The sequence below is a fragment of the uncultured Photobacterium sp. genome (assembly GCF_947502415.1).
Classification (GTDB): domain Bacteria; phylum Pseudomonadota; class Gammaproteobacteria; order Enterobacterales; family Vibrionaceae; genus Photobacterium.
Map to the genome: position 1 here is coordinate 230,686 of NZ_CANMZV010000003.1, position 57,671 is coordinate 288,356.

A 57,671-nucleotide genomic window follows, 5' to 3' on the forward strand; every position below is an offset into this window, starting at 1 on the left:
ATAAGCACCGGCACCGGTAAAGTGAATATTGCCGTGAGCAACATCAGAGTACAGACTGTTGTATCCGCCTACCCCTTCGAAATCAATGTCACCACGGGTTTCGGTATACACATCTTCAGCATGGCGGGTTCGCTCGATACGGTTTGAGGCTCCGGCACCTCTCATGGTGATATCACCCGCTTTACCGCGTCGGACAATGTGGTTATCAACACCTGCCCCAGCAAAGAAGATATTACCGGTTTCTACACGAGAGCTGATGCTGTTAGCAGCCCCTGCGCCATAAAACGAGATGTTACCGTGAGAGCCCTGATATTTATCGAACCAGGTGCGATCAATTTTATTGGCAGCACCTGCTCCGCTATAAGACAAATCACCATCATTGGTTTCGTGCCAGAGACGGTTATAACCACCTGCCCCACTGAAGGTCATGCCTCCAGACTCACCTTTGCGAACCAGGTGATTATACGCGGCAGCACCGGAATAATTTACAGCACCGTGACGACCTGTATGCTCGATATCGACACCACCTGCGGCTCCTTCGAAGGAAATATTTCCATCACCGGATTTATTGATATCTGCATACCCGGCAGCGCCCCGCACAGTCAGGTTGCCACCAGTATCATCTACCCTGAGGTAGCCAGCACCGGCTGAAACCGTGTCGTTTCCTTCGCCGGTATAAATTGTCGCCCCGATAGACCCCAACTTAATGTGGTCATCGCCTCCGTAGGCATGAATATTTCCGCCAAACCCGATAGCAACAATGTCATTGTTACCCTCATCGGCGGAATAGTTCCCCGTGAAGAAGTATTCAACACTTCTCCAAAATGGTTTACCCATAAGCCAAACTCTTATTCAAAAGTTAAATAGAAAACCACTGTATTTGCCTGATACAGCGATCGTTTTGAGCATCCACCTTGCCGCGGACAGTACAGACTTTCTGACCTTTCCACGGCAGGAATACACGGCGACGCAAGTCATTGACGACCTGGCGACCATGCCCGAAAGGAGCAATCATCTCCGGAATGAAAATATGCTGGCCGGAACGCCAGTCGGATGGTGATATTTCCCTTTCTCCTGAGAGCAGCTCATCTCGGTTCTGCTCAGACAAAAACGCCCAATTACAAAAGGCAATCGGGCGTCCGTGTTCATCTTCGTAGTAGCAAAACTGATTTAACTCAAATGCAGGCATAATGCGTTGTTGCCATTCAGCCAGCACATACCTACGATGAAGTGGTGAATGTTGGCTAAGCAACATTACACCACCGATCATATGTTGTATTTGCGCTAAAGTGAGTTCTGCTGGTTGATGCTTAATGGACATACGCCTTATCAACCAAATTTAATTATTTTTTTGCGCGGGTAGAGCGTTTCTTCGGTGCCGCTTTTTCTTCTGCTTTTACTGATTCTTCTGCTAAAGCCTCTTCAGCTTCATTTTCAACAGCTTGTGCTGCAGGCAAGAAACCGGCTGCAACCAGCTTTTCAAACTCAGCTTCCATACGAGGGTCTTCAAGCATGTTTTTAATCATCGAAACCATGTACATAAAGCCAGATGCTGGCATATGGACAACTTGTTTCAGTTCAAGATCATTATCACTTTCGGCCATTACACCGTTAGCCATACTATTTTGATCCTGGCCGACAAAATAAAGAGAAAATAGACCTTTGTTGTAATTTACGCTTGAGACTGTTTGAACGAACTTTTCTGTCATGGAAACCACCTTACTTTTTATAATTAATGTCAATAACCTGGCATTTAGTAAAAACCAAATGAGTCTCCAGCCTGATATATATAGGACGGAGTTTTATTTAAAAATATAATTATTCAACACGTCGCAAATTGATTATTACAGAAATATTACAACGTAAAAATATAACGTTCAATAAAAACAAGCATAAAATAATAGAGCAAACATTCTATTTTTGGGACCATTCCCATAAGCACCTTAAAAACGGCTTGTATTGTATAAATATGCCAACAGTGCATTTGCGTCATTATTGACGCAAATAAAATCCAACGGCCAATAATTTAGAATCAAGCTAGTAATAATCACGCTTTTCCACAAAATAGATAAGGTTGATAGTTATTGGTACAGGTGATAGCATCCCCCTCAATAACATATAAAAAATCTATTTACTCGCCTAATCAGACTAACTATGACGCATAATGAAAGGCTGACACTTTCATGTATTCAGCTTTATTTAAAAATTAGCGGTAATAAAGAAAACATTAATAAAACTGCTGATTTAATAAAAACTAATACTTATAAATCCGAAATTAAAAATCTAGAAATAGAAAATGGTATTCGTGTATTAACAAAACATTCAGCAAAACAAAACACATCTAAAATAAAAACGCCTTCAATCCTTTTTGATCACCAGGGTACACCTTTCATTTTAGCTAACACTAATAAAGAAAAATGTTTAATACAAAAAGCTAATACAGAGAAACCTGAAATCTGGACGTATGGTGAACTATTGACCACTTGGGGTGGGAAATGGCTTGAAATAAAACAATCTCAATCCCTGTTTGATATTCGCTGGTTCCTCCCTGAATTTCTCAAGCACAAAAAGTTACTCGGCGAGCTCTTTTTATTTTCATTTGTCTTACAGATCCTGGCCCTAATTTCACCGCTCTTTTTCCAGGTTGTCATGGATAAGGTTCTGGTGCATCAGGCTTGGTCAACCCTGGATGTATTGGTATTCGGGCTTGTCGTTACCGGCATTGTCGAAGTGCTGCTCAGAGGACTACGAGAATATCAGTATGCTCACACTGCCAACCGGATTGATATCCAACTAGGCCTGAAACTCGTCAAGCACCTGTTTGGTCTGCCCCTGCTGTTTTTCAAATCCCGCCAGGTTGGGGCAATTGTCACCCGTGTCCGCGAACTTGATACCATTCGGGAATTTTTGACCGGCTCCATGTTTACCCTCACGGTCGACTTACTGTTTATGTTCGTCTTCATCTACGTGATGAGCCTTCTCTCAAGCACGCTTACCTGGCTATTTGTCGCTACTATCCCGCTATATGCCCTGCTGGCTTGGTGGCTGACCCCGAGAATGCAGGCATCCATCGAGAAACAGTTTACCCATGCGGCCGCCAACACCTCATTTCTGACCGAAACCGTGGCCGGTTCCGAAACAGTCAAAAGCCTGGCCATCGAGCCGAGATTTGTCCGTCGCTGGGACGAACAAACAGAAAAAATGGTCAGCACAGGATATGCCGTCCAGCAACTGAACAATCGCTCCAACCATACCGTTCAGCTGATTCAAAAAATCACCAGTGTTGCCATATTATGGCTCGGCGCCACCGAAGTCCTGTCACTACACATGACTATCGGTCAGCTGATTGCCTTCAATATGATGGCGAACCATATTGCCCAGCCTCTATCGCGACTGGTTGAACTTTGGGGCCAGTTTATCCAGACCCGCATCGCCGTTGATAAACTGGGAGATATGCTTAACTTACCGGCAGAACAGCATACCGGCAACAATAACGTCACACTGCACGGTGCGATTTCGTTCAAAGACATCGTATTCCGCTATCAGCCAGATATACCGCAGACAATCAATGGCCTGTCACTGGATATCAGGGCTGGTGAAACACTGGGCGTCGTCGGCACATCCGGCTCAGGTAAGAGTACCCTGGCACGCTTACTGTTGCGACTATACAGCCCGGAGCAAGGACAGATCACCGTCGATGGTATCCCGCTAAACCAAATCAGTGTCCACCAGCTCAGGCAGCAAATCGGGGTGGTGTTGCAAGAAAACTTTCTATTCAACAAAACCGTCAGCGAGAATATCGGCCAGTCCCGCCCGGAAGCCTGCCTAGAAGAAATCATTGAGGCAGCTAAACTATCCGGTGCCCACGATTTTATTCTCAAACTTCCGATGGGCTACGACACAGTTCTGGCTGAAGGCGGTCAGTCCCTGTCCGGCGGACAACGACAGCGTATGGCAATTGCCCGTACTCTGCTTTCCGACCCGCGGATTCTGATCCTGGATGAGGCAACCAGTGCGCTTGATGATGAATCCCAGGCCTTGATCCAGGCCAACATGGCCCAGATCGCCAGAGGACGCACCGTGATCACCATTGCCCACCGACTTTCGACAGTCAGGGATTGCGATCGGATCATCGTGCTGCATCAGGGCAATATCATCGAACAGGGCAACCATCAGATGCTGCTTGAACATGGCAAACAATACAAACAGTTATGGCAACTTCAGCAAGAGCTGAAACAGGAGGAGACCACAGCATGAATCAGGTTATGGCAAGCCTTCTGGGCAAGTTTAAAAAAAATAAAACCGCAGAGCCTCATTATGAGTTTCTGCCGTCACACCTGGCGTTGTCACAACGGCCGCCATCGCCCTTTGCCCGCTATACGGCGATGTCACTCAGTATCGGGGTCATTGCCGCTCTGATCTGGGCCTATTGGGGCAAACTGGATGTGCAGGCGACCGCCACTGGCCGACTGGTCGTTTCCGGACGCTCCCAGGTTATCCAATCTTACGAGCAGAGCCGGGTTATCGGCATTCATATCAAGGACGGCCAGCGCGTTGAAAAAGAAACGCCATTACTCACCCTTGATACCCTGGGGGTTAACCAGGATATTTCGCGCCTGATCACCCAGGCGGAATACCAGACCCACGAATTAATCCGCTACCGTGCCCTGTTAAGCGACCAGCCTTTGCCTGATGACACTATGTTCACAGCATTACCGACGGCTCAACAGACACTTGTCACCGAAAACTACCGCAGTGAAAAGCTCGAATTCAACGCCACCATAGCCAGCATCGAAGCCGAAATGCGTGTCAACCTTGCCTCGCAAGCAGCCCGCCAGACGGACATCAATGCCCTCGTCAGCCTGACCCAAAATATCAGCCTGCGACTGGAGGCCCGTAAAACCCTCAGTCAGGTTAGAGTGATCGGCAAGGTGGAATACCTGGAGCAGGAAAAAGAACTACTGGAAGCTCAGCGACTGGTTTCCCAACAGCAGGCTGATCTGAATGTACTCAAATCCCAGTACCACAGCCTCGAAGAAAGACTAATCAGCTTCAAAGCCCAGAAACAGCGGGAGTGGCTGGAAAAACGCAAACAGGCCAGTCTGCAAATCACCGCCCTTGGCCAAGAACTATCAAAAGTACGCGAACGGGAACAACTTGAGGTGATCCGATCGCCAGTCAACGGTACAGTCCAGCAGCTCAGCGTCTATACCCTCGGCGCAGTACTCCAGCCAGCACAGAACCTGATGATCATCGTCCCGGATGATGATGTGCAGCAGGCCGAAGTCAAAATCCTCAACAAGGATATCGGCTTTGTTCACTCCGGCCAGCACGTCACCGTCAAAGTCGATACCTTCCCCTACACCCGATACGGAACCATTGAAGCCGAGCTGCTGAGTGTTTCGCGCGATTCAACAACGGATGAACGCCTTGGTCTGGTCTTCCCGGCCCAAGTGAAACTTCGGGACAACAACATTTTGATTGACGGACAAGCTGTCGAACTCTCCCCGGGCATGTCTATTGTGGCTGAAATCAAAACCGACAAACGACGGGTTATCGACTATCTGCTCAGCCCGATCCGCGAATACCAGTCTGAAGCGCTGAGGGAGAAGTAACCGTGGAGAGGATTCTACCGAGCGGCTCCGAAGAACACGTCGCCAAGCCGGACAACCATGCTATTGAAGCAATTGTCTATGCCGGACAACGCTTCCACAAAAAGAGTACGGTATCCCAGCTCAAACATGCGCTGGGCGTTAACCACCCGAGCCTGAGCGAGTTGGAACTCAGGGAAGCAGCCGATTTCATCGGGCTAAAAAGCCAGTCAGCCTCTATCTCTGCCAGAGATATAGCCACGCTACCGCTCCCCGCCTTGGTTGAAACTGGCAAAAGCTGGAAAGTAATCACCGAAGTCAATGAAGACAGCTGGACCCTTTATGATCCGGCCAGCCAGTCGAGCCGCGAGCATCCCCTTGCGACCAACAACAAGCACCTCAACTACAGAGTGCTACTGCTGGCTGACAACCAGCTCAGCTCCAAAGATGTAAAGTTCGGCCTTGGCTGGTTCACGCCATCAATACTGAGGCAGAAAAGCCAGCTTAGGGATGTTTTCCTCTATGCGATTGCGTTACAGGTGTTTGCCCTGGTCAGCCCGATGTTGTTTGAAAATGTCATTGATAAAGTACTGGTCGGCCGCAGCCTGTCGAGCCTGCATGTTCTCGCACTGGCGATGCTGGCATTGGCAATTGCCGAACCGTTTTACAGTTACCTGCGCAATACCGTATTCGGTCACCTTGCCAGCCAGATTAACGCCGAGCTGTCCGGCCGCTTATACCGTCATCTGGTTGGGCTACCACTAACCTATTTCAAACAGCGCCAGACCGGGCAGATCATCGCCCGGGTACGGGAAATGGCCCAGATCCGACAGTTCCTGACCAGCTCAACCCTGATGCTACTGCTCGATCTGATCTTTGTGACTGTTTTTATTGCCGTGATGTTCCATTACGCCAGTTCACTGACCTGGCTGGTACTGGGATCCCTGGTGATCTACTTTGTCCTCTGGTTGATTGCCGGGCCGGTGATCCGCCGCAAGGTCGAGTCAGAATACGAAACCGATGCGAATGCCACCAGCTTTCTCACCGAAGCGGTAACCGGCATCGAAACGATTAAGACCACCGCAACAGAGCACCGGTTCCTCCAGCAATGGCAACATATTCTGAGCCAGCAACTAAGCAAGAGCTTTCAGGCACAGAAATCCGGCCTGATCGCCGGTCAGGGCATAGCTCTAATCCAAAAACTAACCGCTGCCCTGTTGCTCTGGTGGGGAGTCAGTGAAGTGCTCAATGGCCAGCTGTCACCTGGCCAGTTAGTTGCCTTCAATATGCTGGCCGGGCATGTCACACAGCCGGTTCTGCGTCTTGCTCAGATCTGGCAGGATTTCCAGCATACGCTGATTGCCCTGCGCCGGGTCGGCGATATTCTTGATGAGCCGAAAGAAAACAGTAAACAAGGGCTGGCATCGGTACCGGACCTCAAAGGTGGTATCGAATTTAATAATATCCGCTTCCGCTATCATGAAGATGCCCCGGAAGTGCTGGCAAACCTGTCACTATCCATAGAACCCGGCCAGTTCATCGGTATTACCGGGCCATCGGGTTCCGGCAAAAGTACCCTGACCCGCCTTCTGCAACGCCTCTATGTTCCGCAGCACGGTCAGGTTCTGGTGGACGGTATGGATCTCGCCATTGCTGATCCGGTTTCACTACGGCGCAATATGAGTGTGGTACTGCAAGAAAGTATCCTGTTCTCCGGTAGCGTGGCGGACAATATCCGCCTGTGCAAACCGGAAGCAACCGACGACGAAATCCGCCATGCCGCACAACTGGCCGGAGCCCTTGAGTTCATTGAAGAGCTAGCCCACGGCTTTAACCATCCGGTCGGCGAAAAAGGAGCCGCCCTGTCCGGCGGTCAGCGCCAACGCATCGCCTTCGCCCGGGCCTTACTGGTGAACCCGAGAATATTGCTGCTAGACGAAGCGACCTCCGCACTCGATTACAGCTCGGAGGCGGCGATAATGGCCAATATGAATAAGATTTGCCGGGATCGCACGGTGATCAGCATTGCCCACCGTCTCAATACGATTCGTCATGCTGATAAGATTTTTGTCCTCGACAACGGTCAGGTCAGCGAAAGCGGCAGCCACGACGAACTGCTAGAGAAAGGCGGATTATATGCCAGACTCTGGCAGCAACAAGTTGGCGAGTGATTAAATAGTAAATTATCAGTAATACCAGCAGCTTGGAATAAATATCCGCTGCTGGCACCTTTTATTCATTTTTATTCTGCTTATCTCTGGTTTATTACAATCTTCCCATTTGTGATACAGCTCAACATCTTCAACGTTTTTTAACTTCTTTTTCATTCATAATACCGACCAACTTAACAAGTTGTACAGCTTGCCAGCCGTAGGAAATAATAATGAAAGAAATTGCATTCCGTTGGATAGACAGATATCTGATTAATGTGACACTTAAAGAGAACTTTTTAATTCTGTTCTTTGCCCCCCTTCTTGCCATTATCATCGTCAGCTCAACCTTGATTGATGCTGCCCAAACCCAACAAGATCTGTTACTGCAAAAAGAAGTAGAAACCGTTGCCGCCCTGATCTCGCAATCGGATCTCGAGCAGAATCAAATTCAACAAATCCTTGCCGGTAGCAGCCTCCAAATAGGCTCTCATGGCGAGCACTCGGCACAAGTAGCCAACGCCGGATACAGCCTGACAACCAAAGAACAACCGCACCTGTTGTCCGGACTGACGTTCAGCCATCTGGCATTTGTAGGTGCCGCATGCATTTTAATTATTCTCAGCCTGTACTACATCATGACCTTTATGGGCGGCGCTCTATATAACATCTATGATGCCGTCACCCGACTTGCCGATGGCGACCTGACCTACCGAATTAGCCACGCACCGGCCCGCAATGACTTCAACCTGATAGCCAGAACCGTCGATCGCGTTTCCGAACGTGAACACAAACTGGTAAAAGCAACCCAGGAAGCAATTGCACTGATCCAGCAAATCAGCTCCGAGCTACGCCAACGCAGTAATGAAAATGAACACCTCACTCTTCAGCAACAAGAACGTATTGATTCTCTGGCCAGCGCCACAGAGCAAATGGCGAGTTCCGTACGTGAAGTTGCCAGCCATGCTCAAGACACGTCAAGCCAGACAAACGATGCAACCCAGGTAACAACACAAGGCCTGGCTCAGGTAACAAAAACCCTTTCTGCCATTAACCAGCTGGGTAGCGAAATTAATTCAGCCGCAGAAGCGGTCTCGGAACTCGATAGCAATGCTGCCCAAATTGATGATGTAGTAACCACCATCAACGCCATCTCAGAACAGACCAACCTACTGGCTCTCAACGCAGCAATCGAAGCGGCACGGGCTGGCGAACAGGGACGCGGTTTTGCTGTCGTGGCCGATGAAGTTCGTACCCTGGCGGGCCGGACTCAAAACGCCACCGTCGAAATCCAGAAAATGATTGAAGCGCTGCAAACCAACAGCCAGGGCTTGATGAGAGTCATGCGCCAGACGGTAAGCAATGCTGAAGAAAGCGAGCAATTGATGGACTCAGTCAGTCAGGATATTGGTAAAATTTCAGAGAAGAACCAGTACATTGCCGGTCGCAGTATTGAGATTGCCGCTGCAGCAGAAGAGCAAGGGGCTGTAGCCGATAATATTGCTTCAGACGTAGAGCAGGTTCGAGTGCAGTCCCGTAAAGTGGCTGACATGGTGACCCAATCCAACAACGAGATCCAGCACCTCAACCAACAAGCCGATGTTCTGGAAAGCCTGATGACAGATCTGAAGGTTTAAAAAACCGCTGATGCTTAAAAAACGCTTACTGGGTACAGCCTCTTGTACTCGGTAAGCGTTATCTCATAGCCCACAGTAAAAACACGGACCATACGCAAAACTCTGGAAACAACAGGTTGGAGATTCAGCGCCCTGGTTTCGAGTGCATAAAGACGCATACAACAAGAGAATGAATCCCAATTATGTGATGTCGAACTGCATCTTCAACATATTTGGATCACGTTAGCATTCATAATGAGAACTTACTCAACAGGCAGGATACCTGCCCGCTCTGATGGCCAACAATAACAATGAGGCCAGTTACATCATCACAATTACGATGTTCGAAAGGCTTGAGTAATGACAACCTACTACCTTCAACTATAACTCTTACCAGGTTCTGCCTTTTCACCGGGTAAGAGTTTTCTTTTTCGCTCTCACCATTTGTTTTCAACCCATTTAGCCCAAGTACTGAAAACAAAAAAAGAGCCGACATTTCTGACGGCTCTTCATTCTCGTGCTTTTTGTCTGGATTACATCTGCGAGAACATATTCATGATCACCGCACCGGTGATGATCAACCCCATAGACAAGATTGCCGGGAAGTCAGGTTTTTGCTTATACAGCACCATGGAGAAAATGGTTACCCCGATAATACCGAAGCCACACCATAGCGAGTAAGCAATACCTACAGGGATATAGCCCATCGCCTTGGTCAGGGCGAAATAACAGATACTATAAGCACTGATAACCAGCAATGACGGGCCTAGCTTACGGAAGTTATTGGTTTTTTTGATAAAGGAAGTGCCTGTGATTTCTGAACAAATCGACAGAGCCAACCATAGTACGCCTGCATTTAACATTGTGCTTCTCCTTCTTGTGCTACTGCTACGGTTTCAGGCTCTTCAGTTTCTTCTTCGCCCATTTTTGAGAATAAATTCATAATGATGATGCCACTGGCGATAATGGTCATCCCTATCATTGCAGCCATATCTGGATGCTGGCCATAAAACAGCATACCCAGTGTCGATACCAATAGAATGCCCGTACCGGACCATGTTGCATAAGCCAAACCTACCGGCAAGTATTTCACAGCTTGTGACAATGAGTAATAACAAACGACGTAAAGCAGCACGATAACGGCTAGCAATGCCGTTTTGGTAAAGCCTTCACTGGTATCAAACATTTTCAGGGTTGAGGTGGCAGAGGTTTCAGAGGCTATCACCAGCGCCATCCAAAGCCATTTTTTTATCGATACAGACATGTTTCGCTCCTAGCTTAAATTAAAAATTTGCCTAACGTATGGATTTGAAAAAGACAGTTACTGTCGTTGTTCTTTCAGGTACTCAGCGGCAAGATCCGTCAAATTATCTTGCAGCGTAAACGCATTCACTCCTTTGCTTTTGACATCACTCAAAGTGACATAACTACTCGATTTTTCTGATATTGACTCTGTGGTACTGATTGATTTACCGCCCGCCATCATCGCCTCGACCTGTTCGATTGACCCAACCGCAATTCCCAGCTCTTGCAATTGGGCAAGTTGAGCCTGGGCTCGCACCGTCATGGCTTGGCTACGGTCCAGCCCCATAAGCTGGTTCAATTCACTGGCCGGGTTGCACTGATAATCCAGTGCGTAAACCGGCATACCTTTCATCAGGGCATACTGACAAAGCTGGCTGGCACGGCTCTGATAAAGCCCGAGGCTGATTTCGGCCAATGTGGCGAAATCAAGAAACGGGAAAACAACTTGTTCGAAACTGCCCAGCCACTCAGCAGGCTGGCTACCGTCCCAGCAAATCGTCTGGCCAAGGCTGGCCATCGCAGCCAGTTCTGGCTTGGTCGCCTCGTCAGCCAGAATGGCCCAGCGGATCCCAGTCCATTGGCTAAGCCTCGCAGCAATTTCCTTGTGGTAACCACTGGCTGGTGTCAGCACCATCAGGGTTGGTGCCGACTGCTCCTGCAACACCCGTTCAACCAGTTTTCGGATCGCTTGCTCGTCCATTTGAGCCCCCTCAACCTATCAGGTAGACATCTTCACCGGAGCGGATCCCCGCCGCATTGGCTTCATCCGTATCGATGTGGAACTCCAATGCAAAACGATCATCAACCCGCACAACAACCTGTTCAAACACCAGACCACACAACTGACCGGCGCGGATCCGAACCTTCTGGCCATTTTCGACACCTAACTGCACAGCATCCTGTGGCGACATATGAATATGGCGCTGGGCACAAATCACCTTTGATTGCAGATTGGCATGCCCCGCAGGCCCTACCAACAGCGCATCAGCAGACTGGTGTAGAACGCCCGATTCACGAACCGGCGCTTTAATCCCCAGTGCATAGCAATCGGCCTTGGAGACCTCCAGTTGGGTCTCTGCCCGTGCCGGTCCCAACACCCGTACCTTGCTGATAGTGCCTTTGGGCCCCACGACAGTGACACACTCCTCGGCGGCAAACTGACCCGGCTGGCGCAGGGGCTTAAGCGGATTGAGCTGGTATCCCAAGCCAAACAGCGCTTCGATATCGGCCTGAGAAAGGTGAACATGGCGGTTCGAAACCCCGGTTGGGATCCCTATTGCCGATAACTTCGGTACAGCCTGTAACCCTTTTGGTGATACCGGCAAACGTTGCTGGATTTGGGTCATTAACGCGGTATTGATCATTGCTTGCTTCCCCGCGTACTGGTGCTGTTAGTGCTTTTTTCCCGCCGGGCAGCCGACTGCCTACGAGCCGCAGTTTTAGCCGGTTTTGCCCCTTCAGGCGAAGCATCTTCCGTTACTGCCTTGCGTTCTGCTGACCGTTGATTATCTGCTGTCGACTCTGGCGCTACCATCTGCTCTGGTGCTACAGTCGATTCTGGCGAAATTGAGGAATCAGCTTGCGCTGAAGACTCATCTTCCGGCGAACCAGATTCTTTCTTCGGTAAAACCTCAGCAGCAGGAGTCGATGGTTCAGGTGGCACATCGCCCGGGCCTGTACTTCCCTGATCTTGCCCGCCATCATTTGGGTTCCCCTTATCAAGCGCGCCATTTTCCAGCATCGCCAATACACTCGGGTCCGGCCGCGCCATCACGGTAGAGGTGGCTTGGCTCGCCTGTTGGGCCAAGGCTTCAAGACCGCTATCTACTGCGGCTTTTACTGCACTGATTTCCCCTTGCAGGTATATTGAAACCAGACCTGAACCTACCTTTCGGTAGCTGGTCAGCTGCACACCCGCCGCTTTACAGGCCGCATCCGCAGCATGAATAGCGGAAGTCAGGCCGATGGTTTCAATCACACCAAGACTGATTGTCATGACGCCTCCTTAATGCCTTACCAGGCGGATATCGAAATCAAACTGGGTAAAGAAAGTACTGAGCTTATCCAGCTCCTCTTCGCTATAACCGATGTCCCGCGTAATCGGATAAATCATGTCCAGCTTTTCGTACTTAGTTTTGCCAAACTGGTGATATGGCAACACGTCTATACGCTGGATATTGCCGCGCTTGGCGAGCTCCATAACATAGTTGAAAGCCCCTGTGATCGAATCGTAAGAATCGTTGTAGCCACGAATCAAAGGCATTCGAATCACAATATTGGCGCCAAGCTCCACCAGGCGTTCAAGATTACGCTTTACCCCTTCGTTACCAATACCGAATAGCTGACGGTGTTGATCGGTATTTATCTGTTTGAGATCAAATAAGAAAAGATCTGTACACGTCGCCAATTTTTCGTAACTTTCAATACTGGTTGTTCCCTGGGTTTCAATCGCAGTATTAATCATCTGCTTTTTACATTCGGTCAGCAGTGCTGTTGCGAAATCTGCCTGTAAACTCAGTTCGCCACCGCCTAGGGTCACACCACCACCGGAAGACATGTAGAAGTCATAATCCTGCATGATGATTTCCATCAGCTCTGGTACCGTGACGTCTTTCCCCATCACATCCAGTGCATTCCCCATGCAAACTTCTTCGCATTTACGACAACCAATACAGTCAACAGCCCTATTGATCTTGTGCACGGCATTACCATCAGCGTCAGTGCTCATCAGGTGCACACCGGCAGGACACACTTGGGCACATTTACCGCACGCAACACATTTGTCGTGACTGAACATGACCTGAAACTGACTGCTTAGCCCTTCAGGGTTGGCGCACCAATCACACCGAAGGTTGCACCCTTTGAAAAAAATCAAAGTGCGGATCCCATCACCGTCGTAGATGGAATATTTTTGGATATTAAAAATCCGCCCTTTTAGTTCTGTTGCTTTGCTCACTTCTGCTATCCCAGTCATTTTTTCTCCTCACTTCGCTCATGCTAAGTGGCTTTTATAAGGGGCCTCTCGACCCCTTATCTCTGGGTTAGAATTTTTCTAGAACAGTACGGCTGATGATTTCATCTTGAACTTCCTTACAAAGCTCAACGAAGTAGGCGCTGTAGCCCGCTACACGCACGATCAAATCGCGGTATTTCTCCGGCTCTTGCTGTGCCTTCTTCAACACTTCGTTATCCACGTAACTGAACTGCATCTGGCCGTTGCCAAGAATAGAAGCGGTTCGCAGCAAGGTAATAAGACCATTCTTACCTTCAGGGGTGTCTAGCAAGCCTTTAAGGAACTTGAAGTTATGCACCATACCGATATTCATGGTTTCAACGTTCATCTTGCTGACTGACTTGATAATGGCGGTCGGGCCATTCTTATCAGCCCCCTGAGTCGGGCTGATACCATCAGAAAGCGGCATCCAGGCCAGACGACCATTCGGCGTCGCATTGGTCAGCTCACCAATCGGGGTGTTGTTGGAAATCGACAGGGTGCCGTGGCTCAGACGTGAATAAAGCATCTGGTACTTGCCACACTCACGCTCTGTCCACTCCGTGATATCCAATGCAAACTCATCAACATAGTTATCATCGTTACCAAACTTAGGTGCGTTCAGACAATCACGGCGCAGCTCTTCAAAGCCTTCGAAGTTTGCCAGCATCGCATCACGCATCTGCTCTAGGGTGTACTTCTTCTCTTCAAATACCAGCTTGCGAATCGCTGCCATGGAATCGATATACGTTGCCAGACCTGAGAAGATCAAGCCCGGCCCATAGTTCACTACAGCGCCACCAGCACTAACGTCCTTACCTTGTTCCATACAGCCTTCAACCAACAATGACATCAATGGTTTAGGGGCTACGTCACGGTGGACTCGCTGGCTGATCACAGTACCGACAGCAGACAGTTTCACGATATGGGCAATTTGCTCTTTTACCGCTGCATCAAATGCTTCAAAGCTGGTCAGATTGTTCAGGTCACCGGTATCAAGGCCCTGGTGGCTATCAAACAGCACCATACGGCCACGGTTCAGTACGAATTCAATCGCAATAGGCCATTGGGTGTAGCCCGTCGAAGTCCACTGGTAAATACGACCTGATTTCTGCGGTTCCACACACCCCATCAGACAGTAGTCACGGGCATCTTCAAAATCATAGCCTTTACGCAGCATCATCTTGATATGAGAATCATCAAAGTGACACGCAGGGAACCCCATACCCGCTTTCACGACATCGACAATTTTTTCCATGTAGTGCTGTGGCGACTGGTTATGAATACGGCAAGCCAGTGATGGCTGGTACACTTTGACAAAGCGCACAGCATCCATGATTAGCAAGGTCAGGTCGTTGGTTGCATCACCACCGCTTCGCTTCTGACCACCGACAGTCAGATTGATAAACGGCTGGTAACCGGCAAAGTACTTAGCACCCAGCTCGCTCGACATCCACATCAGCTCAGCACACTTGATGATAAAGGCCTGCATCATCTCCAGCGCCTGCTCTTCTGTCAGACGGCCTGAATCAATATCGGCACGGAACATCGGGTAACAGTACTGATCAAGACGACCTAGTGATAAACCTGTCTGGTTCTCTTCAACTTCAAACAAAGACTCCACTGTCCACACACTTTGCAGTGCTTCCTGCAGCGTTTTCGGTGGGTTGGCCGGCACGTTTTCATTCACTTCAGCAATGGTCAGCAGTTCGGCACGACGCTGAGGATCCATCTCTTTAGCAGCCAGTTCACGAGCATGAGCAGCCAGACGGCGAGCGTAGGCAACTACCCCTTCACAGGTTTCGATAGATGCTTTGTAGTAGTAAATCTTGTCGATATCATCCGGGTTTTCCATGCTGAGCTCTGCCAGCTTGGCCTCGGCATCGGCCTTGATGCCGTTCATACCTTTGGTGAACAACAGAATATCGTACCCTGGGCAGGTATCACCGCCACCGTTGATCTGGTGGTAAGACAGATCACTGACATAGGTTTCACCACTGAACTCCCACAACCCGGCTTCACGGTACTGAGCTTCACAGATTTCATCCAGTGAACGACCTTCCCAGAATGGAACAATCTCCTCGCGGATCACCTTCTTGTCTTCTTCAGAGATCTCAAACGGATCCTGTGCACGGGTGCTCATGGTATCGAGCTCATCGCGAACCCAGCGCCATGCGATATCCGGAGAAAATGCACCGGCTCGTGGCTTGCCGCATGGGTGGCCAACAATCAACTCATCATCCTGGATAAGTAGCGGCGCTGTTTCACATGCTTTGCGGAATGCCTTGGCGCGAAGCAGAATTGTCGGCAAACCTGGGTTTTGCTTCGTCACTTCGGTAAAAGTGATCGCACGGTAAATCGATACGCTCGGACGCGCCTTGAGGTAGTTGTTGCGCAGGCGCTGCATACGTGAAGTCAGGCCTTCCATCACAGGCGTGCTCTCATCTGCCGCCATTACAGTACCGTTGCAGAATGTCACATCAGCAGTCTGGCAGGCACCACTCTGGTACAAACGCACTTTCAGGCCACCATTTAGCGCCGCCAGGTTGTCACGGGCTGCCAGCAGCATAGTCGACAGTTCGTTCTGAACCAACTGGCTGTCAGTCATCTGTCCGCCCTGTACCAGCCAGTCAAACATTGGATAACCGTCAGCTTCGCGATCAGCACGCACTTCAGACAGCTCTGCCAATTTCAGCCACAGGCATTCCACCAGCTCATAGGCTTGCTGCTCAGTGATCACACCGGCATTAATGTCACGCTGGTAGAAACCGTATAACGCCTTATCAAAGCCCATGCTACCAACGGCATAGCTACCGTTATCCAGGTGAGCCATAAGCTGAATCAGGTAAAAAGCCTGACAAGCTTCTTTAAAGGTTCGGGCTGGTTGCGCAGGAACATGACGAAGAATTGCTGCGGCTTCTTCCAGCTCGGCCTTACGGTATGGGTGGCTCTCAACACAGGCTTTCGTCGCCAAGGTATCGGCCAGCTTAGCTGCAAAATCCATCGCACCTTTGCAAGCCAACAACATCGCTTTGCCTTGGTTGACTTCGTCCATACCATTGCGGCTGATGGCGCTACCCAAAGTCTTCAGGCGTGATTCCATATGCTGCACAAGCACCTGGAGGCCAGTGCTGATCACCGCCATGTAGTCAGGAGTGTGGGTAGCATCACTGTTCAGGAAGCCAAACACAGATTCGCTATTAAGCTCTTCTTCGGTATGGAAAATTGCACCACGCTGGGCTGAAGACTGGCTACCGATGATCAGCTCATCCTGACCGATATAAACCGGTAGCTGTGCCATCACCTGGCTGAAGTGCTGGGCTTTTTTGACGAGTAGTGGCATGCCGGCAATATCATCACCGATAGAAGCCAAAATAGTAGCGCGTTCTGCACTAATGGTGCTGTTTTTAGCCAGCAGTTGTTCTGCCAGCATTTTTACGCGTGGCGTTAGGGTATAGTGGGCCATGGGCCTCTCCTCACAATTTGTTTCACGATGACTGGCGACTGCCAGTCATGAATAATCTTGGATAGGCTGCCTGAGCAGCCTTATTGTATGGCAGCAGAGACAAAGCTCTGGCGGTACAGGGTTTCCAGTTCTTGAGCGTTCGCTGAGCGCGGACTGGTTGGGGTACAGTTATCCCGTAGTGCCTGGCTGACCATCTCTGGCAATGCCGCGGTAAAATCAGCTGAATTCACCTGACAGGCCTCAATACCGGTCGGCAGCCCCAGTTGATCACGCAGGACATCAATCGCCACCAGCAGGCTCATCACCCCTTCACGCTGATCGGAAGCCGGCAAACCAAGCATTTTCGCCAGACGGGCATACTTTTCTGCCGCCAAGGTGTTGCACTGGCCGTGGTAATCAGCATTGAATGCCACTACCTGGCTCATCAGCAGAGCATTGGCCCGGCCATGAGGTACACCAAAACGACCGCCAAGGGCATGAGCCAGGCTATGGGTGATCCCCAATGACGCATTAGTGAAAGCCATACCGGCAATACACGATGCGTTATGCATCTTTTCGCGTGCATGGAGATCCTGCCCCTGCTGATAACAATCTGGCAGGTAAGCAAAAACCAGCTGAACGGCTTTTTCTGCCAGTGCATCACTGAAGTCTGATGCCTTATTTGACACATAAGCTTCCAGGGCATGGCACAACACATCCATCCCGGTATCTGCGGTGATAGCAGCAGGCACCGATGCCACTAGTTCAGGAGCCAGGATGGCGTGTTCAGGCAGCATGTATTCATCAACCAATGCCCACTTTTCGGTATTGGATTTAATCACCGAAAAGGCAGTGACTTCCGAGCCGGTACCGCTGGTAGTCGGAATTGCAACAAAACAAGGTTTGTCTGCTAATTGCCCACCCTGGTGCAGGGTATAGATCACCCCTTTAGCAGCATCGATGACGGAACCGCCGCCGACTGCAATCACCAGATCGGGTACTGCTTCCTTCATCGCCACCATACCCGCAGTGATCACCGCGATATCCGGATCAGGGGTGACATCGGCAAATACACTGACCTTTTCCAATCCAACCGGCAGCTGAGAGCGTACCTTCTCAACCAGTCCGAATTTCACCATCGCCTGATCAGTGATGATCAAGACTCGCTGGCCGCTCAAGGTACTGAGCATACCCAGCGCACTGGCACCGAAATGGATAGCGGGCTTGATTTGAAATGCATTCATTATCTTTGCCTCTTCCTAGCGTCCCTGATGGATTTTCTCAACGATGGCGACAATCGACATTGCCTTGTATCGCTCCTTATGGAGCGCAAAATACTCTTCAACCAAAACCTGATCACCAACCCCGGCACCGACACTGTCGACAGCGACATAGGTTCTGTCTTTGATTGGTTCCAAGTCATCGCCTAACGCTGTGACAAGAAGAAGGTTAGAGCCCCTCAGATCATCACTTTTCTGGGTGGCGACCACATGGCCTGTTACCGTTGCAAGAATCATTTTTTCCACCTTGCTGTTTGTTGTATTACAGGCGTCCGAGCGCTTGCTTGATGATCTGCTCGACCTTCGCCTCGTTAATGTCATCGTTGGCCGGCGTCGGCGCGCACGCAAAACGGTCATCAGCTGCCGTTGCAGAAGCTTCCGTTACAGAAGCACCCGCTACAGGAGCTGCTGCCACAGGCGCAGGCTCTGAAGTCTGGGCTCCGGTAAAACGTACATCTTCAAAGATGCTTGCCGGATGGTTACTAACCGGGGACGTTGCAGGCTGTACAGGAGACGTTACCTGTGCAGCGGCATAAGCCGGAACCGAGATAGATTCCGGAGTAGGCATAGATTTGGGAGCAGACATAGATACCGGCTGGCGCAGCTCTTCAATCGCACACACGCCGTAGCCGACCTTGCGTACATTAAGCAGGTTCATTGGCCCGACATTGTCAGAGCTCGAACCGCCACCCAATGCACCGCAACCTAAAGTCAGGGCTGGAGTCAGATTGGTTGTCGCACCGATACCGCCCAGCGCAGCCGGTGTATTAACCAGCATCCGGAACACAGGTTTTTCCAATGCGAACTGGCGAACAATTTCAGGGTTCTGGGTATGGATAACAAGGGTATGCCCCATGCCTTCGTTGGTCAGCAACTCAACAACACGGTCACAGGCCGCATGCCAGTCCTGTTCAATATAAAGGCCAAGTACCGGGCACAACTTCTCGCGGGAATACGGGTTGTTATGCGAGACCGTTGTCTGTGGCGAGATCAATACCGTGGTGTGGGCATGTACGCTGAAGCCCGCTTTTTCTGCGACAGCCTGAGCACTCTGACCCACAAAGTCAGGGTTGATCATGCCATTTGGCCGCAACAAGCAACCGGCCAGCTGGGCAGATTCCTGCTCGTTCATGAAGTAGGCACCCTGCTTGGTCAGCTCTTGGTGAACCTGCTCATAGATACAACGCTCGGCAATGATTGACTGTTCGGACGCGCAAATTACGCCGTTGTCGAAAGTCTTACTGGTAATAATATCTTTTACCGCCTGGGCAATATCGGCACTGCGCTCAATAAACGCCGGACCGTTACCCGGGCCACCACTGATGGTCGGTGTGCCCGAGGCATAGGCTGCACGAACCATCCCCTCACCGCCTGTAGCCAGGATCAGTGATACATCCTCGCTCTTCATCAGGGTTTCGGTTGCCTGCATAGTGAGCAAAGAAACACCATCAACAATACCTTCCGGCGCGCCCGCTTCCAGGGCTGCACGCTTAACAACTTCAATCGCTTTCTGGCTACACAACTTAGCATTTGGGTGCGGCGAGAAAATAATGGCATTACCGGCCTTAAGGGCGATCAGCGTCTTGTAGAAAATGGTTGATGTCGGGTTCGTTGAAGGTACCAGTGCGGTGATCACCCCAAGAGGTACGCCTACATCCATCACTTTATTGACTTGGTCATCGGTGATAACACCAACAGTCTTGATCGAACGAATGTGCTCATGGACTTTCGTGGAGGCAAAAATATTCTTCAGAACTTTGTCCTGCCAACGGCCAAAACCGGTTTCCTCGTGGGCCTTCTTAGCCAGCTCTTCAGCATGACTCGCAGCCTCGGCAGCAATATAGGCAACAATTCGATCCACCTGTTCTTGTGAGAACAAAGCAAACTGCGCTTGAGCCTGCTTGGCCTTCTTGACCAGTTCACGTGCTGCTTGAATTGATTGCAAATCTTTATCTAGCATCATGATTTCTATCATCCTTCATCTTGCTGCCGTAGCTCGGGTGGGTTGCCTTGCCCCCAAAAGGCAAGGCAGCATGGCTCCACATTGCGGCAGCAGTGCCCTCAGGCTTTGTGCTGTGACGCGATTTTCTCGATATCGTTATGCGGACGGGCAATCACTCGGTGAGACACTACAGTGCCCACTTTTCTGGCTGCTTCAATGCCAGATTCCACCGCGGCATTTACAGCGCCAACATCGCCTTTCACCATGACAGTAACCAGGCCTGAACCCACGTTTTCATAGCCAATCAGTTCAATATTGGCGGCTTTGCACATTGCATCGGCAGCTTCAATACTCGGAACTAACCCTTTTGTTTCGATAAGACCTAATGAGTCTTTCATAGGATTTTCCTTTTATTCAGTTACGGTGTACTGAGAGACAATCTTCTCAATATCCGTATGTGGACGAGCAATCACCAGTGATGTCACTACTTCGCCGATACGCTGGGCTGATTCAACACCGGAATCCACTGCCGCCTTTACCGCACCTACATCACCACGTACCATTGCTGTTACCAGACCTGACCCAACGTTTTCATAACCGATCAGATCAACATTGGCCGCCTTGCACATCGCATCAGCTGCTTCGATACAGGCCACCAACCCTTTTGTCTCAATAAGTCCTAAGGCATCTTTCATGGTTCTCTCCTAACCAGCCATCAGGCCTTGTGCTTGATAACAATCTTGTCGATATCGTTGTGAGGACGTGCAATCACCAGAGATGTCACCACTTCACCCACGCGCTGTGCTGATTCCACACCTGAATCTACGGCTGCTTTTACCGCACCCACATCGCCTTTCACCATGGCAGTAACTAAACCGGAACCCACGTTCTCGTAACCAATCAGCTCAACATTCGCCGCCTTACACATCGCATCAGCAGCTTCTACACACGCCACCAGCCCCTTGGTTTCAATCAAACCCAATGCATCGCCCATATCTCATTCCTCCGTAGCTTAGGGTTGTCATTTATTCGTTATTGGAAATTGGGCTGGATGCTCCTGCCTAAGGGCTAATCCCCTGCGGCGACCACGTCCAATCCAGCCACGAAAAGACTATATTCCTCAAAAAAACAAAATGGCATTTGATTCCAGCAACAGGGAAAACTTAGGATTAACTTCTAAATTAAGCGCAAATTCATGTCATGATTTATTGAAACATCCTGCTTTTTACCTTTTTACGATACTTACCTCAGAGCTAAAACAACCGCAAAAACCAACCAAGATCACAGTAAAATCAGCAAGATATACGATGGAAAAAGTCAGCAAAAAACCACAGAGAATATATGGCTATAACAAACAAAACAGAGAATTATTCTTAATTTTAAAAGAGAGAATTAGGCAACGAATAGCGTTTGAAATACCCTTAGGTATCAACTAAACATGATTGCCATGAAGAAACTAAACATTAACCCTGTCGAAAAGGAAGATCAGTAAAGACGTGATCTATGAGATAAAAGCGTGATGTGAAATAGTATTAGGAACGGGATATAAAAAGTTTGGCAAACTAAGTAAAAACTCAGAGGCAAGTGAAGAACCAGAAGAAATAGAAATAAATAATCCTCCTGACCAGGCTATGTTCAGGAGGTAAAGCGAGACATCACTCTGTTATATACTAAAAGAACATTAGCTATCGACAGTGCAGACAAAAAGCGGCGAATTAATAGAACTAAACAACACCGTATCATGGTTCAGCTGTTGGACTTTTAACAGCAAGGCGTCGTGACTATCAGACATCTCACGCATAAAGTAATCAAATATTACATCCGGCGACTCATCAATGGAGGATTTACTCGCAGACCAACTCCCAACCTGATAAACCCGCTCCAAATCGGATACCCGCTGACTATAATAATCAAATTGGATATAGCGCTGCAGGTATAACCAACCAGCTTTTGAGTCAGAATACCCCTCTACCACCATCGACCCTTGGCCATTTCTGGCAAAGCGAAAGTGAACATTCACATTCACTGATTCGGTTTTAGTATCTTCAAAATACATTATCGCTCGAGCGCTACACTGAAGTTCACCACTATTTTCAGGGATCACCTTAGACAGAAAAGGCAGCGTACAGAGTAAAAATAATATCAACGCATAAAAGAAAAAAATCTTACCACTTTTATTGGAGTGCATTGTTATTTCCACGAATAATAAAAATAGTTTTCACAATAGGCATACGGGTTGTTTTCGTTTTTGGCACATTGAGCCATAAATGTGCGGCCTAGTCCTTTATTTTGAAATTTATCCCCATAGTAAAAGATAAACCTCCGGGTTTCGCTACAATCTAACCCTAACCTATCCCGCACTGCGGCAAAGTTTTTCTTATAACTCTCCCGCATTTCAAGATTAATCATTTTTTCATTAGAAAAAAGCTCACAAATGCCGCTTTCAACCTGATTTAATTGGACAATATTGATCGAACGCTCTGAGATAATCGCCGTCCATAACAAAACCAGAGCGGCAGTAAACAGCACCGCACTCGCCATCATCCAGTTCTTTTCTTGCTCTTCAGTCTGAGGTGGAAGATCTTCACCAAACAAAGGCGTTTTCGGTACACTTACTGCCTCATCATCCGATTCTTGATTCTGCAGCAAAGGATGTAGTGGATTATCATCAATTAGCTCAATAGCCAAGTCAGGATTAATTTCCAGTCGCCCGCGGGGAATAGTGACGATGACATTATCTATTTGATAGTTACGAAAAGACTTTCTCAATAAACTTAAATACTGATTTAGATTTCCATTCGAAGAAGTCAGGCCATTGTCATCCCAAACTTTCTGCATGACTTCATCTCGGGTCAATATTCCTGGATGTTGAATAATAAAATACAACAAGGCATTTGCAGTAATTGAAAGTTGTGTGTCAGCCGTAGCTATATCATCAATACTTAATGTTGCATCAGTAACATTATAGAAAAGAAATCCATTAATTTTATACTTCATTGTACAGGTTAGATCCGCTCTAAATAATAACTAGTTCTCCATAATTCAACTGGCAATTGTTAATTATTCATTTTAAGCCAGAAGAAGCTTCAATCTATACATGCCCTCAATTAATAAAACAAAAAATAGGAGAAATATAATCATGCTGAATACTATCCCTGGCTGTTACGACAAGTTATGATTTAGATCAAAAGAGACTGGTCAGACAAGCCGGTAATTTACTATTCTGTCAGTGCCATCACATCATAAGCATGATGTTTTTCATTTATAATAAGAAAAACAACCACAGACAAATAAAACCAAATAAGAATATTTACAAGCATTGGTATAGCTAGAGTACTCATTGCCATATTATTTAAACAACTAATTCTAGTTAATTAATAATCCATTTTATTTATAGCACAAAGGTTATTATCACCATCTTGTATTACCTGCCATAAAAATCACCCAACGGCATATCCTTTAAAATAATTGCTGTGTTCCCCTTTAGCTTATAAATAACGAGCAAAAAAAAACGGTTCAGTCACTATTAGTTAATCATAACCAATAACACCAAACCGTTTTCTATCCGGCTTTTTAAGCCAAGTTATATCAACTTAAATACCAGCACGCTTCAGCAAGCCGGTCATCAATGCAGAGCTTCCTTTCACCTGCTTGGACTTATTCTTAAATTCACGAGCCAATGACGCATCATTAATTGCGTTAGCAATATAAATCATTGCCTGGTACATATCACGGGCAGTTTTGATACGAGACGTGTCGTTCAGCGGGCTGATGATTTTAACAACATCGCCACCAGTTTTCTTGTGCTCATTGGCATACTCAAGAACAGAATCAAGTAACTTATCAAGATCAACAATAAACTCAGAATTCTCTACACCTAGCTTCTTGATCTCTTTCTGGTTTCTCTTTCTTACCTGATTAATGATAAATGCGGGCTTGTTGATTTTCTTATAACCGAAGATACCGGCAAGAACCAGTAAGACAACACCACCTGCTACATAACCCCAAATAGAACCTGAAGACTCAACAACCGGTTGGATCACTTCGGTTGCGGTGTTTGCAACAGACGTTGGCACATCAGACATATTTGTAACCTTTAACTAAAATAAAACGGAACATCGAAGACATTATGCATTTAACTACCAGAGGACTATGCGCTTTATCAATGTCTGAGTCAAATAGGGTGACGTAGTTCAAAATATTGAAAAATGTATCAGTCACAAAACCATCAACGGCTTTCTGAGCAACAAAGTTACTGAACATAACGAAAGTAATGCTACCAGTTGATCAACAGATCAATAATGCAAGGTATAAAGAATAGAGCGGGAGTAACAAGAAGCGATATGGCGGCTTATGGTGCAAACTACAAACGCTGTTGCTTGCAACATAAAGTGACATAAGAGCTAGCTACATATCAAATTATTAGCGATTGTTTTGCACCATAAAGCGACATGAAACCAGACCATAAGATGACATAGCATCACTCAATGGAAGTTACGTTCCTGTCATATGTAAGATTCTTTCTTACGCCCTTCCATGAACATCGCCGCAGATATGCAACCAGTAACCCACTGGACCCTTAATGTGTCTAAACTCATTTTTGGACACAAATGAGTTTGAGCTGATGTACTAGCTTGTTTGATTTGGATTAGGAAATGTATGTAAAAGGGTCAAAACGCAAGACCTGATTCCATTTTCACACTTGTGGCGCGGTCGACAAGTATGTTGTCCAAGTCAAAATAGGCGGCTTTAATCACAGGGTATCCGCATGGCATTCATGTAGTGCAGCTCCAAATTTAAGAATGGCTGGTTCAGTTGAAATTTATCAAAACCAGCCGCTCTCGTTATCAGATTTGCTCCAAATCCAAGTCAGACCGCAAAGATTATTATCCCTTGTGCGATTTCTTCGAACTATGCAATTAAGTCTTTAAGGCGATCCGCATCCGGATGCTTTTCCTGAGCGATAACCCGACATAACGCTTCAACGAATTCTCGCTTCATAAGATCGGTCGATGTTTGGTCAGGTTGTGTCATTGTTAACACGGCAAAAGGATTCGGTGCCAGATGGATGTCTTTCCAGATACTTCTACAAACCTCCGCGTGAAGGTGCTGAGGCAATTGCCCGGATTGAAGAAATATAGCCATAACACTGTCATCATTCACGGACCATAAATGGCGGTACGCACATTCAAATAACTCTAATGCACTGAGTTGCCAGCTATATTCTTTGAGCGCTCGATGGTACAAAGTAGTCAATGTGTCTACGCTCCATTGTTGCCATATGTCCTCAGGCAAATGAGGTTTCAGGTTAGCATACTGACTGACGATCCATTGCGCGCTGACATAGATTGAGTCTTGTTGAACTAAATCACTAAGGGTCATTAACCAGGCTTTGATTTCTGATTGATTATTTTCGTTATACCCTTCAACTTCTAACGTGCCTTTTAGTACTCCCAGATAGAAAGGCATATGATCAAAGCGACGTGAATAGACTCTCCGTTTCACTGCCAGTATTTCAGTCAATAGCTTGGTACGAGATGCCATCGGAAGCCGACAACTTAGTCGACTTAGCTGAAAAAACAACCGCCATACATACTGAGGGAACACCTTGGCCACTTCACTCAATAATGAAGCCAACAATTCTGGAGTAATGTGCTCTGGGTGGTCATGCAGATAACCGAGGATCGTCTTTAGTGGTTCCACCGCATAATCACCATCGCCTGACTTACTTTTCCCTTTATTCACGGAAGGTAACAGTGCGACAGCCTGATCAATTTCACCTGCGACAACAAACAGTTGAATCAAAGCACAGCGGTCATCATAGTTTTTTTGATATTTCTTCAACTGAGCTGCTTTTAACGCAGCAGTAACAAACGCTTCATCCTGCCAGTGATTCTTGACAGCTTCTGCTAAGGCGCTTGCTGTTTTACATGTTTTAATTACCGAAGAAATATCTGCAACATCTCCCGAATAAGGCAGTTCATTCTTACCACTTTCGATTTCAGCAATAGTGATGAACGGTTTATCGGAGCTGAACCCTCTACGATAAGACGGCGTCCACTCTTCGACTGACGTTGCCTCGCCAAGCTGGCCAATAATCCTTGTCGCTTTTTGCAAATCTCCGTGTGTAAACCAATAAGCAGCAAGTAACGTTAAAGCTTCGCTTTGTTCATTCTCAACATAGAATTTTTCCGCCTTATCCAACAACTCGTTGGTTAAGTAAGGAAGAAGATCCTTTGTGTATATACCAAATTGATCACCTTCCGGATATCCCTTATCCAGATAAGGAAAGACACGCTCAGGTTGCCCATTGAACCCGTGCGCTACGCCTTTTATAAGACATTCTTTTTGCCAGGATGGATGAATCGCTGAGTAGAGTTTTTCTAATTCATCATCAGGCAGGCAAAGTTTGCACCCTAGTTCAAATCGATTGCCTTCTTTAGTGTAGTATGGGTTATTTCTGTCTTCATCAGACATTCTTTGTTCGACTAGCGCGGAAACATCTTTGCCAGATTTGATGGCATTTGCCAGCTCAGTATCAGCATCTTGTTTCTGTCGGCTATTGCCATCTACATATTGATTGAGGATGAAAACAGGATCATCAATCGCTGACCAATCATACCCAATCGATTCGACACTTCCCTTTAGATCTTCAATTAGACGCTTTCCCATTTGGTAGGAAGACAGCCCTAGGGCAACCCGGGCTCTGTCATTTAGATCATCATTCCAGACATTATTAGTTAAAGTTTCAGCCATTTCATACCAACCCTCGTGATTTTGCTTTCCAGCCAGTCTAGCCGCAGCCACTGCTGCGCAGAACGTACCGCCGGAACGCACACCTTTAGGCGCATAATGACGAGCAAGGCGCATTAATCCTTTAAAACAACGCTGTACTTCAGGATGGTGGCTGTCTAAGTTGATAGCTGCAAATGTTTCAATGGCTGTACCATATGCGGCCGCTTCTTCGCCCCCGTCTTGAATCATGGGTCTGAGTGTTCCAAGATCGGCCAGATTACGAATTGCTCGCTCTTTCAGTTCTCCGTCGGCTAAGCCCGGGATAATTTTTGCCCATGCCTCAGCCAGATACTCGCGATGATAGGTATTACATGCCTGAGCAAAAGGTATTGCTTTTTCGTGTAGACTTTGCTGACAAAGCGCATGTATCACTCCATCCAACGTAATGTCACTATTGGAGTATCGATTGCGATAAATGACCTCATCATAAGGTAATAAAACACCAACTTTTTCTTCCCAAGTTCTGGTCAGATCCAGATAAATATCCCTAGTGTTCACCGAGCCGACAGGCACATTTTCACGTAATCCCTGTGTAAATAACGGTAATTGCGTAACATCCCCGCCCAATTCCACTAACTGAATTTCAAGAATGATGGTGCTCAAGTAGTATTGCAGTTCATTTAATTCGTCTAATGCCGATACGGCACCACTAATATCACCGAGTTTGAGCTTGTCATAGGCATCCAAGAAAGGTTTACACCCTTTATCAGATTGTGAAGACAACAATTTTTCAGCTATGCCGTACCAGTTTATTACTTTTGACATTAAGCCAGCCTCCAGCTTATTGAAAGGCTGGAGCTGAAATACGGAAACACATGTCACACCAACCACTTAGAGAAAATATTGGTTGATTCTAGAACAGGATGTATTGAATTGTAATTATCTTTTTTCTTATCCACTAGAAGCTAAAATGAAGAAGTTAAAAAGGACAGGCACTTTACGGTCAATTGTTTTGGAGATTGAAACAGCTGCGTAAACATATCACGCCGCTAAGCGCATCAAATGTGCAGAGCGCAGAAGATGGGGTCAGGTCTTTCCTTTTGCCCGCGCATTAGCTTGTGTAAGGTAAATCAAGAGGAACAGGATGTGTATGAGCCATTGCTCTAACAAAGAATGGGGCAGAAACATGTTAGCTCTCTTGCTTGGTTTTTTGCTTGGTTTCATAAACATCGAATTAGGTTTGGCTAAGGGAAATCACCATCAAGCAGACCGCCCCTAAAACAACCTTACGATGAAAAGGCTTCCCAATCGAGAAGCCTTTTCGTGTTGCAAAGCGATGTCGTTACTCGGAGATGGTAATGACTTTTTTCAAATGAGTCAGCAGTTCACTTTGTTGTTCTGGTGAGGCGGCATAACACATATAGTAAAAGTTGAGCTGCTCTATAAAAAGTTTTTCTCGAACACTGCCATCATGCTCGATCTCTATCATCGGCGATATATGCCGCTGAATAAGGCCATGTTTATATTTAACCGCGAGCGCGTTATTGACCTCGTAGTTCAATGCATGATGAAACGGGAACACATTTACTCTTGGCTTATTCACAATGCCAGCCATCTTAAACGACATCAGCAATCCCGCCCCCGCGCCCACGAACATCATCGGCCCTACCAATGCAACACCCACGACAGAGATAGCGATTCCCGCATACCCCGAATAACGCAGCGCAGTGTAACAAGCGTCAGGCACCAACGTCAGTTCAGTCACAATCAGGCCTTTCTTCGTTAAGGTGACGGTCTGTTTTACGTCTGGATTGCCTGCGTAATACAAATAGCTACCTATAGCTGAAATAAGTACTAATGACACTAAAATTCCGGGCCAAGACAACAAAGAGCCAAGCCACAACTGAAAGATAGCACCCAATACCCAAATAATTATATTGCCATAATCGTGCGGACTCTCTTTGGCTAATTCAAACTCGTACAACACGCTGGCATTCAATACCGCCTGTTGCTCTGCTTGCCTGTATTCCTCGGTCAGCTCGGGAAGCGCGTCTAGTGGTGTATACATTATTGCGGTACCTCCAATTGCACCTTGTCATTTTGGCTCAGAGATAAGGTTTCATTCTCGACCATTTCTTTGTGTTCGCTCGCCCCTGCTAAGGTTTGGGCTTGATACAGGCTAGCCAGTTTATCAGAGTCGCTATAAGGGTTATCGTCCTGACGCGCGACAAACACATTAATTCGCTCTTGTTTTATAATGCCTTGACCTTGGGCGACAACGACATTGACCAGTCGTGGCAGCGGCAAGCGATATTGATACAGGGTCGGCTCTTTTGGATCTTGCAGCCATTGCCCGCTTGCCAACTCTGCTGGTGTAAAACTGCGATAATCGCTCAGCGCATACCCCGCACCAATGCCGAGGGTTACCACCTCACCGGGGTAGGCGTTCGGCACCACCACGGTAATAGATTGCTCAAAGCCAACGGTAATGGCATTCATTGAATGTTCTTGTGGCATCACGCGCCTTATAGGCCGAGTATGCATAGAAGGCTGATTAATCAACTTAATTAGGTCGTGGTACTCGTCTTCAGCACTTAACCCTGGATCTGGTTCTTTCCCCCATATCGAGTGATTGAGCCATTTCTCCAATGGCGTTTTTTGAGTGACCAACTGTACAATCGTCACCACGGCGTATAAGGCAGCGCCCCAGAAGTTCAGAGATAACATCCAACCTTGTAGCACCTGACCAATCAGCAAACCTCCAACACGTGCACGTAAAGTTTGATACGCCAAGCCTCCCCAACTAAACGCTTGCATCCCTAAAGCACTAGTCTTAGCAACTAATAACCAACGTTCAGACGAACTTTTTGAGTCGATAAAGTCTTCCATGGTCTGCCAACCTTCCAATCCAGCCGCCATGACTCCTGCCACACCCGCGATTAACGAATGGGTAAGGTAGCGCTCGACAGTTAAAATTTGCGCAGTAGATATGTTTTTCACACATCCAGATTTCAATACCTGAATAGTATTATCCATCAATGCAAATCTAGCCGATTGAGATTTTATTTCATTCAATGCGATTCCTTTAATAGTCGCCCCAGTCGCATTAATCATCCACGCGGTGCTGTAGCCCAGCGTCATCTCTTGACGGCGTGTATCGGGGTTAGGTGCAGAGGCTACGGCCTCTTGCAGGGCAACCATTTGTGACACCACATTGATAGCGTTTAATGCGGCCACCACAAAGTCCATGCGACCGATACTGTCGAACTTGCTGTCTATCTTGTTTACAGCATTGGCAAATGAATACTTGCCAATGGCTTTGCTCTCATACTCACTAAATAATACGGGCATAGACTCGATATAACGCGCGATTTGCTTATCCAGCCCTCGCAGCGTTTTTGAGAGTTTCGTATGCTCTCGTGAGCCAATAACAAGACCAGCCATCGCCGCATTGGTGCTTTGCGCCTCCATAAGTAATTGGTGGTAACGGGCGTTCATGGATTTTGCTTGTGCACTAAAGTCTTGGTTAAGCACCACCTTACCGTCACTGAACTGAGCTTGTCCCCATACCGACATGGCAGCGCTGCGTTGTGCCGATAATCCTGGCAATTTCATTAATCGGTTTAACAAGCGAAAACGCAAAGACAACATGCTACGAACAGCTTTGTCGCCTTGCGCGGTCACCGCTTGTTTTGCGTTGTTTATCTGTGTTTCCAGAGGTACCAGCAATCCCTTCGTGACCGCAAACAAAGGTGAGTTTGGATCATTAAATCCAACCACATCGTTAAAGGCCGATAAAAAGCCAGAAAAAGGAATGCGGGTGTTGCCAATAAACTCAGACAAATCCATTTTGGCAAGGAGCTTCTCCACTTCAGCATATACCTCAGTAGAGTAGCCGTATGAGGATAACGCGATTAAGTTGTCCGGCTCATTGACTAAGGTGTCAAGACGCGCACTTAACTCTGCACTCTCTTTCGCGCCAAGCTCTAAGTCATTTAACACGATATTCATTAGCTCAGTCAGCGCTAAATGCTGTGCATGTTCACCTGTATCGATACCAAAACGTAAAGGCTCGGTGCCTAGTGTCGCCAATGCATCCAACAATATCGGCGCATCGCGCAAAATGCCTGTAGTGCAACGTGTTTAGGCCTCAATGTAGCTTTGGTAAAACTTATCCAATCCTGTCCAGTTTACCTGACGGTGCGCCTTACGTCGCTCAACATATTCTGCCAACCGTGACTCCAGCAGCGTTGGCGCAATCCCTTTGCTCTCCAATCGCGCTTTGGCATTTGGGTAAGCCAGCGTCACAAGGTCGGCCTCTGCTGCAATGGCAGCTTTTGCTGCACCGCTGGCAGAATCAGCTTGCTTGAGACGAGCTTGGTAATAGTGGTATTCCAGGCAGGTATCGATGTCACGCTCCACGGCAATCCAATCGGTAGGTCCAATGCCTTTTAAGCTCTCAGGCGGAAAAGAAATACGCACCAATGAACGAATGGTTTCAGCTACCACGGTCTTACGGTGCGTCTCATCATCTTGTAGAGTGGGAATGACGGATTGCGCTAGGCGCAAATATAAATCGGTTAAATCACCTAACGGATCATCCAAGGCGATAAACTGATGCATACAGCAACTCGGTACCTGATATCGATAATCATCGATGACCTTGCGCACCAATGGTGACATTAACCCATGCTCATCGTGTTCAGTAATAGCGCTGGATGCACAGCTCCAATCAAAAACAGATAAGTCCACTTCTCCCACATCGGTTACCACGGCGTCGATGTGAGCTATGTCACTGCAGTGCTGCGTACTGGTTACGTCACGTAGCCAATCTTGTCTTGCCTGTTCGTTATCGAGGTAAAAGTCTTGAACCCGCTGTGTCCAGCGCTGGCTAGAGAATCCCACGAAATAAGGGCGATCTGTCTGGTAGAGCAAATGAGACTTGGCTTTCTCTGCAACAGCACCGCGTCTTTCCTCGGCGCTGTCCCCCACAAATCGAAACAACTCGCTTTGTAGCACTTGATACTCTTCCACCGACCATGTTTGTGTCTCGGGGTCTTGTGATAAAGCGTATAGCCAGCCATCACGTAACTGACGCAACGTGTAAGGCGTTTTGTCCGAGCGTAACACGCCCCCAGAGAACACCTCCATGTCATCAATAGGATGCAGTCCCTGTACCACGTCATCTTCAAGGGTTATTGGGTCTCGCTCATCAATGGCATAACGCACTGGCGCGAGAGCAGAGAAAGCAGTCAAACTGGAGCTTGCGACTTTCACTACAGGAAACGGCGCATCACGGCATACGTCTCCAATTGAAAACAGGCCTTCCCCTAACATCAAACTCGACGATGGGTAACCTACATCCATACCATGATTGTAGAGGCTGACAGGCTCTAGATGAATGCGCACACCGCTATCAAGTAAGGTGGTTTCTCCTTGCCTGTACGGGTTAAATGCCAACAGTCTGTCCAAAGAGAGGCCGTGCTGCTGAGCGATGTCTGCGAGTGTTTCCCCTTCAGCCACCACATGGTATTTACGCTGACCTTGCTCTTGCGTTAACGGCACCAATGCCGCCATATCGAGTTTCACCCCATGTTCAGTTAAAAAGGCATTATCGACCGCACTGATGGTTTGGTCATCCATCGCTTCTCGACTGAACAACAAATATTGGTCGGCCACCGTTTGTCCGCCGCGTTTCCATAGCGCTAAAATAAAATCCAACGGTGTTGGTCTTACCCCAGCAGGTATCGGATTCATCGCCCCCGCTCGGCTCTGCGTTAACTCGAAATGGTAGGCACTGCCCCCTTGGCAGCGATATTCATGCAGCAGTTGCCCATCTAAAAAGTGGTACAGGAACCCTTCTGTAGGTAGCCCCAGCACTTCACCCAGTTGTATCGCCGGACGAACCGGAATAAAGGCATCTTGGATAGTCAGGTTATCTTTGTCTTGGGAGGGGACGCTTTCAAAGCCGAATTGAGTCGAGGTCTGACCATACCAACCGACCGATAAACGTTTATCTTCTTGTTTTTTCACCGAAGCGATGCTTTGAGTATGCTGACCAACGGTCACATCGCGCCACTGGCTAACCTGCGGCTCCTGAGATGTTTGCTCTAAAGAGCGTGATATAAAAGGCTTCACTGCCTTTTTAAATAGTGAATTGGAACACGCAAACTCGACCCCATAAGCAAACGCAGGCTTCTCTTCTACGGGCGGCGAAACCAGCGGTGCAGAAGTAGTAATAGGCTTGTCTTCAATGATGGGTTTGTAGCCCGCCTGAACCACTTTACTGGGTTTAGGAATATTGAGAGGCATAATATTGAACCTGAAGACGAAAACAGGCTCAGATTGTAACTAAAAACAAGGCATTTACACTCTAGTTATGTGCTCTTATTTACCTATCATTTTCACTTTTATGCCTGTTGATGTGTCATTGATAGAATTAAAACTTAACAGAGGGCCATTTACTTTTCTGTTGGACCACTTTTCGAGGGCATGTTTAAGCGGTAAGTGGATTTGTTCATTGTCGGAAGCATGGTTTCGGATAAGTTATAAGTAATGAAGAGTATGAACTCCACCACTTCGCTAATGTCCTCCACTTGGGAGGTGGATATTCTATCTCTTTGGCAGCCTCAACCAGCAATGGCTCTAAATTATTTTGCGTCCAACCACCAAGATGCTTTTCAACCCAATAAATATATTCAACCCTACGTCTGACTTCTGCTTAAATGTCACCAGGGTAAGATGCTAAATCACGCTCAAAAAACTCAACCGACGAGTTTCCTTCTTCATCAGTTAACTCACACTTGGATGCAAATGGTGGCATCTCATCCTGAAACGCCCCAACACCGACACCTTTAGCCATCTTGACCACTCCAAATAACTGAGTGCAAACCAAGTTCGTCATTTACCAAATCTACAGATATCACACCTGATGACACCAAACTGAATGCAGATTTCACCATCAGACTCTGCTCTATACCTAGCTGCTTCGCAGCATCACTAACACTGATTTTTCCTACCTTTTTAACCAATGACAAAAGCCGGAAATGAAGAGTAGTAAACGACTGAAAACCGGAATAACGATGCAATATTTTTAAGTTATTTAGTACTGGATTAGCCCTGATTTGCTCCTCTGTCACCAATATCAGTGGGACACCAAGCTCTATTGCTTTTTCCTGTTTGACTTTGAAACGTTTAAGAAAATCTTGGGACCGGGTTTTCACGAAGGGCTTCACTTCAATCCACTTAACAGCATCATTCTCAACTATCTGAAAATCAGGTGTATAAGGAAAATCTCGATCATCAAAACAATAAATAAAACCTTCTGGTTGGGCAATAAAAGAAGTTATGGATGGTGAGTATTCAAGGTGGAAACAGGTATCGAATTCCAGATATGACTCAACGGTCATTACCTGATTCATTTTGGCACTGACGAACTTAAAAAGGTTCTTAACGCGAGAATGTTTGAGCTGACGGCGGTACACGATGATCAAGCCCGTTTGTTGTTAAACTACAACAAAAATAGCTTATGCACGCTTATTGTGCCAGTTATGTACGATATTAGAGAAGATATGCAGGATTATGGTGCAAACTACAAACGCCAGATGGGTGGAAGCCCCCACCAGCCACATCCCGGCACACACGTCGCCTGCTGCGGTTGCTCCCTTCCGGGCCTGGCCGAGTTCACAGGTTAGTGTTGCGGGAGGACCAATGGGGGCCTCCATAGATTCTTTGTCTCATTTCGAGAACGGGAGAGATTATCCGCTAACGCTCGCGACATTGCAAGGTCTCAATCTCTCCCAGCTGACTGACTGCTGATTTATTATCCAAAGCCACCGTTTTATACTGTGAAATTGGCATAACAACCAGAAATAAAAGAAGTTAGATCTCTTCTTCTGCTTCTTCCAACAGAAACTCCCCCAACAGTGCACCGCCCAATACCAGCAACCAGGCAACCAACACCGGACTAGGAACATCGAAGTATGGCACAAGCACCAAGGTTGCAAATCCGACCGCAGGCAGGATCCAAGCAAGACGTGGCACCCAGTCACGCAACTTGCTCTTCATCATCTCCTGTATTGATGCGATAAGGCCGGTCACACACAGAGCAACAAGAGCAGCATGCTCCATCCCTCCGACCCAAAGCGGTACGACAAGAAATAGCGGCCACCAGGTATTTCCGTGAACCGGACGCCAGCCTCGGGCAACATACCAGAGAAGGCTGACAGCCAACACCTGAATTACCGTTGACGAAGCATGGCCTGGAAGCTTGCCCTCACCCTGCAGGGCCATCAGGCCAACGTCCATTGCCAGCACAACGGAAATAAGTAAGGCAGCAAGCTGCCAGCCACTTTTAGGAGAGAAACTTACAGCAAAAATAGGTAACATCATAAAGATGCTAATCGACAGGGCCAGCGGCTGATCGGGCAATACGACACCATAAGCGCCAAGGCCAAGCAACAGCAGCCAGGCACGGACACCTCCTTGCGGCAATAGCCACAAGGCTGGGATAGCCAATGCCAGTGCGGGAAGCTCTCCGTGGCTATACCCCAAAGCACTGACACCCACTACGGTCAACACAATACTGACCACAACAAGTAACGCGGCATACAACATAGCAGCACCTCCTTGCGTTATCCGACAGCGCAAAAGGTAAAGCGTAAAATGAATCTCTGTCGGTATGTTTGTGATACTAAACTAAATATCTATCTGACCCCCATTAATTGACTCAGATTATTGTTCAGTTCGGCACTAGTACAGGTATAAATATGGACGATTTTGCGAGCCAAATCTACACTCAGGTTCACCAAATTCCCCATGGAAAAGTGGCAACTTATGGTGATATCGCTAATTTTTCTGGATTTCCCGGCTATGCCCGCCAGGTTGGCCGTTTAATGGCAATGCTCCCCGAAGGGTCAAAACTGCCCTGGCACCGAGTGATAAACGCCAAAGGAATGATTTCGCTGACAGGACATAACTTACAACGCCAGCGCCAGCGTCTGATTGAAGAAGGAGTCGAAGTTTCTGACGTTGGGAAAATAAAGTTGGCAAGGTATCGCTGGGGCGGGGGATAAACAACACTCCCAAGTTAGGCCCCTCAACAAAGGCCCGACTGAGGAAACAAAGAAACGTATACTGGTTTACTTAACCTTTATCAATACCAGGTTAAGCTTGGTTGTCGCGGCTGAGTCAGTGATCACCGGGTTGACAGTATCGGTAATAAACATCAGTTTATTATTCACTTCAATACGGGCGCTGATGGCGTAAGTATGACCCGACTTGATTTCACTTTTGACGAAATTCAGGCTGAACTCGAACGGCACCTGCTTGCCATCGGCCATAAAGGCCTGGCTGCTGACTACTTCAGCCGGCGCATCCATCAGAGAGACATCAGACAACGTCACCGTAATGCGTGCATCATGCGGCAAGGCAATACGCTCTCGATACGTCAAAGATCCTTCCACTTGCGCCAGATCGGCATCCTGTTTAACCAAGTTAGTACATGCCGAAATAACCAATACCACAGCCAATGCCGCGATAAGTGTAAACATCTTTTTCATCACTCTCCCCTTACAACCTGAACACCTGCTGACAAGACATTGATTTCCCATCAACTACACTTGCTTTGTACTAAGGCGTTCATAAAAATCGATTAATATTAACACAGAAAATGGAACTCCGATGAGCAAAGAACTGAATGAACTTCTCACTCTTTTACACTTAGAGCAGTTGGAGCAAGGTTTATTCCGAGGCCAAAGTGAGCATTTAGGACTTCCCCAAGTCTATGGGGGACAGGTTATTGGCCAATCACTGTCTGCCGCCAAAGAAACGGTTGACGAAAACCGTCAGGTTCACTCTTTCCACAGCTATTTTCTCCGCCCGGGCGATCCACAAAAACCTATCATCTATGACGTTGAAAACCTGCGGGACGGAAGAAGCTTCAGTACACGACGAGTCAAAGCGATCCAGTTCGGACGGCCAATTTTCTACCTGACCGCCTCCTACCAAGCTGAAGAAGACGGTTTTAGCCACCAATCATCCATGCCTGAGGTACCGCCACCGGAATCCCTTAAGTCAGAACAAGCTCTGATCCAATCGATAGCTGAGCACCTACCGGATAAAGTCGTGGATGCTTTTTGCCGGGAGCGGCCGATTGAAGTGAGGCCTGTCACCGTTGTTAACCCGTTGAAGCCGAAACCTGAAGCGCCGAAACAGTACCTGTGGATCAAGGCCAATGGTGAAATTCCCGATGATCCCCGAATCCACCAATATGTTCTGGCCTATGCCGCAGACTGGGGATTTCTGGTTACAGCCTTGCAGCCACACAGCGTGACTCTGCTGACACCAAAACTAAAAGTAGCAACAATAGACCATTCAATGTGGTATCACCGCCCATTCCGCATGGATGAGTGGCTGCTCTATGCTATTAACAGCCCATCAGCCAGCGGTGCCCGCGGACTGGTGCGTGGTGAGATTTATAATCAGAAAGGAGAGCTGGTAGCTTCGGCAGTTCAGGAAGGACTAATGCGCCAGTCTTAATTTTGAAAATGCAACAGAGGTAGCCCGGCAACCTCTGTTTGCAATAGTAAGGAAATTTAAACAGGCAAAGCCGTTGTGTACTTCAGCGGCTCCATCGCAAACGTGGATGTCACGTTTGTCAGCCCTTCAATACTATTAACCAGCTTTTTATAAAACTGATCAAAAGCCGCCATATCGGCAACCTGAACCTTCATCATGTAGTCATACTCACCTGCCATACGGTAGAACTCCATCACTTCAGGAAACTCAGACACCGTTTCGACAAAACAGCGATACCACTCCTTAGAGTGATTACTGGTTTTGATCTGAACAAAAGCGGTAAACGACAAACCTAGCTTGATGGGATCCAGCAGTGCGACACGCTGGCGCAAAACCCCACTCTCTTCCAAACGCTTAAGACGCTTCCAGCATGGTGTCGTGGTTAAGTTTACCGCTTCAGCCAGCTCGGCCAGAGCCAGCGTGCCATCTTGTTGAAGCATCCGTAGTAATGTTCTGTCCGTACAATCCAAATCGGCCATGGCATTATCCCTTACAATTTATATGGAGAATTATTTTCTCCATTTTAGCGAAAGCAAAGCAAACAAAGCAAAGCTTTTTCCTCCGGCTACAGTACTATGCAGACAATTACCGACAAACAGTATCCATGCTGGCAGTTCCAGCCGAAATGACTGATTAAGAGGAAGAAGCATGAACCATCACTCGCAGTGGATTAACATCGCCATCCGGAAAATCGAAGCGGACTACCAGCGTTCTGCGGACACCCACCTAATCAAACTGGATCTCCCTTGCATTGATGGTATTGATATTTACCTGAAAGATGAAAGTACCCATCCGACTGGCAGCCTGAAACATCGCCTGGCTCGCTCCTTGTTCCTGTATGCACTTTGCAACGGCTGGGTCAATCAAGACACCACCATTATCGAATCATCATCAGGCAGCACAGCGGTGTCGGAAGCCTACTTTGCCCGTCTGCTCGGCTTGCCGTTTATTGCGGTAGTCCCGCGCAAAACCGCGAGCAAAAAAATCGAACAAATTGAATTCTATGGTGGCCGTGCTCATTTCGTGGACAGCCCAAGTGAAATCTATGATGAATCTCGCCGCCTGGCCAAAGAACTCAATGGCCACTATATGGATCAATTTACCTTTGCGGAAAGGGCGACTGACTGGCGCGGCAACAACAATATTGCTAACAGCATTTTCGAGCAGATGAAGCTTGAAGAGCACCCGATTCCAACCTGGGTGGTGATGAGTCCGGGAACCGGGGGCACATCCGCCACTATCGGCCGTTATATCCGCTATCAGAAGCACGATACCCAACTCTGTGTCGTTGATCCTGAGAACTCGGTTTTCCACGACTATTTCAAAACCCGCGACAACACGCTGACCAGCGATACCGGCAGCCGTATCGAAGGGATCGGCCGCCCTCGGGTTGAGCCTAGCTTTATTCCCGATGTCGTTGATGAGATGCGCACCATTCCGGACGCGGCCAGCGTTGCTACCGTGCACTGGTTGGAAAAGCTCCTGGGACGCAAGGCCGGCGCATCAACCGGAACCAACCTGTATGGTGTACTTCAGCTTGCCAGCGAAATGAAAGCGCGTGGCGAAACAGGCTCGATTGTCACCCTGCTATGCGATAGCGGCGAGCGCTACCTGGATACCTACTTCGACTATCAATGGGTAAGCGACAACATTGGTGATATCTCGGGCTATATCAGCCAGCTTGAAACCTTCGAGTACACTGGCACACTGTAATTTAACCTCACTACCGCTATCTTCTTTTTGCCGCAGCCAGACTGCGGCTTTTTATTTTTCCTGTTTCACTATTTCCGCCCCCTGAAACTTTTCTCTAACGCAGCTCTGCGGTAGCATTGCCCTACCAATAGAGAACTTGCTATTGGTCTATCTTTATTCCATACCAAATACTTATCTGGCGGAAGAGGTAGTCCCTACCGACTGTTTTTCGGTATGAACACAACACAGGACAACACAAACATGCGTAAAGCCGTAGTCGTATTTAGTGGCGGCCAAGACTCCACAACCTGCCTAATCCAAGCCATTGCCAATTATGACGAAGTTCACTGTATTACTTTTGATTATGGCCAGCGCCATAAACTGGAAATTGAAGTCGCAGAATCTATCGCCAAAGAGCTGGGTATCGCAGCACACAAAGTCATGGATGTCGGCCTGCTCAATGAACTGGCTATTAGCTCGTTAACCCGCGACAGTATTCCGGTCTCCCACGAGCTACAAGAAAACGGACTGCCGAATTCTTTCGTCCCTGGCCGCAATATCCTATTCCTGACCCTAGCTGGGATCTACGCCTACCAAATTGGTGCCGAAGCCGTGATCACCGGGGTTTGTGAAACTGATTTTTCCGGCTACCCGGATTGCCGTGACGAATTCGTCAAATCTATCAACCAGTCACTGGTACTGGGAATGGATCGCCCGCTGAACATTGAAACGCCTCTGATGTGGCTCAATAAGGCTGAAACCTGGGCTCTGGCCGATCAGTACAACAGACTTGGCTTTGTTAGAGAAAAAACGCTGACCTGCTATAACGGTATCATTGGCGATGGTTGCGGCGACTGTCCGTCATGCGATCTGCGCCGTGCCGGTTTGGAAGATTACCTGAACCACAAAGAAACGGTGATGGCAGAGCTTAAGGCTAAACAAACCGATGGCAATGCATAATTTCATACCAAATTGAATCATAATCTGCCTAAGTCTTTAAAATAGGAATAAAAAAACCGGAGTAAAAACTCCGGTTTTTTATCCTTGCTTTCAGGCAATAACTTATGCTGCTTAGTATTAGTCGCGGTATAGCGCGAACTCGTCCTGGCATTCCAGCAGCTGCTCACGAGTCATCATGAACACGCCGTGACCACCATTGTCAAACTCGATCCAGGTAAATGGAATATTCGGGTACTGCTCTTCCATATGGATCATTGAGTTGCCAACCTCACAGATCAAAACACCGTCTTCCTTCAGGTATTCCGGAGCATTAGCAAGAATACGACGAACCAGTTTCAGGCCATCAGTACCCGCAGCCAGACCTAGCTCAGGCTCATGACGGAACTCATCCGGCAGGCTGTCCATGTCTTCCTGATCAACATACGGCGGATTAGTCACAATCAGGTCGTATTGATCTTTAGGAGCATCACGTAGCAAGTCAGAGCGAAGCGGGATCACCTGCTGCTCCAAACCATGATCCTGGATATTCTGCTCAGCGACTGCCAGTGCATCAGTCGAGATATCAACCACATCAACTTCTGCTTCCGGGAAAGCATGCGCACAGGCAATACCGATACAACCACTACCGGTACACAAATCCATGATTCGAGTCGGGCGTTCCTTCAGGAACGGTTCAAAACCGTTTTCAATCAGTTCGCCAATTGGTGAACGCGGCACCAGCACACGCTCATCAACAAAGAATTCCATTCCGCAGAACCAAGCTTTGTTTGTCAGGTAAGCCACCGGCGTACGCTCATTGATACGGCGGATCACTCGCTCGACAATACGCAGGCGTTCGCTGCTGGTCAGGCGCGAACAGCGCACGTCTGATGGAATATCTAACGGCAGGTAAAGCGTTGGCAGCACTAGCTGTACCGCTTCGTCCCAGGCATTATCCGTACCATGACCATAAAATAGACCCGCTGCATTGAAACGGCTCACCGTCCAACGTAGCATGTCCTGCAATGTGTGAAGTTCGTTGACGGCCTCGTCGACAAAAATCTTATCCAAAATAGCCTCCGAATGACGCTACAATACCGCTATAGAGTTGTTGGAATTTCATTATGAGTAAAAAAGATCTTACCCTGGAAGATGACCTGGCACTCTTTCAGGATGCGGTTAAGGGCGTAAAAAAGTTGTCGCATGATACCATAATCACGCCCCGCCGACAGAGTCCAAAGGCCGATAAGCCCAAAGTCTCAGAAAAAGAAATGCAAAATCACGAATTTTACTTCTCCGACGAATTTGAGCCCCACTTAAATGAACAAGGCCCAATGCAATATGCCCGGACTGGCGTGTCAAAATACGAAGTGAAAAAACTGCGTCGCGGCGTCTATGTGCCTGACATGTATCTGGATATGCATGGAATGACACAAAAAGAAGCAAAACGAGAGCTGGCTGCAATGATCGCGGCCTGTATCAAAGAAAGTGTATCGTGCGCCTGCGTGATGCACGGCATTGGTAAGCACATCCTGAAGCAAAAAGCTCCGCTTTGGCTGGCACAGCACCCGGATGTTATGGCCTTCCATCAAGCCCCACTTGAATTTGGCGGCGATGGTGCACTATTGGTGCTGATTGATATTCCGGAGAGGTAGAACTTTAAAGCCGATAAACCACAATTGAGTGTCGAGGAAGAGCTGATATAACCACAACCTCGTCACTCAAAACTGATTCTCGTCACGGTATTAGTAAACGTATTTCGCCAGCGAACCGACATTAACAACCTGTCCTTCAACAATCAGCCTGACTTCGCCATTATCGCAGATCTGCATACGGGTTTTTACCGCACCTTCACTGTAATAATGCTCACAGTTCCCGTTGCGGGCACTGTCAATACGGGAAAAGATGGTGATACCACCCGGCGCCAAGAGTTCCTGTGGAGCAGTAAAGGTCAAGGTACTGCCAGATTCAGAGATATGCATTTCTTCACAGACACCGCTCGCCCACTTGATTGCACCATTGGCATTTATGCTCGGTGCACGCGGTCCCTGAACACAACCCGCTAACAGCACAGCACCGAAGATTGCAATTATTTTACCTTTCATAGCAGTATTTTATTTATTCTCGATGGATGAATGATACAAAACCCAGCGGCCAGATAAACCACAACAGGTAAAAAATGAGCCCTGCATCCAGCGCTCTAACTTTATATCGGCCAGCTTAGCGAAATCCTTAACCTTTATCGTAAATTATCCTTCAGGGTTAGCCTGCCATAAAAATTCGGCCTGTTCGCTATCAGGGAAATACTCTACTGCCGCGATGGCTGATGTTCTGAACATCGGTGGCTGTAATCCGGGAGCCAGCTCTGACGTCAGATAGCCGACTAGAGGAAGATGGGAAACAAGCAATACGCTTTCCGGACGTTCGACAGCAATCATGGCTTTCAGGTAAGCCGCAACATCTTCTGCATCACCATAAGGAGTGATTTCATCGACAGTCATCAAGCGCTTAGGCTGTGGCAAATGCTTGGCCATAACAGACCAGGTTTGCTGAGCGCGTAAATAAGGGCTGACCCAAACCAAATCAATCCCGTCACTCAGCTGACTGGCTAATTGGAAGGCCATTTGTTTGGAGTGAGCCTCACCACAGACAGTCAGAGGTCGCTCCGCATCACTGGGAGCGAAATTCTGCGCCTCACCATGACGCATGATATAAATTCGCATATTGCCTATCCAATAATACTGGCCCTCTTTAACTTATACGGACCGAAGAACACCAAAAGATCTTACTTTCGGTATGTATTGCCAATCACATATGACGTTTGAAACAGGACCAGAATGAACATCTAGTTTCGCGCTATGCTAGCAAGTCCTGTTGAAGCTGAATAGCAATTCCGCTGATTCGATTGCGGTTCCGTGACCGCTGATGCCCTCAAGGCATCTACCAATACATCTATGGTAGGGGGGATATTCCTCAAGTATGTCACGATTAACGATACCGAGTGACAGCGTTCAGCTAAGATTTACAGTGAACCTGAAGAGCAGAAGAAGTAATTTGCCACCCTAACTATTGAGCGTCATAATTAGCTTAATTTCCTTATAAAATAGGCCCTTCCCGTGCATATTAGTCCTAATGACCCTAAACAGTACCGTTACCTGACTTTAGAGAATGAACTCAAGGTCCTGCTGGTACATGATGCCGAAGCGCCCCGCTCTGCCGCTGCATTATCCGTGAATGTAGGCCATTTTGATGATCCTATTGAGCGACAGGGAATGGCCCATTTCCTTGAACACATGCTTTTCCTTGGCACGGAAAAGTATCCTAAAGTCGGTGAATTTCAGACATTTATCAACCGAAGCGGCGGTAGCAACAATGCCTGGACCGGCACTGAAAACACCACTTTCTTCTTTGAAGTCAGCCCGCACGCCTTTAATGACGGGCTTGATCGATTTGGCCAATTTTTTACCGCCCCGTTATTCAATGAGGAAGCCGTCGATAAGGAACGCCAGGCCGTCGACTCGGAATACAAACTGAAAATCAAAGACGATGTCCGCCGCCTTTATCAAGTTCACAAGGAAACAGTTAACCCGGCCCACCCTTTTGCCAAATTTTCTGTCGGGGACCTGACAACCTTAGATGATCGTGATGATAAATCTGTTCGGGAAGAACTCATCGCCTTCTACCAGACCCACTATTCAGCCAACTTGATGGCACTGGTACTATTGGGGCCACAATCACTTGATGAACTCGAAGAGTACGCGAAAACATACTTCGACCATATTCCCAACTCTGGTATTCCGAAACCAGCGGCTTCCGTCCCTTTGGTAACAGCCAATGAAGCGGCAACCTTCATCAGAATGGAGCCTATCAAAGAAGTTCGCAAGCTAACCCTGTCTTTTACACTGCCTTCAGTCGAACAATACTATCGCCAGAAACCACTTTCGTATATTGCCCACCTGCTGGGTAATGAAGGCAGCGGCAGCCTGATGTCTATGCTCAAACGCCGGGGCTGGATTAATACCCTGACAGCAGGTGGTGGCGTCAGCGGCAGCAACTTCCGTGAATTTACCGTCGGCCTGAACCTCACCCCGAAAGGCTTGGATCACATTGATGATATCGTGACATCGGTTTTCCAGTACATCGAACTTATCAAGCAACACGGCCTGGATGAATGGCGCTATAAGGAAAAACAAGCTGTCCTGGAAGTAGCGTTCCGCTATCAGGAAAAAAGCCGTCCACTCGATACTGTCAGCTATCTGGTCATGAACCTGTTTCACTATGATCCGGACGATATCATCTACGGCGACTATATGATGGCAGGTTATGACGAGGCTCTGATCCACGAACTACTCGATTACCTCAAGCCTGACAATATGCGGTTGGTATTGGTTGCCCAAGGGCTAGAATATGACCAAACGGCCCAGTGGTACCATACCCCATACTCCGTTGCCCCACTGTCGGACAAACAACTGGCACGCTGGCGTCAGGTTGACGAGGAGCCGGAGCTTCAGTTACCTGAAAAAAACCCGTATATCTGCGAACAGCTTGACCCCCACCCTCTGACAGAAGAAGCAGAACAACCGCCACAGCTTATCCAGGATTTGCCTGGATTTAGGCTATGGCACAAACAGGAAGACAAATTCCGCGTTCCTAAAGGCGTTGTATATGTTGCGATAGACAGCCCCCATGCCGTCGACACACCACGTAATATCGTCAAAACCCGGCTCTGTGTCGAAATGCTGCTTGAAGCGATCAATGAATCGGCCTATCCAGCGGAAATTGCCGGTATGTCGTACAACCTCTATGCCCATCAGGGCGGAGTTACTTTGCAGCTATCCGGCTTTAGCGAAAAACAGCCACTATTACTGAAACTGCTGCTTGATCGCTTTGCCAACCGCACCTTTAATCCGGAACGGTTCAACAACATCAAGGCGCAAATGCTACGTAACTGGCGTAATGCTGCCGAAGACAAACCAATTTCGCAGCTCTTCAACCAGCTGACCGGATTATTGCAGCCTAACAATCCGTCTTTCCCGGTTCTTATCGAAGCACTGGAATCTATCGAGGTCGATGAACTGCCATCCTTTGTCGAGGCGATGTTTGCCGAGCTTCACATTGACACCTTCGTCTACGGTAACTGGCTAAAAGAAGACGCGCTAGAGCTGGCCGAGATCCTCAAAGATGCCTTCCGCGTTACCGACCAGCTATATGGCGAATCCCAGCGTCCGCTTGTACGCCTGGGCCAGACAGGCACCCGAAGCTATGAAGTCAACTGCAACCATGCTGATTCAGCAATCTTGATGTATTACCAGTCAAGAGAAGCAACTCCGCGGAAAATAGCGGTCTACACTCTTGCCAACCACCTGATGTCGACCACGTTTTTCCATGAACTGCGTACCCGTCAGCAACTGGGGTATATGGTTGGTACTGCTAACCTTCCGCTTAACCGCCACCCGGGGCTGATCTTGTATATCCAGTCTCCGGTCGCCGCGCCGGCCCAACTGTCTGAAGCCATTGACGACTTCACTAATGCCTTTGCACTCGTTCTACTGGAACTGAACGAGGATCAATGGCAGGCCAGCAAACAAGGGTTGATCGCACAGATCTCTGAGCCAGATACCAACTTGCGCGCCCGTGCCCAACGGTTCTGGGTCAGCATCGGTAACAAAGATACCGAGTTCAACCAACGTCAGAAAGTTGTCGGGGAGCTACAAAATCTCAGCCGGGCAGATATGGTGCGTTTTCTTGTTGATATCATTAAACCTCGCACATCCAACAGGCTGGTAATACACTGTAAAGGGCAGGCCCACAGTAACCTGGAATCACTTGATATCGGCCTGGAGATAGAATCTATTGCCGACTTCCAGAAAAATGCCCATTAATACCAATAAGCATAAGTATTTGATCATTCTTGCTGAACTCTGACTTATCCCGATTGGTATAATCCAGCCACATCTTCTCCCATAACAAAAAGGCCTGCATCAGCAGGCCTTTTGTCATCTAACCCAAGATCAGAGTGGGTAGAAACACTGGTCTTCGTTTGCCATCGCCACAAGCTTCTCGCAAGGCAGGAAACGCTCGCCATACTTATCAGCATGGTCATTTAGCATATCGACTACTTTCTTAATCCCTAGCTGATCCATATAACGGAAAGGCCCTCCCAGGAATGGCGGAAAGCCAATACCAAAGATCGCGCCGATATCACCGTCTCTCGGAGACAGAATCACCCCTTCATCTAGACAGCGAGCAGCTTCATTGAGCATCATTAAAGTACAACGCAGTGCCAAATCGTGGCTTTCGGCTTTTTTCTCCGGTACGATATTAAGCAACTGATAAACGCTCTTATCAACTGTCTTTTTCTTGCTGTTATAAAGATAAAAGCCTTTTTCGCTCTTGCGCCCCTTACGGCCATCTTTCAGCAAAATATCGAACACATCCGGCCCTTTGAAACGATCTCCCAGTTCCTTAACCATGATCGGCATGATCTTCGCGCCGATATCAACACCGACCTCATCCAGCAATGTAATTGGGCCGACCGGGAAACCGAAATCAAGTAATGCGGTATCCAGATGCTCAATCGGCTCACCAGTAAGCAAAGCCGAAGCTGCCTCATTCATATATGGTGCAAGGATTCGGTTAACGTAGAAACCAGCCTTGTCACCAACAACAATGGGTGTTTTCCCCTGCTTCTTGGCCAACGCCACAACTGTCGCGACTGTTTCCGGCGATGTACCGGTGTGAGGAATTACCTCAACCAGCGGCATTTTTTCAACCGGGCTAAAATAGTGAAGTCCAACAACATTTTCCGGACGCTGCGCCGCCTCCGCGATCTGGTGGATCGGCAGCGAAGAGGTATTAGTTGCGAAGATAGTCTCTGGATTACCGTACTCTTCAATCTCCTTCACCATCTGGTGCTTCAGGTTCAGATCCTCAAACACCGCCTCAACAACAACATCGGTTCGTTTGAAGCCGGTGTAATCCGTACCGCCAGTAATCCCCATCATCTGCTTTTGCAGCTGAGATTTACTGATAATCCGGTGCTTACGCTTCTTATCAAGCAGCTTATAGTTATAAGCCATTGCATTAAGGATACCCTCGTTAGAAATATCCTTGATCCGAACCACACAACCCGCCTTGGTTGCCGTTACATGGCTAATACCACCGCCCATCAAACCTCCACCCAAAACACCAACAGCATGAACAGGTTTGGGTTTTGCGTCCGAGCCGGTTTCTTTCTTCATGGCTGTTGTTGCAAAGAAGATACTGCGCAATGCGGCAGATTCCGGCGTCATAACCAGCTCACCGAAGCGCTTAGCTTCCAGTTTAAGGCCTTTTGCCACCCCATTTTGCAAGCCGTTCTTAATGACCTCCAAAATAGCATCCGCTGCCGGATAATTTCCGCGGGTTTTGTCATGGGTTTTCTTCGCCGCCTGATCAAACACAAGGGAACGTCCCAGCGAATTACCGCCCATCGCCCAGTCCTGGAAACTATGCTTACGTTTCGGCTTAGGTTTCAACACCTGCTTCTCGGCAATATCAAGCAAGATACTGTGAGGCACAGCCTCATCAACAACCCCGAGTTTTTTCGCTTTCTTCGCCCGTAATTGCTTACCGGTCAAGATCATATCCAAGGCATTGGCAACCCCGACCAAACGCGGCAGTCGTTGTGTTCCCCCAGACCCCGGCAACAAGCCCAGCTGCACTTCCGGCAGACCAAGGCGGGTTTTGTCATCATCCGAGCACACCCGGCTATGGCAAGCCAACGCCAGCTCCATCCCGCCACCAAGGCAAGGGCCATGAATAGCAGCAACCACATGGAATGGTAAATTCTCCAGCTCAGCAAACAACTCCTGCCCTTTAGCTGCCAGCTGTTCAGCTTCCTCTGCTGTTGTACAGGCAGCCAACATGCGGATATCGGCCCCGGCAATAAAGTTATCCGGCTTTCCGGAATACACCACCAAGCCCTTAATATCTGACTTACTTTTTAGTTCTGCCAGCACATCAGCAACCTGCTCGACAAAAGCAGACTGCAGGGTATTCATTTTTTCTTCCGGCACATCGATCTTCAGCCAAGCAACACCGTTATCACCGTAAGATAAAGAAAATGCGGATACTTGTTGGGTCATTATTCTGCCTCCAGGATCATTGCTGCGCCTAAGCCACCAGCGGCACATGCGGTATTCAATGCAAAACCACCACCTCGTCGCTGCAATTCACGCAGGGTTTGGGTGATCATGCGGGCGCCGGTTGCTGCAAACGGGTGCCCGTAAGCAATCGAGCCACCCAGCACATTAAACTTGTCCATGTCGATCTCGCCAATCGGCTGGCTACGCCCTAATTTCTCTTCGGCAAACTTCTTCGAGCCAAACATTTTCACATTAGCTAACGCCTGCGCAGCAAATGCTTCATGCATATCAATCAGGGTTAGATCCGACAAGTTCAGCCCTGCCCGCTCAAGTGCTATCGGTGTCGCATAAGACGGCCCCATCAACATATCTTTTTCAACACCGATCGCCGCAAACGCATAGGAGCGAATATAACCCAAAGGTTTCAGCCCAAGCTCCTTCGCTCGACCTTCACGCATCAGCAGTAATGCTGCAGCACCATCGGTTAACGGTGTCGCATTAGCTGCCGTTACCGAACCGAATTTACGGTCAAATGCCGGACGGAGTTTCGCATAGGATTCAAGGGTCGAATCTTCACGGATGTTGTTATCTTTATCGATCCACTGACGATATGGTTCCGGGAAAGCCGTGATCACTTCATCCTGAATCAAGCCATCTCGCCATGCCTGTGCCGCAAGCGTATGGGAACGATGAGCCAATTCATCCTGCTGCTGACGAGTGATTCCATGAGTTTTTGCCATCTGCTCGGCCGTCTGCCCCATGCTCAGGCCAGTTGAATACTCTGCAACCGCGGGCGGAACAGGCATCAGATCTTTTACGCTAAGCTTACGGAGCAGTTTAAAACGCTTACTCATGGTTTTAGCCTTACTCAGTGCCAGCAAAGTAGCAGCAAGCTTTTTCGACACCCCGATTGGCAGAACTGACGAGGAATCAGCCCCTCCGGCAATACCTATATCAATAGTGCCGGAAATTATGCTCTCAGCGACATTGGCGGCCGCCTGAAAACTGGTCGCACAAGCACGGGTAACACTGTAGGCATCAGTACCGATGTTCATCCCGGTACCCAGCACAATTTCACGAGCAATATTCGGGGCTTCAGGCATTTGCACAACCTGGCCAAAGACCACCTGATCAATCAGTAGAGGGTCAAAGTCGAGCTGATGCAACATTTCATTGACCACCATTTTCCCCATATCCAATGCAGGAACACCATCAAAGGCGGTCGCCTGACGAGCAAACGGGGTACGTAATCCACTTACAACTGCGATGCGCTCACCGTCATTGGTGGTGAGGTTCTGGAGACGTGTCATCGCTACTCCTTATTATGATTTGCAGGGCACTCAAGGTGCGTACATAGAGGTCTGACCACACCAATTGTAATCAAGCTGTTATTTATTTCAAACAATTGTTTTAAGTATGTGAACTGCGAGAACGAGAACCGGGAGATATAAAGAATGGTAGTTGCAATCAATATCTTTAACCAAGATAAATATGCAACAAATAACTCATTAGAATAAAATTCAGGTAAAAAAAAACCATACCGATATGGTATGGTTATAATTTACGCGGAAATATATCCACGTAAGGTATAAGTCAATTAACATAAAGCCAATTGCAAATCAGGTAAAACCTGATAGGAGAAAGTAAAGTCAGCCTTCAAAAGGAAGTTGTCATCTTGCTCAACAGATAATAATCAACAAAAAAACAGATCTGATCCTCAGAACTGATATTGACGCTTACTATCAGATGACGTCGACTACTATAGCTTCCCCACGAAGACAAAATTTGAACCAGATCAATTTTAATGCTGATAATTCACTGAATCATGCAATCGCTGAATAAAACAAACGCAAAAAAGCACAGCGATTTCTAATTTGATAGGCAAATTTATGATTAAGCAATTTTTTCGAAAGAAAAAGTCAGATACCTCGGTCTCTGTAGACATGAATAAGCAAAGACGTTATGAAGCCCTTGTAAGGGCCTGGCATCGAGATCTATATCGCTATGCCTACTGGTTATGCCATGACCCTCATATCGCTGAGGATGTTGTACAAGAAACCTGTCTGCGAGCATGGCGTTCTCTTGACAGCCTACAAGATGACAAAGCGGCTAAATCCTGGTTAATTACCATACTTCGCAGGGAAAACGCGCGCCGGTTTGAGCGCAAACAGCTGGATTTGGTCAATATTGATGACTACGCCGTTTCTGATACCAACCATCAGGATTCAGAAATGGATATTGAGCACCAGATCCTGCACAAGCAGATCATGAAGTTATCACCTGAGTATCGGGAGCCCTTAGTATTGCAGGTTATGGCTGGATTTAGCGGTGAAGAAATCGCAGAAATTCTAGGCTTAAACCGCAACACCGTAATGACACGCTTATTCCGTGCTAGAAATCAATTAAAAGAGCAAATAGAGAAACAATCCGATCGGAGGGGCCAACACAATGGACGATCTTGAATTCCGTCGTCGTATCCTGGCAGATCCTAATGACAACAGCCAGGAAATGAACGAAGCAAGAAATGCATCGGTCACTAACCGGAAACTGGCTGATGAGCTATTACAGCTCGATGCCAAACTCGAAAAAGTGTTAAAGATCGATGCACCGGACGATCTGGCAGATCGTATTTTGTTTCACCAATCAGGACAACCTGAACATAATCGAAACCGAACGCGATTCCACCTTGCAATTGCTGCCTCTGTCGCTTTTGTTTTCGGCTTACTAATCGGCCAGTTTAATTACCTGAATAACCCGATTAATGCTACCAGCGAAGTAGCACAAGTTGCCTTGGAGCACGTTTACACTGAAGCGTCTTTTATCAATAACATCGATGAGTCGGTCACACTACAGCAAGTCAACGCTAAGTTAACCCCGTTTGGATCTGAAATTAATGACCTTCCCGGCCACGTTTACTATGTGAACCACTGTGGCTTCGGTGATAAAAATGCACTGCATATGGTAATGGCAACAGATAGTGGAAAAGTCACCGTCTTTATTGTACCTGAACAAAGTCCAAATATGAGTTCGTTCAGTGACAACAAAATGCAAGGTGTTGTCATGCCAATTCAGAACGCAAGCTTAATTGTCGTCGGTAACAAAGGTCAAAATATCACCCCTATAGCCAAGCGTCTGGAATCTGAACTAAATTGGGAAATTTAACAATTTCAATGGCAATTTTAGCGATCATTGGTAAAACCAATAGCAATGATCGCTTAACACACCTATAAAAACAATAAATTTCATACACTTACCTTAGTTGCATATTTTGCTTTTTGTTATCTCTTCTATACCCTATTCTTCGCTACACTCCCCCTTAAGTTATTAACTAAACCATTACAGGCAATAAGTTATTAACTGGTCTGATTTGATACATCCGGCTACACCAATACAATCTGCGCTCTCTGCAAGAAATAGCAGTAAAAAGTAATACCTATAAGTTAGGAATAACAATAAATATGAACAAGAAGCGTCTGTTTACAAAATCTGTGGTTGCTTTTGCAATCACCATGGCATCACAGCAAGCACTGGCTGCTGGTTTCCAACTTAACGCACAATCTGCAACTGGCCTTGGCCGTGCATTCGCAGGTGATGCCGTTATCGCTGATAACGCATCTGCAATGGCTCGTAACGCAGCGGCAATGTCACTATTTGATGCGCCGGCTCTATCACTGGGTATCAATGCTATTGATACTGATATTAAAGTTAAGAATGGTTCTTATCGTGGATCTCAGAACCCATTCTTGAATGGTGACTTAGAAGACCAACAAATTGGTGGGACGTCATACGTACCAAATATCTATTACATCCACCCAATCAACGATAAATTCGCTGTTGGTGCAGGCCTTTACTCTAACTTCGGTACGAAAACTGAATTCAACAGTGATTACGCAGCTAACGGCTTTGGTGGTCTAACAGATGTAAAAAGCATCAACCTTGCACTAAGTGCATCATACCGCATCAACCAGCAATGGAGTGTTGGTGGCGGTTTTGATGTCATCTATGGTGAAGGTAAGCTACAGCGCTATATGCCTGAAGCAGAAATTCCAAACTCTGGTGGGCAAAAAACACCACATACAAATCTAGTTGATATCGATGCTGACGGTGTCGGTTTCGGCTTCAATCTGGGTACAGTTTACGAATTCAATGAAGATAACCGTTTCGGCCTTTCATACCGTTACAGCCCTGAACTAGAAGTTGAGGGAGATATGAGCTACGCCCTTGCTGATATCTCACAAAGCAAGCTGAAAATGCCTCTGCCGGATATGGCTGAATTCTCTGGCTTCCACAAACTAAATGATCTATTCGCAGTACACTATAGCGTTCAGTGGATTGGCTGGAGCGAATTCGACAAGCTTGAAACCACTAATGGTGTTAATCTTAACGACTATGAATGGAAAGATGGCTGGCACTACGCATTAGGTGGAACCTACTACCTGAACAATGACTGGACCCTGCGTGCCGGTTATATGTATGACACCAGTGCCCAGGATGAGAAGACATCAATCTCCGTGCCTGATTCAGATCGCCAGTGGTTCTCTGGTGGCTTCACATACCACATCGATTCAAAATCAAACATCGATGTAGGTTTGACTTACCTACTTGGAAAAGATGTTGCAGTTGAAGAAAGCAAACCGGGTCTAGGTACAGTCAAAGCAACCACACGTGCTAACGCATGGCTATACGGTATCCAGTACAGCCGTTCGTTCTAATTCAGCGAATAAGTTAGTTTTATCACACAAAAGGGAGCTAAGTAGCTCCCTTTTTTATTTTCCTTATAATTCATATACTTACTAACTCAACCACAGAAGCAAAAAATATTACTCACTAATTTCAGCGCACAAGGCGTCGCTGAAATGCTCTTGTCAGTACACAAGTGTACGCTGAAATCTCATCCGACCAGAACTTAACGCTTACTTTCTACCAGATATAATCTCGCAAAGTTCTCAAACCGCAAAATTTAACACTTAATCAGTTTTAAAGACAAAGATTTACTTAAAGCTTTTACTCTAAGGCGTATGATTCGCGGCATCGAATTTCAGCGAACATACAGACTGATGAACAAGAACAAAATTACTCTATCTTTGGTGGCAGCGTTAACCCTTGGCATGAGTGCCAATGCAATGGCAGCAGGTTTTCAGCTAGCCGAGTACTCTGCAACTGGCCTTGGCCGCGCTTTTGCCGGTGAAGCGGCAATGGCAGACAATGCCAGTGCACAGTTCCGCAACCCAGCGATGATGACTTACCTGGAAGGTACGCAAATCTCTACGGGTGCGATCTATGTTGATCCGAATATTGACGTTGAAGGTGAAGTAACACCTCACGCAGCCAATGGAAACACAACAAATCAGTCTTACCAAAGTAATGCTAAAGACATTGCTAATGACGCAGTGATCCCGAATTTCTACCTGTCCCATCAACTCAATGAAAAGTGGGTTGCGGGTCTGGCAATTGCGACCAACTATGGTATGGAAACTGAGCTGCCAAGCGATTTTAAAGGCACTCAGTTTGGTAACGAGGCAATGGTTAAATCGGTAGAGATTAACCCTAACCTTGCTTACAAGATTAATGACCAATTCAGCATTGGTGGTGGTGTTCGCTATGTAATGGGTGAAGGCCACTTCGGTGCGGTTAGTTCTGCTGACATTAAGCACCCTCTTACAGGCAGAATCATTATACCAACAGGCACAACCCTAAAATACATGGAAGGTGACGACACCGCATGGGGTTGGCAGCTAGGTACAGCATGGCAAATTAACCAAGATAACCGTATCGGTATTAACTACCGTTCAGCAGTAGACTTCAAACTTAAAGGTCATGCTGAAGGTGCTGCATTTAAACTTGCTCCAGGCCAAAAACTTAATGGTTCAATGGCACTATCACTGCCTGCAACCGCTGAACTGGCTAGTTACCACCAACTAACTGATAAGCTAGCGGTGCATGCGAGCTTTAACTGGACCGACTGGAGCAGCTTCGAAAAACTTGAAGCAAACATTGATACTATAGGTACAGTTGCAATTAAAGAAGAGAACTGGGAAGACAACTACCGTCTAGCTTTAGGTTCTACGTACCAAGTAGACAACAAAGTAACAGTTCGCGGCGGTATTGCTTATGACACTTCAGCTGTAAGCGACAAAAACCGTACTCTGACAATTCCAGAAACAGATCGTCTATGGCTAAGTACAGGTGTTGGCTACAAATGGTCACAAAACCTAACCCTAGATGCTGCATTTACGTATATCTTTGCAGATGACGCTCCAGTTAATGAACCGCGTTCAGGAATTGAGTCTGACAAAGCATCAGTTCCATTTGGCGGTACATACCAGGGCAAAATTACCGGCAATGTATGGCTGGTAGGCGTACAAGCTAGCTACCGTTTCTAAGCCTGAAAGGCTAATTACGAGTAACATAACTCGTAGTCGACGAAAGTAAATTTAAAGAGAGTGCATTGGTATGCACTCTCTTTTTTATTGGCGCTTAGGTATGAATTTAATTCATCCATAACGAAAAACTTTTCATTAGACGCTGCATATCTTACTACTTAAAATCGCAGCCTTTCTTGCATTCTTTAGTTTTCATTAATTTATCTCATGCTTTTAACAACACTTTATATTATCGGAATCACAGCGGAAGCAATGACCGGTGCCCTTGCTGCCGGCAAACGTCATATGGATTGGTTTGGTGTCATGCTGGTTGCCAGTGCTACAGCTATCGGTGGCGGCACAGTGCGCGATATCTTGTTAGGTCATTACCCGCTGGGTTGGGTCGCTCACCCACAATACCTGGTTATTACTTGCCTGGCTGGCCTATTTACTACCATCGTGGCCCCGTTAGTTGTTCGCTTTCATAAAGTGTTTGTGCTGCTTGATTCACTGGGGTTAATTGTTTTCAGTATTATTGGCTGCCGTGTTGCGATGGACATGAACCTGCCGGTATTAATCTGCATTGTAGCTGCCGTTGTTACTGGTGTCTTTGGCGGGCTTTTACGAGATTTGATCTGTCGCCGTCCACCAATGGTTCTGCATAAAGAACTTTATGCATCAGTTGCATTCATGGCTGGTGCTATGTATTACGCTATGCTGTACTTCAGCATTCCGGAAACATTCACCACAATTACGACCCTGGTTATTGGATTTGTTGTTCGTATTGCCGCTGTTCAATTCAGCTGGAGCCTGCCAGTTTTCAAATTTGATGAAATTGAAAAAATTGAGCAGAAAAAAGTGGAATCCAGCTCATAGCTGCGACTAAAAAAAGAGACAAAAAAAGCGAGAGCCCGGCGGGCTCTCGCTTTTTAACATGCAAACCATTTTCAGCTTGGTATTACATTAAATCTTTGGCGTTTCTGTAATTACGTCTGCATTTTGCCCACGATGACGAAGCAAGTGATCCATCAACGTAATTGCAAGCATGGCTTCTGCAATCGGTACTGCGCGAATACCGACACATGGGTCATGGCGCCCCTTCGTGATCACCTCGGCAGTTTCACCCTGACAAGTAATAGTTTCACCGGGAACGGTAATACTGGACGTCGGTTTAAGAGCGATATGGGCCACAATATCCTGACCGGATGAAATCCCGCCCAAAATGCCACCAGCATGATTGGACTTAAAGCCTTCCGGCGTCATTTCATCACGATGTTCACTGCCACGCTGTTGGACCACATCAAAACCATCACCAATCTCAACGCCTTTCACTGCGTTTATGCTCATCAGCGAATGGGCTATATCAGCATCAAGCCGATCAAATACAGGCTCTCCCAGTCCAACAGGGACATGGCTTGCCACAACAGTCAGCTTGGCGCCAATAGAGTCACCGTCTTTTTTCAACCTACGGATCAATTCATCAAACGCATCGACTTTATCGGCATCTGGGCAGAAAAACGCATTTTGCTCAATCTGCTCCCAGTCTACCTTATCGATCTTCACATCCCCCATCTGGGATAGATATGCACGTACCTCAATACCATGAACCAGCTTTAAGTATTTCTTTGCTACCGCCCCTGCAGCCACACGCATCGCTGTTTCACGAGCAGAAGAGCGACCACCACCGCGATAATCACGCACACCGTATTTCTGATGATATGTATAGTCCGCATGGCCTGGACGGAACAGCTCTTTAATATTGGAGTAATCTTTAGAACGCTGATCGGTATTTTCAATCAGCAGCCCTATAGACGTCCCGGTAGTCTGCCCTTCAAACACCCCAGAAAGGATCTTTACCTCATCAGGTTCACGACGCTGGGTTGTATACTTGGAAGTACCCGGACGACGGCGATCCAAATCATGCTGCATATCTGCTTCGGTCAGCGCCAATCCCGGCGGGCACCCGTCAATAATGCAGCCCAGTGCCAAACCATGGCTTTCACCGAATGTAGTGACGCGAAAAAGTTGTCCAATCGTATTGCCTGCCATTACTTCCCCTGTGATTTTCTGATAGTTATCAATACAAAACCGGCAGCGCTTCCGGTCAGTATGGCACTTACTTTGAATTCGTTAATGAGTACATAGTGCAAATTAGTCGTAACGAATGCAAGCAGGGAATAATTATGAGAATAGACAGCTTGCAGTAAAAGAAAGCAGAAAGGTAATAAAGGAAGGAAAATAATAACGCCGCGAGAAACAGCTTTCTCCCGCGGCGAAAAATAATTTATAAGGGAATAGTCAAAGCGAGATTAAGACTCTTTTTTTGACTTCCACTTCTTAATACCGCTAGAGCTACCTGACTTAGAACCACGAGAAAACTCGTTATCACGCGATGGCTTGCGATGGCTCGGTTTGTGGCCACGGTTTGGTCGAGAACTACGACGTTCATCATCACGAGACTCATCGCGGCTGCCCGGGCGGCGCTTACGATCAAATTCGCTCTTCCCCTTGTAAGTCTTATACTTCACTTTTTCGTTATCACGGCTATCAGCATCTTGCAGACGGCTATCATAAAGCTTGGCATCAGTAGCCTTTTTAATCGACTGACCTTTACCATCAACACGTGAAGCTTCCTCGGTGCTGCTGGAACCCGAAATCAGGCTATGAATTTCTGCAATTTCCGCCTCAGTCAGGTAACGCCACTTACCATTTGGCAAGCCGTCAATACTGATGTTCATAATACGAACACGACGCAGTTTAAATACATCGTAACCAAGCGCCTCACACATTCGACGGATCTGTCGGTTCAACCCCTGAGTCAGAACGATACGGAATGAATACTGTGTTTCCTTCGTCACTTTACATGGCAAAGTAACGGTATCCAGAATTTCAACGCCTGAAGCCATTTTATCCAGAAA

General features: G+C 47.4%; 50 protein-coding genes, 1 other RNA gene and 1 pseudogene (2 of these 52 only partly in view). 16 read left to right on the top strand and 36 right to left on the bottom strand.

Going from position 1 to position 57,671, the window contains the following annotated elements:
* The 3 genes in view from rtxA to Q0852_RS05200 are tightly spaced (at most 22 nt apart) and all read right to left on the bottom strand, a layout consistent with a single transcriptional unit that may run on beyond the window.
* Positions 1-837: the 5' end (the start) of an MARTX multifunctional-autoprocessing repeats-in-toxin holotoxin RtxA gene (gene rtxA / locus Q0852_RS05190; protein ID WP_299014849.1), read on the bottom strand. Its footprint begins 12,291 nt before the window's first position; the window shows 837 of its 13,128 coding nt (coding positions 1-837); it begins with the start codon at positions 835-837; the stop codon falls past the left edge of the window.
* Positions 838-859: 22 nt separating this feature from the next.
* A complete protein-coding gene (gene rtxC, locus Q0852_RS05195; RefSeq protein WP_299014852.1) occupies positions 860-1,321 on the bottom strand; it encodes an RTX toxin-activating lysine-acyltransferase RtxC in 462 nt (153 codons plus the stop codon).
* A 22-nt stretch (positions 1,322-1,343) separates the two neighbouring features.
* A complete protein-coding gene (locus Q0852_RS05200) occupies positions 1,344-1,709 on the bottom strand; it encodes a peptide chain release factor 1 (protein ID WP_299014855.1) in 366 nt (121 codons plus the stop codon).
* A gap of 445 nt (positions 1,710-2,154) precedes the next feature.
* Between Q0852_RS05200 and Q0852_RS05205 the strand changes: the two genes are divergently transcribed.
* The 4 genes from Q0852_RS05205 (at position 2,155) to Q0852_RS05220 (ending at position 9,378) form a co-directional block, all read left to right on the top strand.
* Positions 2,155-4,257 carry a type I secretion system permease/ATPase gene (locus Q0852_RS05205; protein ID WP_299014857.1) on the top strand — a complete coding sequence of 701 codons (2,103 nt, stop codon included), beginning with the start codon at positions 2,155-2,157 and terminating at the stop codon, positions 4,255-4,257.
* On the top strand, positions 4,254-5,615 hold the full coding sequence (locus tag Q0852_RS05210) for an HlyD family type I secretion periplasmic adaptor subunit (protein WP_299014860.1): 1,362 nt from the start codon (positions 4,254-4,256) through the stop codon (positions 5,613-5,615). The genes Q0852_RS05205 and Q0852_RS05210 overlap by 4 nt, the downstream gene beginning before the upstream one ends.
* 2 nt (positions 5,616-5,617) lie before the next feature.
* Positions 5,618-7,762 (top strand): type I secretion system permease/ATPase, encoded by a 2,145-nt coding sequence (locus Q0852_RS05215; RefSeq protein ID WP_299014863.1) that lies wholly within the window; start codon positions 5,618-5,620, stop codon positions 7,760-7,762.
* A 212-nt stretch (positions 7,763-7,974) separates the two neighbouring features.
* The gene (locus Q0852_RS05220) at positions 7,975-9,378 is read left to right on the top strand and encodes a methyl-accepting chemotaxis protein (RefSeq protein ID WP_299014866.1); all 1,404 of its coding nucleotides are present in this window, start codon (positions 7,975-7,977) and stop codon (positions 9,376-9,378) included.
* 512 nt (positions 9,379-9,890) lie between these two features.
* Here the strand turns inward: Q0852_RS05220 and Q0852_RS05225 are convergent.
* From Q0852_RS05225 to Q0852_RS05285, 13 genes and pseudogenes are all read right to left on the bottom strand, one after another.
* Positions 9,891-10,220, bottom strand: coding sequence for a multidrug efflux SMR transporter (locus Q0852_RS05225; protein WP_299014869.1), 330 nt, complete (start codon positions 10,218-10,220; stop codon positions 9,891-9,893).
* The gene (locus Q0852_RS05230) at positions 10,214-10,621 is read right to left on the bottom strand and encodes a multidrug efflux SMR transporter (protein WP_299014871.1); all 408 of its coding nucleotides are present in this window, start codon (positions 10,619-10,621) and stop codon (positions 10,214-10,216) included. The genes Q0852_RS05225 and Q0852_RS05230 overlap by 7 nt, the downstream gene beginning before the upstream one ends.
* A gap of 57 nt (positions 10,622-10,678) precedes the next feature.
* Positions 10,679-11,362, bottom strand: coding sequence for a hypothetical protein (locus Q0852_RS05235; protein WP_299014873.1), 684 nt, complete (start codon positions 11,360-11,362; stop codon positions 10,679-10,681).
* A gap of 10 nt (positions 11,363-11,372) precedes the next feature.
* The gene (pduL, locus tag Q0852_RS05240) at positions 11,373-12,026 is read right to left on the bottom strand and encodes a phosphate propanoyltransferase (protein WP_299014875.1); all 654 of its coding nucleotides are present in this window, start codon (positions 12,024-12,026) and stop codon (positions 11,373-11,375) included.
* A gap of 395 nt (positions 12,027-12,421) precedes the next feature.
* Positions 12,422-12,658, bottom strand: a pseudogene (locus tag Q0852_RS23940) (BMC domain-containing protein); the annotation flags it as partial.
* 9 nt (positions 12,659-12,667) lie between these two features.
* Complete coding sequence (gene cutD, locus Q0852_RS05250; protein ID WP_299014878.1) at positions 12,668-13,636, bottom strand: choline TMA-lyase-activating enzyme; 969 nt, start codon at positions 13,634-13,636, stop codon at positions 12,668-12,670.
* A 67-nt stretch (positions 13,637-13,703) separates the two neighbouring features.
* The gene (gene cutC / locus Q0852_RS05255; protein WP_299014879.1) at positions 13,704-17,120 is read right to left on the bottom strand and encodes a choline trimethylamine-lyase; all 3,417 of its coding nucleotides are present in this window, start codon (positions 17,118-17,120) and stop codon (positions 13,704-13,706) included.
* Positions 17,121-17,200: 80 nt separating this feature from the next.
* Positions 17,201-18,343 (bottom strand): 1-propanol dehydrogenase PduQ, encoded by a 1,143-nt coding sequence (locus Q0852_RS05260; protein WP_299014881.1) that lies wholly within the window; start codon positions 18,341-18,343, stop codon positions 17,201-17,203.
* A gap of 15 nt (positions 18,344-18,358) precedes the next feature.
* Complete coding sequence (locus tag Q0852_RS05265) at positions 18,359-18,616, bottom strand: EutN/CcmL family microcompartment protein (RefSeq protein WP_299014883.1); 258 nt, start codon at positions 18,614-18,616, stop codon at positions 18,359-18,361.
* 25 nt (positions 18,617-18,641) lie between these two features.
* A complete protein-coding gene (locus tag Q0852_RS05270) occupies positions 18,642-20,342 on the bottom strand; it encodes an acetaldehyde dehydrogenase (acetylating) (protein WP_299014885.1) in 1,701 nt (566 codons plus the stop codon).
* A gap of 98 nt (positions 20,343-20,440) precedes the next feature.
* Positions 20,441-20,719: a BMC domain-containing protein gene (locus Q0852_RS05275; RefSeq protein WP_299014888.1), complete on the bottom strand. Its 279-nt coding sequence runs from the start codon at positions 20,717-20,719 to the stop codon at positions 20,441-20,443.
* Between the two features lie 12 nt (positions 20,720-20,731).
* Entirely contained in the window at positions 20,732-21,016 is a 285-nt protein-coding gene (locus tag Q0852_RS05280; RefSeq protein WP_299014891.1) for a BMC domain-containing protein, read from the bottom strand.
* A 20-nt stretch (positions 21,017-21,036) separates the two neighbouring features.
* Positions 21,037-21,315, bottom strand: coding sequence for a BMC domain-containing protein (locus Q0852_RS05285; protein WP_048899356.1), 279 nt, complete (start codon positions 21,313-21,315; stop codon positions 21,037-21,039).
* Between the two features lie 139 nt (positions 21,316-21,454).
* Between Q0852_RS05285 and Q0852_RS05290 the strand changes: the two genes are divergently transcribed.
* Entirely contained in the window at positions 21,455-21,757 is a 303-nt protein-coding gene (locus Q0852_RS05290) for a hypothetical protein (RefSeq protein WP_299014908.1), read from the top strand.
* A gap of 245 nt (positions 21,758-22,002) precedes the next feature.
* On the opposite strand, the gene Q0852_RS05295 is transcribed toward Q0852_RS05290, so the two are convergent.
* From Q0852_RS05295 to Q0852_RS05345, 11 genes are all read right to left on the bottom strand, one after another.
* On the bottom strand, positions 22,003-22,509 hold the full coding sequence (locus Q0852_RS05295) for a FidL-like protein (protein ID WP_299014911.1): 507 nt from the start codon (positions 22,507-22,509) through the stop codon (positions 22,003-22,005).
* A gap of 2 nt (positions 22,510-22,511) precedes the next feature.
* Complete coding sequence (locus tag Q0852_RS05300) at positions 22,512-23,318, bottom strand: winged helix-turn-helix domain-containing protein (RefSeq protein WP_299014914.1); 807 nt, start codon at positions 23,316-23,318, stop codon at positions 22,512-22,514.
* A 596-nt stretch (positions 23,319-23,914) separates the two neighbouring features.
* Entirely contained in the window at positions 23,915-24,406 is a 492-nt protein-coding gene (locus Q0852_RS05305) for a hypothetical protein (RefSeq protein ID WP_299014916.1), read from the bottom strand.
* 826 nt (positions 24,407-25,232) lie between these two features.
* Positions 25,233-27,881 (bottom strand): hypothetical protein, encoded by a 2,649-nt coding sequence (locus Q0852_RS05310; RefSeq protein WP_299014917.1) that lies wholly within the window; start codon positions 27,879-27,881, stop codon positions 25,233-25,235.
* Positions 27,882-28,398: 517 nt separating this feature from the next.
* Entirely contained in the window at positions 28,399-29,124 is a 726-nt protein-coding gene (locus tag Q0852_RS05315; protein ID WP_299014918.1) for a hypothetical protein, read from the bottom strand.
* Positions 29,124-31,160: a hypothetical protein gene (locus Q0852_RS05320; RefSeq protein ID WP_299014919.1), complete on the bottom strand. Its 2,037-nt coding sequence runs from the start codon at positions 31,158-31,160 to the stop codon at positions 29,124-29,126. The genes Q0852_RS05315 and Q0852_RS05320 overlap by 1 nt, the downstream gene beginning before the upstream one ends.
* Positions 31,161-31,199: 39 nt before the next feature.
* The gene (locus tag Q0852_RS05325) at positions 31,200-33,368 is read right to left on the bottom strand and encodes a LysM peptidoglycan-binding domain-containing protein (protein WP_299014920.1); all 2,169 of its coding nucleotides are present in this window, start codon (positions 33,366-33,368) and stop codon (positions 31,200-31,202) included.
* 409 nt (positions 33,369-33,777) lie between these two features.
* Positions 33,778-33,918, bottom strand: a complete 141-nt coding sequence (locus tag Q0852_RS05330) for a hypothetical protein (protein WP_299014921.1) — start codon at positions 33,916-33,918, stop codon at positions 33,778-33,780.
* Positions 33,911-34,477, bottom strand: coding sequence for a TnsA endonuclease N-terminal domain-containing protein (locus Q0852_RS05335; RefSeq protein WP_299014922.1), 567 nt, complete (start codon positions 34,475-34,477; stop codon positions 33,911-33,913). The genes Q0852_RS05330 and Q0852_RS05335 overlap by 8 nt, the downstream gene beginning before the upstream one ends.
* Positions 34,478-34,672: 195 nt before the next feature.
* An RNA gene (gene ffs, locus Q0852_RS05340) (signal recognition particle sRNA small type) lies at positions 34,673-34,769 on the bottom strand.
* 168 nt (positions 34,770-34,937) lie between these two features.
* The gene (locus tag Q0852_RS05345; RefSeq protein ID WP_299014923.1) at positions 34,938-35,672 is read right to left on the bottom strand and encodes a hypothetical protein; all 735 of its coding nucleotides are present in this window, start codon (positions 35,670-35,672) and stop codon (positions 34,938-34,940) included.
* A gap of 152 nt (positions 35,673-35,824) precedes the next feature.
* Between Q0852_RS05345 and Q0852_RS05350 the strand changes: the two genes are divergently transcribed.
* Positions 35,825-36,130 (top strand): MGMT family protein, encoded by a 306-nt coding sequence (locus Q0852_RS05350; protein WP_299014924.1) that lies wholly within the window; start codon positions 35,825-35,827, stop codon positions 36,128-36,130.
* A gap of 66 nt (positions 36,131-36,196) precedes the next feature.
* Here Q0852_RS05350 and Q0852_RS05355 read toward each other — a convergent pair whose 3' ends face one another.
* Positions 36,197-36,616, bottom strand: a complete 420-nt coding sequence (locus tag Q0852_RS05355; protein ID WP_299014925.1) for a YbaY family lipoprotein — start codon at positions 36,614-36,616, stop codon at positions 36,197-36,199.
* Positions 36,617-36,737: 121 nt separating this feature from the next.
* On the opposite strand from Q0852_RS05355, the gene tesB reads away from it, so the two are divergent.
* Positions 36,738-37,595, top strand: coding sequence for an acyl-CoA thioesterase II (tesB, locus tag Q0852_RS05360; RefSeq protein WP_299014926.1), 858 nt, complete (start codon positions 36,738-36,740; stop codon positions 37,593-37,595).
* Between the two features lie 56 nt (positions 37,596-37,651).
* Here tesB and Q0852_RS05365 read toward each other — a convergent pair whose 3' ends face one another.
* Positions 37,652-38,113: an Lrp/AsnC family transcriptional regulator gene (locus Q0852_RS05365; RefSeq protein WP_299014928.1), complete on the bottom strand. Its 462-nt coding sequence runs from the start codon at positions 38,111-38,113 to the stop codon at positions 37,652-37,654.
* Positions 38,114-38,282: 169 nt separating this feature from the next.
* Here Q0852_RS05365 and Q0852_RS05370 point away from each other — a divergent pair, with 169 nt between their 5' ends.
* Both Q0852_RS05370 and queC read left to right on the top strand, forming a co-directional pair.
* Positions 38,283-39,347 (top strand): PLP-dependent cysteine synthase family protein, encoded by a 1,065-nt coding sequence (locus Q0852_RS05370; protein WP_299014930.1) that lies wholly within the window; start codon positions 38,283-38,285, stop codon positions 39,345-39,347.
* Positions 39,348-39,587: 240 nt separating this feature from the next.
* Entirely contained in the window at positions 39,588-40,286 is a 699-nt protein-coding gene (gene queC / locus Q0852_RS05375) for a 7-cyano-7-deazaguanine synthase QueC (RefSeq protein ID WP_299014932.1), read from the top strand.
* Between the two features lie 117 nt (positions 40,287-40,403).
* Here queC and prmB read toward each other — a convergent pair whose 3' ends face one another.
* Positions 40,404-41,336 (bottom strand): 50S ribosomal protein L3 N(5)-glutamine methyltransferase, encoded by a 933-nt coding sequence (gene prmB / locus Q0852_RS05380; RefSeq protein WP_299014934.1) that lies wholly within the window; start codon positions 41,334-41,336, stop codon positions 40,404-40,406.
* Between the two features lie 53 nt (positions 41,337-41,389).
* On the opposite strand from prmB, the gene smrB reads away from it, so the two are divergent.
* Entirely contained in the window at positions 41,390-41,920 is a 531-nt protein-coding gene (smrB, locus tag Q0852_RS05385; protein WP_299014936.1) for an endonuclease SmrB, read from the top strand.
* A gap of 90 nt (positions 41,921-42,010) precedes the next feature.
* Here smrB and Q0852_RS05390 read toward each other — a convergent pair whose 3' ends face one another.
* Both Q0852_RS05390 and sixA read right to left on the bottom strand, forming a co-directional pair.
* Positions 42,011-42,370, bottom strand: a complete 360-nt coding sequence (locus tag Q0852_RS05390) for a hypothetical protein (RefSeq protein WP_299014937.1) — start codon at positions 42,368-42,370, stop codon at positions 42,011-42,013.
* Between the two features lie 144 nt (positions 42,371-42,514).
* Positions 42,515-42,988, bottom strand: a complete 474-nt coding sequence (gene sixA, locus Q0852_RS05395; protein ID WP_299014939.1) for a phosphohistidine phosphatase SixA — start codon at positions 42,986-42,988, stop codon at positions 42,515-42,517.
* Between the two features lie 393 nt (positions 42,989-43,381).
* Here sixA and Q0852_RS05400 point away from each other — a divergent pair, with 393 nt between their 5' ends.
* Entirely contained in the window at positions 43,382-46,147 is a 2,766-nt protein-coding gene (locus Q0852_RS05400; RefSeq protein WP_299014941.1) for an insulinase family protein, read from the top strand.
* 129 nt (positions 46,148-46,276) lie between these two features.
* Here Q0852_RS05400 and fadJ read toward each other — a convergent pair whose 3' ends face one another.
* Positions 46,277-48,391, bottom strand: coding sequence for a fatty acid oxidation complex subunit alpha FadJ (gene fadJ / locus Q0852_RS05405; RefSeq protein ID WP_299014943.1), 2,115 nt, complete (start codon positions 48,389-48,391; stop codon positions 46,277-46,279).
* Positions 48,391-49,701 carry an acetyl-CoA C-acyltransferase FadI gene (gene fadI / locus Q0852_RS05410; RefSeq protein WP_299014945.1) on the bottom strand — a complete coding sequence of 437 codons (1,311 nt, stop codon included), beginning with the start codon at positions 49,699-49,701 and terminating at the stop codon, positions 48,391-48,393. Before fadI ends, fadJ begins: the two co-directional genes overlap by 1 nt.
* A gap of 579 nt (positions 49,702-50,280) precedes the next feature.
* Between fadI and Q0852_RS05415 the strand changes: the two genes are divergently transcribed.
* From Q0852_RS05415 to Q0852_RS05435, 5 genes are all read left to right on the top strand, one after another.
* The gene (locus Q0852_RS05415; RefSeq protein ID WP_299014947.1) at positions 50,281-50,853 is read left to right on the top strand and encodes a sigma-70 family RNA polymerase sigma factor; all 573 of its coding nucleotides are present in this window, start codon (positions 50,281-50,283) and stop codon (positions 50,851-50,853) included.
* Positions 50,840-51,553 carry a DUF3379 domain-containing protein gene (locus Q0852_RS05420; RefSeq protein WP_299014949.1) on the top strand — a complete coding sequence of 238 codons (714 nt, stop codon included), beginning with the start codon at positions 50,840-50,842 and terminating at the stop codon, positions 51,551-51,553. The genes Q0852_RS05415 and Q0852_RS05420 overlap by 14 nt, the downstream gene beginning before the upstream one ends.
* 296 nt (positions 51,554-51,849) lie before the next feature.
* Positions 51,850-53,103: an outer membrane protein transport protein gene (locus Q0852_RS05425; RefSeq protein ID WP_299014951.1), complete on the top strand. Its 1,254-nt coding sequence runs from the start codon at positions 51,850-51,852 to the stop codon at positions 53,101-53,103.
* Between the two features lie 345 nt (positions 53,104-53,448).
* Positions 53,449-54,774: an outer membrane protein transport protein gene (locus Q0852_RS05430; protein ID WP_299014954.1), complete on the top strand. Its 1,326-nt coding sequence runs from the start codon at positions 53,449-53,451 to the stop codon at positions 54,772-54,774.
* A gap of 207 nt (positions 54,775-54,981) precedes the next feature.
* Positions 54,982-55,629, top strand: coding sequence for a trimeric intracellular cation channel family protein (locus tag Q0852_RS05435; RefSeq protein WP_299014957.1), 648 nt, complete (start codon positions 54,982-54,984; stop codon positions 55,627-55,629).
* Positions 55,630-55,716: 87 nt separating this feature from the next.
* Here Q0852_RS05435 and aroC read toward each other — a convergent pair whose 3' ends face one another.
* Together aroC and rluF are read right to left on the bottom strand one after the other, a co-directional pair.
* Positions 55,717-56,802 (bottom strand): chorismate synthase, encoded by a 1,086-nt coding sequence (gene aroC, locus Q0852_RS05440; RefSeq protein ID WP_299014959.1) that lies wholly within the window; start codon positions 56,800-56,802, stop codon positions 55,717-55,719.
* A gap of 260 nt (positions 56,803-57,062) precedes the next feature.
* Positions 57,063-57,671 carry the 3' portion of a 23S rRNA pseudouridine(2604) synthase RluF gene (gene rluF, locus Q0852_RS05445; protein ID WP_299014962.1) on the bottom strand. It continues 480 nt past the right edge of the window, so the window shows 609 of its 1,089 coding nt (coding positions 481-1,089); the start codon falls outside the window, past its right edge; the stop codon is at positions 57,063-57,065.

Coding starts and splice junctions, on each gene's coding strand:
- Q0852_RS05355 (WP_299014925.1), bottom strand. CDS start 36,616: ATGAAAAAGATGTTTACACTTATCGCGGCATTGGCTGTGGTATTGGTT.
- Q0852_RS05230 (WP_299014871.1), bottom strand. CDS start 10,621: ATGTCTGTATCGATAAAAAAATGGCTTTGGATGGCGCTGGTGATAGCC.
- Q0852_RS05270 (WP_299014885.1), bottom strand. CDS start 20,342: ATGATGCTAGATAAAGATTTGCAATCAATTCAAGCAGCACGTGAACTG.
- Q0852_RS05430 (WP_299014954.1), top strand. CDS start 53,449: ATGAACAAGAACAAAATTACTCTATCTTTGGTGGCAGCGTTAACCCTT.
- Q0852_RS05305 (WP_299014916.1), bottom strand. CDS start 24,406: ATGTCTGATGTGCCAACGTCTGTTGCAAACACCGCAACCGAAGTGATC.
- queC (WP_299014932.1), top strand. CDS start 39,588: ATGCGTAAAGCCGTAGTCGTATTTAGTGGCGGCCAAGACTCCACAACC.
- Q0852_RS05265 (WP_299014883.1), bottom strand. CDS start 18,616: ATGATTCTTGCAACGGTAACAGGCCATGTGGTCGCCACCCAGAAAAGT.
- Q0852_RS05315 (WP_299014918.1), bottom strand. CDS start 29,124: ATGTATACACCACTAGACGCGCTTCCCGAGCTGACCGAGGAATACAGG.
- fadJ (WP_299014943.1), bottom strand. CDS start 48,391: ATGACCCAACAAGTATCCGCATTTTCTTTATCTTACGGTGATAACGGT.
- Q0852_RS05335 (WP_299014922.1), bottom strand. CDS start 34,477: ATGAATCAGGTAATGACCGTTGAGTCATATCTGGAATTCGATACCTGT.
- Q0852_RS05295 (WP_299014911.1), bottom strand. CDS start 22,509: ATGCACTCCAATAAAAGTGGTAAGATTTTTTTCTTTTATGCGTTGATA.
- Q0852_RS05350 (WP_299014924.1), top strand. CDS start 35,825: ATGGACGATTTTGCGAGCCAAATCTACACTCAGGTTCACCAAATTCCC.
- Q0852_RS05415 (WP_299014947.1), top strand. CDS start 50,281: ATGATTAAGCAATTTTTTCGAAAGAAAAAGTCAGATACCTCGGTCTCT.
- Q0852_RS05200 (WP_299014855.1), bottom strand. CDS start 1,709: ATGACAGAAAAGTTCGTTCAAACAGTCTCAAGCGTAAATTACAACAAA.
- Q0852_RS05435 (WP_299014957.1), top strand. CDS start 54,982: ATGCTTTTAACAACACTTTATATTATCGGAATCACAGCGGAAGCAATG.
- Q0852_RS05325 (WP_299014920.1), bottom strand. CDS start 33,368: ATGCCTCTCAATATTCCTAAACCCAGTAAAGTGGTTCAGGCGGGCTAC.
- Q0852_RS05330 (WP_299014921.1), bottom strand. CDS start 33,918: ATGGCTAAAGGTGTCGGTGTTGGGGCGTTTCAGGATGAGATGCCACCA.
- Q0852_RS05370 (WP_299014930.1), top strand. CDS start 38,283: ATGAACCATCACTCGCAGTGGATTAACATCGCCATCCGGAAAATCGAA.
- rtxC (WP_299014852.1), bottom strand. CDS start 1,321: ATGTCCATTAAGCATCAACCAGCAGAACTCACTTTAGCGCAAATACAA.
- Q0852_RS05345 (WP_299014923.1), bottom strand. CDS start 35,672: ATGTTGTATGCCGCGTTACTTGTTGTGGTCAGTATTGTGTTGACCGTA.
- cutD (WP_299014878.1), bottom strand. CDS start 13,636: ATGACTGGGATAGCAGAAGTGAGCAAAGCAACAGAACTAAAAGGGCGG.
- cutC (WP_299014879.1), bottom strand. CDS start 17,120: ATGGCCCACTATACCCTAACGCCACGCGTAAAAATGCTGGCAGAACAA.
- Q0852_RS05225 (WP_299014869.1), bottom strand. CDS start 10,220: ATGTTAAATGCAGGCGTACTATGGTTGGCTCTGTCGATTTGTTCAGAA.
- Q0852_RS05420 (WP_299014949.1), top strand. CDS start 50,840: ATGGACGATCTTGAATTCCGTCGTCGTATCCTGGCAGATCCTAATGAC.
- tesB (WP_299014926.1), top strand. CDS start 36,738: ATGAGCAAAGAACTGAATGAACTTCTCACTCTTTTACACTTAGAGCAG.
- Q0852_RS05310 (WP_299014917.1), bottom strand. CDS start 27,881: ATGTCAAAAGTAATAAACTGGTACGGCATAGCTGAAAAATTGTTGTCT.
- Q0852_RS05425 (WP_299014951.1), top strand. CDS start 51,850: ATGAACAAGAAGCGTCTGTTTACAAAATCTGTGGTTGCTTTTGCAATC.
- Q0852_RS05275 (WP_299014888.1), bottom strand. CDS start 20,719: ATGAAAGACTCATTAGGTCTTATCGAAACAAAAGGGTTAGTTCCGAGT.
- Q0852_RS05290 (WP_299014908.1), top strand. CDS start 21,455: ATGGCATTTGATTCCAGCAACAGGGAAAACTTAGGATTAACTTCTAAA.
- Q0852_RS05365 (WP_299014928.1), bottom strand. CDS start 38,113: ATGGCCGATTTGGATTGTACGGACAGAACATTACTACGGATGCTTCAA.
- pduL (WP_299014875.1), bottom strand. CDS start 12,026: ATGATCAATACCGCGTTAATGACCCAAATCCAGCAACGTTTGCCGGTA.
- Q0852_RS05300 (WP_299014914.1), bottom strand. CDS start 23,318: ATGAAGTATAAAATTAATGGATTTCTTTTCTATAATGTTACTGATGCA.
- Q0852_RS05205 (WP_299014857.1), top strand. CDS start 2,155: ATGACGCATAATGAAAGGCTGACACTTTCATGTATTCAGCTTTATTTA.
- Q0852_RS05260 (WP_299014881.1), bottom strand. CDS start 18,343: ATGAATGCATTTCAAATCAAGCCCGCTATCCATTTCGGTGCCAGTGCG.
- Q0852_RS05280 (WP_299014891.1), bottom strand. CDS start 21,016: ATGAAAGATGCCTTAGGACTTATTGAGACAAAAGGGTTGGTGGCCTGT.
- sixA (WP_299014939.1), bottom strand. CDS start 42,988: ATGCGAATTTATATCATGCGTCATGGTGAGGCGCAGAATTTCGCTCCC.
- Q0852_RS05390 (WP_299014937.1), bottom strand. CDS start 42,370: ATGAAAGGTAAAATAATTGCAATCTTCGGTGCTGTGCTGTTAGCGGGT.
- Q0852_RS05220 (WP_299014866.1), top strand. CDS start 7,975: ATGAAAGAAATTGCATTCCGTTGGATAGACAGATATCTGATTAATGTG.
- smrB (WP_299014936.1), top strand. CDS start 41,390: ATGAGTAAAAAAGATCTTACCCTGGAAGATGACCTGGCACTCTTTCAG.
- fadI (WP_299014945.1), bottom strand. CDS start 49,701: ATGACACGTCTCCAGAACCTCACCACCAATGACGGTGAGCGCATCGCA.
- Q0852_RS05285 (WP_048899356.1), bottom strand. CDS start 21,315: ATGGGCGATGCATTGGGTTTGATTGAAACCAAGGGGCTGGTGGCGTGT.
- Q0852_RS05235 (WP_299014873.1), bottom strand. CDS start 11,362: ATGGACGAGCAAGCGATCCGAAAACTGGTTGAACGGGTGTTGCAGGAG.
- aroC (WP_299014959.1), bottom strand. CDS start 56,802: ATGGCAGGCAATACGATTGGACAACTTTTTCGCGTCACTACATTCGGT.
- Q0852_RS05210 (WP_299014860.1), top strand. CDS start 4,254: ATGAATCAGGTTATGGCAAGCCTTCTGGGCAAGTTTAAAAAAAATAAA.